The following is a 57,671-nucleotide window of genomic DNA, read 5'->3' as shown; positions in this document are numbered from 1 at the left end:
GCGCGATCGCCAGGCCCGATGGTGCCGCAGTGCTCGCGGCGGCCTGGACGATCGCGCGCGAGATCGGTGCCCTCGGGGCCGCGTGGCATGGGTTCAACATGCTCCACATGGCCGCCGGCCGCGTTGGTGCGCTCGACATCGGCTTCCTGCCGCATGGCGGTGGGCGCGACCGTGACGGCATCCTCGCCGGCGCCGGGAACGGCGAGATCGACCTCGTGTGGCTCCTTGGCGCCGACGAGATCCCGATGGACCGCCTTGGCCGCGCCTTCGTCGTCTACCAAGGCCACCATGGCGATGCGGGGGCGAAGCGGGCCGATGTGATCCTGCCTGGTGCGGCGTATGTCGAGAAGGATGGCACCTGGGTGAGCACCGAGGGCCGCGTGCAGCGCGCCGCGCGCGCGGTGTTCCCGCCTGGCGAGGCGCGGGAGGACTGGGCGATCATCCGTGCCGCCTCGGCCGCTCTCGGCCATGCGCTGCCCTACGGCGACATCGCCGGCGTGCGTGCGCGCGCCGAGGCTTTGGGGGCCGGGCGGCTCGATGCGCCGCTCGGCGGCGGCTGCATTGACCAGGGCGGGCCGTCAGGCGACCCGCGCATGCTCGGCACCGAGGCCTTCGCGGCACCAGTGACGGACTACTACCGCACCGATGCGATCGGCCGGGCCTCGCCGACCATGGCGGCCTGCGCGGCCTCTGTCGCGCCCACATCTGCCGTGGCGGCGGAGTAGACGACGATGCAGTCCTTCTTCGCCACACCCTTCGGCACGCTGGTGTTCACAGTCGGCGCCATCCTCGTGATCATGGTTCCGGTGCTGATCGGCGTTGCCTACCTCACCTATGCCGAGCGCAAGGTGCTGGCGGCGATGCAGCTCCGCCGAGGGCCCAACATCGTCGGCCCCTTCGGGCTGTTCCAGCCCTTCGCCGACGCGATCAAGCTGATGATGAAGGAGACGATCGTCCCAACAGGGTCGAACCGTGTCCTGTTCCTCATGGCACCAATGCTGACGTTTGCGCTCGCGCTGATCGCCTGGGCGGTGATCCCGTTCGGCGAGGGGCTGGTGCTGGCCGACATCAATGTCGGCGTGCTCTACCTGTTCGCCATCTCCTCGCTCGGCGTGTACGGCATCATCATTGCGGGCTGGGCGTCGAACTCGAAATACGCGTTCCTGGGCGCGCTGCGCTCGGCCGCGCAGATGGTCAGCTACGAGGTCTCGATCGGCTTCGTCATCATCACCGTGCTGCTCTGCGTCGGCTCGCTGAACCTCTCGGAGGTGGTGATGGCGCAGCAGGGCCTGTGGTTCGCGATCCCGCTGTTCCCGATGTTCGTGGTGTTCTTCATCTCGGCTCTCGCCGAGACGAATCGCGCGCCGTTCGACCTGCCCGAGGGCGAGAGCGAGATCGTCGCCGGCTTCTTCGTCGAATACAGCTCGATGAGCTTCGCGCTGTTCTTCCTCGGCGAATACGCGAACATGATCCTGATGAGTGCGATGACGACCATCCTGTTCCTCGGCGGATGGCTGCCGCCGTTCGACATCGCGCCCTTCACGTGGCTGCCCGGGCCGATCTGGTTCGTGCTCAAGATCTGCCTCTGCCTTTTCGTGTTCCTGTGGGTGCGCGCGACCTTCCCCCGCTATCGGTATGACCAGTTGATGCGGCTCGGCTGGAAGGTGTTCCTGCCCTTCTCGCTGCTCTGGGTCGTTCTGACCGCGGCGGTGCTGATGGCCTTCGGCTGGCTTCCCGGACAGGCGTAGGGGCGGGGAAGCGTGATGAGCGGTTGCGGCATGGCGCGCGCGGGGCTAGGAAGCGCGCGACGAGGAAGGAGCGAACGATGGGCGTGATGGACCGCACGATGCGCGGCTTCTTTCTGTCCGAGCTCGTCTCGGGCATGGCGCTGACGCTGCGCTACTTCTTCAAACCCAAGGTCACGATCAACTATCCCTACGAGAAGGGGCCCATCAGCCCCCGCTTCAAGGGCGAGCATGCGCTGCGCCGCTACCCCAACGGGGAGGAGCGCTGCATCGCCTGCAAGCTGTGCGAGGCGGTGTGCCCGGCGCAGGCGATCACGATCGAGGCCGAACCGCGTGACGACGGCTCGCGGCGCACCACCCGCTACGACATCGACATGACCAAGTGCATCTATTGCGGCCTCTGCGAGGAGGCCTGCCCGGTCGATGCGATCGTTGAAGGGCCGAACTTCGAGTTCTCGACCGAGACGCGCGAGGAACTGCTCTACAACAAGGACCGGCTGCTCGCGAACGGTGACCGCTGGGAGGCAGAGATCGCCTCGCGGCTCGCCGCCGATGCACCCTACCGGTGAAGGCCAGGCGGTGATCGCAGCCCTCGCCTTCTACGCCTTCGCCGCGGTGCTCGTGACCTCGGCGGCGATGGTCGTCACCTCGCGCAACCCCGTGCACGCGGTGTTGTTCCTCATCCTCGCGTTCTTCAATGCAGCGGGCCTTTTCCTGCTCGCCGGCGCCGAGTTCCTGGCACTCATCCTCGTCATCGTCTACGTCGGCGCGGTCGCGGTGCTGTTCCTGTTCGTCGTCATGATGCTCGACGTGAACTTCGCCGAGATGCGCTCGGGCTTCGTGCGCTACCTGCCCGTCGGCGGTGCGATCGGCGTCGTCCTGCTCGCGGAACTGCTCATTGTCGGGCTCGCGTGGACGGTGTCTCCCGAGGCGCCGCGGCTGCTGGCGGCGCCGATCCCCGAGGGGGTGACGAACACACAGGCGCTCGGCCGTGTGATCTACACCGACTACATCTATCTCTTCCAGGCAGCGGGCCTGGTGCTGCTCGTCGCGATGATCGGCGCGATCGTGCTGACACTGCGCGACCGCCCCGGCACGAAGCGGCAGGATGTGACGCGGCAGATCGACCGCTCCCGCCGCGACACGCTCGACATGATCAGCGTGCCGTCGGGCCAGGGCATGACGGTGCCCCCGAAGCCAGAGGTGGCGAAGCCGGAATCGCCCAAGCCACCGGAGCCTGCTCACACCAGCCACGGCGGAGGGCACCACTGATGCTCGCCGTCGGGCTTGGCCACTACCTCACCGTCGCCGCGATCCTGTTCTCGCTGGGCATCTTCGGCATCTTCCTCAACCGCAAGAACGTCATCGTCATCCTGATGTCGATCGAGCTGCTGCTGCTCGCGGTCAACATCAACCTCGTTGCGTTCAGCGCCCATCTCGGCGACCTGACGGGCCAGATCTTCGTGATGTTCATCCTCACCGTGGCGGCGGCGGAAGCGGCGATCGGGCTTGCCATCGTTGTCGTCTACTTCCGGAACCGCGGCTCAATCGCGGTCGAGGACATCAACGTGATGAAGGGGTGAGCGGGCCGTGATCGAAGCCGGAGCCGTCTTCTCCCCCTTGGTCGGCGCGATCATCGCCGGGTTCTTCGGCCGCGCGTTGGGCGACCGTGGCGCGCAGCTCGTCACGATCGGGTTCATGACGCTCGCGACCCTCTGTGGCGTGACGCTGTTCTTCGACGTCGCCTTCGGCGGCAATGCGCGCACGATCGTTCTCGGCACCTGGATCGACAGCGGCAGCTTCGAGGCGTCCTGGGCGCTGCGGTTCGATACGCTCTCAGCCGTGATGGTCGGGATGGTGACGTTCATCGCCACGCTGATCCACATCTACTCCGTCGGCTACATGAGCCATGACCGCACGGTGCCGCGGTTCATGGCGTATCTCTCGCTGTTCACCTTCGCGATGCTGATGCTGGTGACGGCCGACAACCTCATCCAGCTCTTCTTCGGGTGGGAGGGCGTCGGCCTCGCCTCCTATCTCCTCATCGGCTACTGGTACGAGCGCGAGAGTGCGAACCGCGCGGCGATGAAGGCCTTCATCGTCAACCGCGTCGGTGACGTCGGCTTCGCGCTGGGTATCGCCGGCGTGTTCGTGCTGACCGACAGCGTCGGCTTCGATGCGATCTTCGCCGCCCTCGGCGCGCAGGGGACGACGACGGTGAGCCTGTTCGGCGGCGAGGTGAGGGCGGTCGAGCTCTGCGCCGTGCTGCTGTTCATCGGCGCCATGGGCAAGTCCGCACAGCTCGGCCTGCACACCTGGCTGCCTGACGCGATGGAGGGGCCGACGCCCGTCTCGGCGCTGATCCATGCAGCGACGATGGTGACGGCGGGCGTGTTCCTCGTCGCGCGGATGAGCCCGCTGTTCGAGCTGGCGCCCGTCGCACTCTCGGTCGTTACCATCGTCGGCGCCTCGACCGCGCTGTTCGCAGCGACCATCGGCTGCGTGCAGAACGACATCAAGCGCGTGATCGCGTATTCGACGTGCAGCCAGCTCGGCTACATGTTCTTCGCCGCCGGCGTCTCGGCATACCCTGCCGCGATCTTCCACCTCTTCACGCATGCCTTCTTCAAGGCGCTGCTGTTCCTCGGCGCCGGCAGCGTGATCCACGCGATGAGCGACGAGCAGGACATCCGCCGGATGGGCGGCATCTGGAAGAAGATCCCCGCCACCTACACGCTGATGTGGATCGGCAACCTCGCCCTTGCCGGCGTGCCGTTCTTCTCGGGCTTCTACTCGAAGGACATGGTGCTTGAGGCGGCCTGGGGCGCGCACAGCGCGGTGGGCAACTACGCGTTCGTCTGCGGCCTGGTCGCTGCCTTCCTCACGGCCTTCTACTCGTGGCGCCTGCTGATCCTGACCTTCCACGGCGCGCCGCGGGCCGACCATCACGTGATGGAGCATGTGCACGAGAGCCCGTTGGTGATGATCCTGCCGCTCGTGCTGCTGGCGATCGGCGCGGTGTTCGCCGGCGCGGTGTTCTACGAGCCCTTCGTCGGCCACCATTGGAAGGATTTCTGGCAGGCCTCGATCGTCATCGCGCCGGGCAACGATGCGCTCGAAAACGCGCACCACGCGCCGCTGTGGGTCAAGCTCCTGCCCGTCGTGATGGGGGCCTCGGGCATCGCCACGGCGTATGTGTTCTACATGCTCGCCCCTGGCATTCCCGGCCGCCTCGCGGCGCAGTTCCAGGGCGTGCACCGGTTCCTGCTGAACAAGTGGTACTTCGACGAACTGTATGACGCGGTGTTCGTCCGCCCCTCGCTCATCATCGGGCGCGCTCTCTGGAAGGGTGGCGATGGCGCGGTGATCGACGGGTTCGGCCCCGATGGCATCGCTGCCGCGGCAAAGGCAACGGCGGGCAAGGTCGTCAAGCTCCAGACCGGGATGGTCTACCATTACGCCTTCGCCATGATGATCGGCATCGTCGTGCTGGTGACGCTGTTCGCAACGGGGCGCCTTTGATGAACGCGCTCGGTTTTCCGCTGCTCAGCCTCCTCACCTTCCTGCCGCTCGTCGGTGCGGCGATCATTGCGTCCGTGCAGGGCGATGAGCGCACGGTGGCGCAGAACGCGCGCTGGACCGCTCTCTGGACCAGCGCGATCGTCTTTGCCCTGTCACTGATCCTCTGGTTCCGCTTCGACACCGACAGTGCGGGCTTCCAGTTTACCGAGAACGCCGCCTGGCTCGACGGGCTTGGCATCGGCTACCACATGGGCGTCGACGGGATGTCGGTGCTGTTCGTGCTGCTGTCGACGCTGCTGACCCCGCTCTGCATCGTTGCCTCCTGGCAGTCGATTCAGACGCGCGTGCGCGAGTACATGATCGCCTTCCTCGTCCTCGAGACGATGATGGTCGGCATGTTCTGCGCGCTGGATTTCGTGATCTTCTACGTCTTCTTCGAGGGCGTGCTGATCCCGATGTTCCTGATCATCGGCGTATGGGGCGGGGCGCGGCGCAACTACGCTGCCTTCAAGTTCTTCCTCTACACGCTGCTCGGCTCCGTGCTGATGCTGCTGGCGCTGATATGGATCTATCTCGATGCCGGCACGACCGACATCGCGGCACTGATGCAGCACCGCATCGCACCCGCGGCGCAGACGTGGCTGTTCATCGCCTTCTTCGCGTCCTTCGCGGTGAAGGTGCCGATGTGGCCGCTGCACACCTGGCTGCCGGACGCGCATGTCGAGGCACCGACGGCAGGCTCGGTCATCCTCGCCGGCGTGCTGCTCAAGATGGGCGGCTACGGGTTCCTGCGCTTCTCCATCCCGCTGCTCCCCGATGCCACCGCCGCACTCGCACCCTTCATCTTCGCGCTGTCGGCCATCGCGATCGTCTACACCTCGCTCGTGGCACTTGCGCAGACCGACATCAAGAAGCTGATCGCCTACTCCTCGGTCGCGCATATGGGGATCGTTACGCTCGGGCTGTTCACGATGAACCAGCAGGGCATCGAGGGCGCGATCTTCCAGATGCTCTCGCACGGCATCGTCTCGGGCGCGCTGTTCCTCTGCGTCGGCGTCATCTATGACCGGATGCACACGCGCGAGATCGATGCCTATGGCGGGCTTGCCGGCACCATGCCGCGCTACGCGATCCTGTTCATGCTGTTCACCATGGCCTCGGTCGGGCTTCCCGGAACGTCGGGCTTCGTCGGCGAGTTCCTGGCGATCATGGGCGCGTGGCAGGTGAGCAAGCTGCTGGCCCTGCTCGCCGCCTCTGGCATGGTGCTCGGTGCCGGCTACATGCTGTTCCTCTATCGCCGTGTGATCTTCGGCGCGCTGACGAAACAGAACCTGAAGGGCCTGGCCGATCTTTCGCCACGCGAGGTGGCCGTGTTCGCTCCGCTCGTCGTGCTCACCCTCTGGATGGGCATCTACCCGTCGAGTTTCACTGTGTTTTTCGACCAGTCCGTCGCGCGGATGATCGCGCAGCATCACGCGGCGCTCGCGGCGACGCGCCAGCTCGCGGGGCTCTGAGCCATGGTTGCCGCCTTGAACTGGATGATCGCGCTGCCCGAGCTGGTGCTGGCCTGCGCAGGAATGGCCGCGCTGATGGTCGGCGTGTTCGCCCGCCGCGATGCGTGGAACACGGTGTCGATGCTCGCACTCGCCACGCTGCTCGGCATCGCCGTGCTCGTTCTCTCGGGCGAGGCGGGTGTCGGGCTGAACGGCCTGTTCGTGGTCGATGCCTTCGCGGTCTTCGCCAAGGTGCTCGTTCTGCTCGCCGCGGCACTCAGCCTCGTTCTCGCGCTCGACTGGCATGAGCGCGAGGGGCTGGCCCGTTTCGAGTATCCCGTGATCATCCTGTTCGCGACGCTCGGCATGATGATGATGGTCAGCGCGAACGACCTGATGAGCCTCTATGTCGGGCTCGAGCTGTCATCGCTTGCGCTCTACGTTGCCGCGTCCTTCGCGCGTGATGACCTGCGCTCGACCGAGGCAGGCCTCAAGTACTTCATGCTGGGCGCTCTCGCCTCGGGCATGCTGCTCTACGGCGCGTCGCTCACCTACGGCTTCGCGGGCACGACGCGGTTCGTCGGCATCGCCGAGGCGCTCACGGCGGGGCCTGCGCCGATCGGCCTCATCGTCGGCCTTTGCTTCATCGCAGCGGGGCTTGCGTTCAAGGTCTCCGCCGTGCCGTTCCACATGTGGACGCCGGATGTGTACGAGGGCGCACCGACACCGGTGACGGCGTTCTTCTCGATCGCCCCCAAGGTCGCGGCACTCGCGCTGTTCCTCCGCGTGATGACCGGCCCCTTCGGCCCCGCGATCGAGCAGTGGCGGCAGATCATCGTGCTGATCAGCGCGGGCTCGATGATCGTCGGCGCCTTCGCAGCGATCGGGCAGACCAACATCAAGCGGCTGATGGCCTATTCCTCGATCGGCCATGTCGGCTACGCGCTGATCGGGCTTGCGGCCGGCGACCATGCCGGGGTGCGCGGGGTGCTCGTCTACATGGCGATCTATGTCGTCATGAACGCCGGTGCCTTCGCCTGCATCGTCGCGATGCGCCGGCAGGGCATCGCGCGCGAGCGGATCGAGGATCTGGCCGGCCTCGCCCGCACCTCGCCGATGCTGGCGCTGGCGATGGCGGTGTTCATGTTCTCGATGGCCGGCATCCCGCCGCTCGCCGGGTTCTTCGGCAAGCTCTACGTGTTCGTCGCCGCGGTGAATGCCGGGCTCTGGCCGCTCGCCATCCTCGGCGTCCTCGCCTCGGTCGTGTCGGCCTTCTACTACCTGCGCATCGTGAAGGTGATGTACTTCGATGCCGGCGACGCGCCGTTCGATGCACGGCCCGCTGCTCTCTCCGTCGTCGTTGCCGCGACCGGGTCCGCGACGGCGCTGTTCGCGCTCCTGCCAGCACCGCTGGTCGCCGCCGCCTCGGCTGCTGCACGCTCCCTCGTCGGCGGATGACGTCGATCGCCCCCGCACGCTGGCGGGTCGAGCGGCACGAGAGCCTGACGAGCACGAATGACCGTGCCATCGCCGCGGCCGAGGCCGGTGAGCCACCAGGCCTCGTCGTTCTGGCCCGGGAACAGACGCAGGGGCGTGGTCGGAGTGGGCGGGTCTGGCACTCGCCGCGCGGCAACCTGTTCTGCTCCATCCTCCTTCCGCCCGATGACGCGCTTCGCGGCGGGGCGGCAGCGCTGCTCTCGGGCCTCGCGGCCCATGATGCGATCGCGGGCCTCGTTCCCCCGCCGCACCGCCTCGCGCTCAAATGGCCGAACGACCTGCTGGTGGGCGCTGCCAAGCTCGGCGGCATCCTGACGGAGGGCGGCACGACACAGGCGGGCCGGTCCTGGCTCGTCGCCGGCATCGGCCTCAATCTCGCCCACCACCCTGACGGGCTCGACCGCCCCGTGACGTCGCTGCCCGCGCTTGGCGCCACCGCGGCTGACCCCGGCATGGTGGCCGATCGCCTGGCCGCTGCCTTCGCCGCGCGGCTGGCGCTGCTGGCCGGGGGCGGGATGGCGGCGATCATCGCTGCCTGGTCGGCGCGTGCCATCGCGCCCGGCACGGCGCTCGCGGTCAACGCCGCGTCGGGAAGGCTTGCCGGCCGCTTCGCCGGGATCGACCATGACGGCGCGCTCCTGCTCGCCACCGATGCCGGCACGCGCCGCGTGGTCGCCGGCGAGGTTTTCGCGGAGGTCTGAGCCCATGCTGCTGGCGATCGACGCGGGCAACACGAACATCGTCTTCGCCGTGTGGGACGGCACGTCCTGGCGCGGCCGCTGGCGGCTCGCCACGCAAGCCAACCGCACGGCCGATGAGTATGCCGTGTGGCTGACGCAGCTGATGAGCTGGGCTGGCCTCGCGCGCACCGATATCAGCCGTGCGGCCATCGCATGCGTGGTGCCCGCGGCGCTCTATAACCTGCGCAACCTGTGCAAGGTGTGGTTTGGGCAGGACCCGCTGGTCGCCCGCGCCGCGGGGCTCGACTGGGGATTCCCCGTGCTGGTCGACAATCCGAACGAGGTCGGCGCCGACCGGCTTGTGAATGCGCTTGCCGCCCATGCGCGCTACAAGGGGCCGCTGGCCGTGGTGGATTTCGGAACAGCCACCACATTCGATGTGGTGAGCCGCGACGGCGCCTATCTCGGCGGCATCATCGCCCCTGGCATCAACCTCTCGCTCGAGGCGCTGCACAGGGCGGCGGCACAGCTGCCGCGCGTGGCGATTTCGCGCCCGCAGGCCGTGATCGGGCGTTCAACTGTTCCCGCCATGCAGGCGGGCATCTACTGGGGGTATGTCGGCTTGATCGAGGGATTGGCCAAGCGCATCGAGGCGGAGCTCGGCGAACGCATGAAGCTGATCGCGACGGGCGGGCTCGCGCCGCTGTTCGCCGACGGCACGGCAGCGATCGAGCATCTCGACCCTGACCTGACGCTGGATGGCCTCGTGCTGCTGGCTGACCGAAACCGGCCGGCCTCCTGATGCGCCCCGATCTGCCGCGCCCCGGCCTCGTGACGCGGACCGGCCCCGACGGTCTTGTCTTCCTGCCGCTCGGCGGCACGGGCGAGATCGGCATGAACCTCAACCTTTATGGCTGCGACGGTGCGTGGCTTGCCATCGATTGCGGCCTTGGCTTCGCCGAGAGTGCCAGGCCCGATGTCGACATCATGGTGCCCGACCCGGTGTTCATCGCCGAGCGGCGGGCGGATCTCGTCGGCCTCGTCATCACCCATGCACACGAGGACCATGTCGGCGCGGTCGCCTGGCTCTGGCCGCAGCTCGAATGCCCGGTCTACGCAACGCCCTTCGCCGCCGCCGTGCTGCGCCGCAAGCTGGCCGAGCGTGGCCTCGTCTCGCAGGTGAAGCTGATCGAGTACGCGCCCGGCAGCAGCCTCACGCTTGGCCCCTTCGGCCTGCGCTTCGTGTCGATGGCCCATTCGGTGCCCGAGGCGCAGGCCGTGGCCATCACCACGCCCCACGGCCGCGTTCTGCACACAGGCGACTGGAAGCTCGACCCCGACCCGCTGGTCGGCCCGCGGACTGACGAGGCAGCACTCGCCGAGATCGGGGCATCGGGCGTCGACGTGCTGGTGTGCGACAGCACCAACGCGATGGTGGAGGGCCATTCCGGCTCGGAAGCCGATGTGCGCCGCAACCTCGCCGCGCTGGTGCGCGGCTTGCGCGGGCGCGTCGCCTTCACCTGCTTCTCCTCCAACATCGCGCGGATCGAGAGCATCGCGCTCGCTGCCCACGCGTCGGGGCGGAGCGTCGCGCTCGTCGGCCGGTCGCTCCGCAACATGGCGGCTGCGGCGCGCGAGACGGGGTATCTGAGCAGCATCCCCGGCTTCGTCGATGAGGAGGAGGCAGGCTACCTTCCGGATGACAGCATCGTCTTCATCTGCGCCGGCAGCCAGGGTGAGCCGCGCAGCGCGCTGTCGCGCATCTCGGCCGATACGCATCCCAATGTCGCGCTCGGCGAGGGCGACACGGTGATCTACTCCTCGCGCGTCATTCCGGGGAACGAGCGCGGCATCCTGATGGTGCAGGATGCGCTCGCCCGCCGCGGCGTGACGGTGATGACGGATGCCGACCACATGGTGCATGTGTCGGGCCATCCGGCGCGCGACGAGCTCCGCCGCCTCTATCGCATGGTGAAGCCGAAACACGCGGTGCCCGTTCATGGGGAGTGGCGGCACATGAGCGAGCATGCGGCGCTCGCCCGCGAGATGGGGGCCGTGCCGCACCTGATCGAGGATGGCGACATGCTGCGCCTCTCCCCCGGCACGCCCGAGGTGATCGAGAGCGTTCCCTCCGGCAGGCTCGCGGTCGATGGGTCGCGGCTGATCCCGGCCGATGGACCCGTGCTCGCCGAGCGTCGGCGGATGCTCGACAGCGGGCTGGTCGTCGCCTCGCTCGCGCTCGACCGCGCCGGTCGCGTGGTGGGTGATCCCGTGGTCTCTGCCCCCGGCCTGTTCAGCGAGGAGGAGGCGGGCAGGGGAACGCTGGTGCGCGAGCTTGGTGCCGCCGTCGCGGGCCTGTCGCACGGCGCGCTGCGCGATGACGACCAGGTGCGCGAGGCGGCGATGTCGGCGCTACGGAGTGCCGTTCGCCGCGCCGCGCCTCAGAAGCGGCCGATGGTGTCGGTGCATGTGCTGCGTGTGTGAGGGGGTGGGGTCATGAATTGGTTCACCGGTCTCATCGTCTATGCGCTGGTGTGGTGGCTCACGCTGTTCGCCGTGCTGCCATTCTGGACGCGGCCCGTCGCCGACCCCGAGAACCCTGAGCATTTCCGCGGCGCGCCGGAACGGCCGCTGCTGCTGCGCAAGGCGGTCGCCACCACGGTGGTGGCAGGCATCATCTGGCTCGGGATCTGGGCGGTGATCGAATCCGACCTGATCAGTTTCCGCGCGCTCGAGGCTGGCTGACGGCCGGATTCGGCTGGGTGCCTGCAGGATAGCCCACGGCCTGACGCAATTTTGAGCAGGCTGATGAGGGTTTGCGCAAATGCCGTCAGGGTGTGGCAAAAACTGCCGAAATTCGCGGCGAAACAGCTTGCCGGAAACGGGGCAAGCGACAAAAATCAACGGCAGGAAGAGGGTTGTCCTCTTCCTGCCGTGTGACTGGCGTTTCCTCCCTAAACTTGGGCCGCGCAGCCGTAGAGGCGCGCGGCCTTTTTCTTGTTAGCGTAACGGTAACCCCGCGTCCATAGTCTTGTTGTGATGATCGTGCGCTGCACCGCAGCAAAACAGGCAGAAAATTACCTGATGCGCGCCGTAACCATTGCGTTTGTGTCCGTCACCATGTTCGCGTCCTGCGTGTATGAGGCCGCTGCACAGGCCCGGCTTTCGCCCGAGGATTGCCGGCGCGTGACGGCGCATGTGCCCGACCAGTCCGTCGCGTTCCAGCCTGGCGTCGGCGCCGGCGGGCGCCGCGTTGCCCCGGCCGATCTCTCGCCCCCGCAGCAGATCGTGCCGCAGACGCCGACGATCTATCTCGGCGTCGACCTCCAGCGCCGCTTCGGCCTCCCGCGCGATGTCGTGGCCGACCTGCCGATCGGCATCGTCACGGTCGAGGGCAACCAGCTTTTCCTGAACGGCCGCCCGCTCGGCCCCGAGGACCGGTCATCCCTCGCGGCAGCGTGCGCGGCGTCGCGGAACCGCTGAGCGCGCGACCCTCGATCGGGGCCACCTTCCACGCGGCCCACCCGCCCTCTATTGTGCGCGGCCTTCAACCAAGGGGCCTCACCGCGCATGCGTCTCTCACGCTACTTCCTGCCGACGCTGAAGGAGAATCCGTCCGAGGCGCAGATCGTCTCGCATCGGCTGATGCTGCGCGCCGGCATGATCCGCCAGCAGGCAGCGGGCATCTACTCCTGGCTTCCCTTCGGCCACCGCGTGCTCACCAACATCGCGCGCATCGTGCGCGAGGAGCAGGACGCGGCCGGCTGCCACGAGATCCTGATGCCGACGATCCAGCCGGCCGAGCTCTGGCGCGAAAGCGGGCGGTACGACGACTACGGCCGCGAGATGCTGCGCATCACCGACCGTCACGAACGGGAATTGCTGTACGGGCCCACGAACGAGGAGATGGTCACCGACATCTTCCGCAGCCATGTGCGCAGCTACCGCGACCTGCCGTTGAACCTCTATCACATCCAATGGAAGTTCCGTGACGAGGTGCGCCCCCGCTTCGGCGTGATGCGCGGCCGTGAGTTCCTGATGAAGGATGCGTACAGCTTCGACCTCGACAAGCCGGCCGCGATCGCTGCCTACAACAGGATGTTCGTGGCCTATCTCCGCACTTTCGCGCGGCTCGGCCTGAAGGCGATCCCGATGCGCGCCGACACGGGGCCGATCGGCGGTGACCACAGCCACGAGTTCATCATCCTCGCCGAGACCGGCGAGAGCCAGGTGTTCGTGCACGCGGACCTCGTGGCGCGCGATATCCTCGCCGAGGGCGTTGACTATGCCGCCGACCTCCAGCCGGTGGTGGACAGCTGGACGTCGCTCTACGCCGCGACCGACGAGAAGCACGACCCCGTCGCCTTCGGCGCGCTGGCCGACGGCAAGCGCATCGAGGCGCGCGGCATCGAGGTCGGGCACATCTTCTATTTCGGGACGAAATACTCCGGGCCAGACGCGATGAACGTCACTGTGCAGGGCGCGGACGGCAAGCCACTGCACCCCGAGATGGGCAGCTACGGCATCGGCGTCTCGCGCCTCGTCGGGGCGATCATCGAGGCGAGCCATGACGAGGCGGGCATCATCTGGCCGGAGAGTGTCGCGCCCTTCCGCGTCGGGATCATCAACCTGAAGCCGGGTGATGCGGCAGCGGATGCGATGGCAGGCGAGATCTACGACGCGCTGCGCGCGGCCGGCACCGACGTGCTCTACGATGACCGTGACGAGCGCGCCGGCGTGAAGTTCGCCGACATGGACCTGATCGGCCTGCCCTGGCAGGTGATCGTGGGCCCCCGCGGGGCAAAGGAGGGGCGCGCCGAGATCAAGCGCCGCCGCGGCGGCGAGCGGCACGAACTCGACAAGGCGGCGATCCTCGAGCGCCTGCTGGGCTGATCGCGATGTTCGGGCCATTCGAGCGGCTCGTTGCCTTCCGCTACCTGCGGGCGCGGAAGGCGGAGGGGTTCGTCTCGGTCATCGCCGGGTTCTCGCTTGCCGGCATCGGGCTTGGCGTCGCCACGCTGATCATCGTGATGAGCGTGATGAACGGCTTCCGCGCGGAGCTGTTGGGCCGCATCCTCGGCCTCAACGGGCATCTCGGCGTCTACGGCATCGGCCAGACGCTCGAAGGGTACGATGCGCTGGCGGAACGAATCCGCACGGTACCCGGCGTGCGTTCCGCCACGCCGATCGTCGAGGGCCAGGTGCTCGGCACCGGCGAGCGCGGCGGCGGGGCGGGCGTTCTCGCCCGCGGCATCGCGCCTGACCAGTTGCGCGCACGCAGCATCATCGCGGGCAACATCATCGCTGGCTCGCTCGACGAGTTCGGCGGCGATGATGCGATCATCGTCGGCTCGAGGCTGGCGAACCGCCTCGGCGTGAGGGTGGGGGAACGTCTGTCCCTCGTCTCGCCGCAGGGGCAGGTGACGGTGTTCGGCACGGTGCCACGCATCCGCGCCTATCGCGTGGCGGCGCTCTTCGAAGTGGGCATGTTCGAATACGACAATTCCTACGTGTTCATGCCGCTCGAAGCCGCCCAGGCTTATTTCGCGACGGGCGATGCCGCCACGCAGATCGAGGTGTTCGTCACCGACCCTGACCGCGTGCGCGAGATCAACCGCGCGATCCGCGCGGCGGTGACGGACCGGCCGATCAGGCTGCTCGACTGGCAGCAATCCAACAGCGCGTTCTTCGCCGCGGTGCAGGTCGAGCGGAACGTGATGTTCCTGATCCTGACGCTGATCATCATCGTCGCCGCGTTCAACATCGTGAGCTCGCTGGTGATGCTGGTGAAGGACAAGGGGCGCGACATCGCGATCCTGCGCACCATGGGCGCCTCGCGAGGGGCGGTGATGCGCATCTTCCTGATGTGCGGCGCCTCGATCGGCGTTCTCGGCACTGTGTTCGGCGTCTCGCTCGGCCTTTTCATCGCCGCCAACCTCGAATCGATCCGGCAATGGCTGCAGGGGCTGACGGGCCAGGAGCTGTTCCAGGCCGAGATCTACTTCCTCTCGCGCCTGCCCTCGGTGGTCGACCCGTGGGAGGTGGCGCAGGTCGCGGCGATGGGGCTTGGGCTGTCGCTGCTGGCCACGCTCTACCCGAGTTTCCGCGCTGCGCGCCTCGATCCTGTAGAAGCGCTCAGGCATGAGTGACGCACCGCTGTCGCTCACCGGTGTCGTCCGCCGTTTCCGGACGGGGGACGGCACGCTCGAGGTGCTGCGCGGGGCGGACCTCACGTTGCAGGCCGGCGAGATCGTCGCCCTCGTCGCCCCGTCGGGTGCGGGCAAGTCGACGCTGCTGCACATCGCGGGCCTTCTCGAGAAGCCCGACGAGGGCGTGGTGCGCGTCGCCGGCCGCTCCACCGCCGAGATGTCGGAGGCAGAGCGCACGACCGCCCGCGGGGGCGCGATCGGCTTCGTCTACCAGTTCCATCACCTGCTGCCCGAGTTCTCGGCGCTCGAGAACGTGGTGATGCCGCAGATGATCATGGGCAAGGCAAAGGGCGTGGCGGAAGCGCGCGCGCGCACGCTGCTGACGCAGCTCGGCCTCGGCCAGCGGCTGTCGCACCGCCCCGCGCGGCTGTCGGGCGGCGAGCAGCAGCGCGTGGCGATCGCGCGCGCCCTCGCCAACGAGCCTGCCGTGCTGCTGGCCGATGAGCCCACCGGCAACCTCGATGCGGGAACGGCGGATGTCGTGTTCGGCGAGCTTCTCGCGCTGGTGCGCGGCCACCGCACCGCGGCACTCGTCGCCACCCACAACCCAGAGCTCGCCGCGCGGATGGACCGCACCGTCACGCTGCGCGAGGGACGGATTGTCGCAGCGTAGCCGCTGACAGCCGCACCCGACTCGCGGCACACTGCGCCGATGCAGAGCCCTTTCATCCACCTCCGCGTCCATTCCGCCTATTCGCTGTCGGAAGGGGCGATCAAGGTCGACAAGATCCCGACGCTGGCGCTCGAAGCGGGCATGCCTGCCGTGGCGCTGACTGACACGGCGAACATGTTCGGCGCCCTCGAATTCTCCGATGCCTGCGCGAAAAAGGGCATCCAGCCGATCCTCGGCCTCACCCTGCCGCTGCTGCTGCCAGGCCGCACGCTTCGCCCCGGCCTGCCGCCGCCGAAGCCGGAACGCATCGGGCTGCTCGCCGCGAACGAGGTGGGGCTCGCCAACCTGATGCGGCTTTCCTCCCGCGCCTTCCTCGATCCGCCGGCAGGGGCCGATGCGTCCGTGCCGGTCGAGGTGCTGTGCGAGCACGCGGAGGGGCTGTTCCTGCTCACCGGCGCGGGCGAGGGGCCCTTGGGCCGCATGCTTGCCGAAGGCCAGGTCGACGCAGCGACGGCGCTGATGGAGCGTTTCGCGCGTGCTTTCGGCGATCGCACCCTGGTCGAGATCACGCGCCTCGGCACCGCGCGCGATGCCGAGACGGAAGCAGGCTTCCTGATGCTGGCGGAACGTTTCGGCCTGCCGATCATCGCGACGAACCCCTGCTACTTCGCCACGCCGCAGATGGCCGAGGCGCATGACGCGCTGCTCTGCATCGCCGAGGGCCGTGTGCTCGCCGAACAGGAGCGCCGGCGCGCGAGCCCCGAGCAGTGGTTCAAGCCGGGGGCGGCGATGCGCGAGGTGTTCGCCGACCTGCCCGACGCGATCGACAACACAGAAGCCGTCGCACGCCGCTGCGCGGTGATGGCGCTGCCGCGCAAACCCCTGCTGCCCGTTTCCAGCAAGGTGGGCGAGGGGCAGAACGAGGCGGAGACGGTCGCCGCCATGGCGCGCGCAGGGCTCGATGCCAGGCTCGAGGCGATGGGTGCTGATGCTGCGAAGCGCTCGCTCTACACCGAGCGTCTCGACTATGAGCTCGGCGTGATCGAGCGCATGGGCTTCTCCGGCTATTTCCTGATCGTGGCCGATTTCATCCAGTGGGCGAAATCGAACCGCATCGCGGTCGGGCCCGGCCGCGGCTCGGGGGCTGGTTCCGTCGCTGCCTGGGCGCTGACGATCACCGATCTTGACCCGATCCGCTTCGGCCTGCTGTTCGAGCGTTTCCTGAACCCCGAGCGCGTGTCGATGCCCGACTTCGACATCGATTTCTGCCAGGACAGGCGCGACGAGGTGATCGCCTATGTCCGCCGCGAGTATGGCGAGGATCGCGTCGCGCAGATCATCACCTTCGGCAAGCTCCAGGCCCGCGCCGTGGTGCGCGATGTCGGCCGCGTTCTCGCCATGCCCTATGGCCAGGTGAACCGCATCGCCGAATTGATCCCCAACAACCCCGCCAAGCCGGTGACGCTGAGCCAGGCGATCGACGGCGAGCCGCAGCTCAGGCGCATGCGCGATGATGATGAGAGCATCAAGCGCCTGCTCGAGATCGCTTTGCAGCTCGAAGGCCTCTACCGCCATGCCTCGACGCATGCCGCCGGCGTGGTGATCGGCGACAGGCCGCTGATCGAGCTCATCCCGCTCTACCGCGATCCGAAATCCGACATGCTGGTGACGCAGTACGCGATGAAGCATGCCGAGATGGCAGGCCTCGTGAAGTTCGACTTCCTCGGCCTCAAGACGCTGACGGTGCTCGAACGCGCGGTCGCGCTGCTGAAGGGCCTCGACATCACCGTCGATCTCGCTGCGCTGCCGCTCGACGATGGGCCGACCTACGCGATGCTCGCCAAGGGCGATGCGGGCGGGGTGTTCCAGTTCGAAAGCCAGGGCATGCGCGATGTGCTGCGCGCCATGCGCCCCGATCGGTTCGAGGACCTGATCGCGGCCGTCGCCCTCTACCGCCCGGGCCCGATGGCGAACATCCCTGCCTATTGCCAGCGCAAGCACGGCGAGGCCTGGGAAGCACCGCACCCTGCGATCCATGACGTGCTCGCCGAGACCTACGGCATCATGGTGTACCAGGAGCAGGTGATGCAGATCGCTCAGGTGCTCGCCGGCTACTCGCTCGGTGCGGCCGACCTGCTGCGGCGTGCGATGGGCAAGAAGATCCGCTCCGAAATGGAAGCGCAGCGCAGGATCTTCTGCGACGGCGCCGAGGCCAAGGGCATCGCGCCCGAGAAGGCCGCCGAGATCTTCGACCTGATGGAGCGCTTCGCCGATTACGGCTTCAACAAGAGCCACGCGGCGGCCTACGCGCTCGTCTCGTACCAGACGGCCTGGCTGAAGGCGAACCACCCGGTCGCGTTCCTCGCCGCGTCGATGAGCCTCGACATCACCAACACCGAGAAGCTGGCCGCGCTGAAGCAGGAGGCGGAGAGCCAGGGCATCACGCTGCTGCCGCCCGACATCAACCGTTCCGATGCCGATTTCACCATCGAGCCGCTGCCCGATGGCCGGCTCGCCATCCGCCACGCGCTGGCCGCGGTGAAGAAGGTGGGGTTCACCGCCATGCAGCAGGTGGTGGACGAGCGGCGGAAGGGCGGGCCGTTCCGCAGCATCGGGGCGTTCGCCAAGCGGATCGATCCGCGTGCGGTGAACAAGATGCAGATCGAGAACCTCGCCCGTGCCGGTGCGTTCGACGCGATCGAGGCCAACCGCGCGCGCCTGTTCGCCGGGGCCGAGGCGGTGATCCGCCGCGCGCAGTCAGCCGCCGAGGAGCGTGGGTCTGACCAGATCGCGCTGTTCGGCGCGATGCCGCAAGCCGAGCCCGATCTCCGCCTGCCCGACATCGCCGATTGGCCGGTGCACGAGAAGCTCGAGCACGAGGCGGAGGCGATCGGCTTCCACATGACGGCGCATCCGCTCGATGCCTATGCCCGCGCGCTGGCCCGCATCGGCGTCGTGCGCATCTCCGAGATCGCCACGCGCGTCGCTGCCGGGGCGGGGCGGCTCAAGCTCGCGGGCTCGGTGGTCGCGACCAAGGAGCGCGACACGAAAAGCGGCAGCCGCATGTGCTGGCTCCGCCTCTCCGACCCGAGCGCAAGCACGGAGGTGACGCTGTTCTCCGAGGTGCTGGGCCGGGTTCGCCCGCTGCTCCAGGCGGGTGTGCCGTTGCTGGTGACGGCCGATGCCAGGCTCGATGGCGAGACGCTCAGGCTCACGGCGGTCGATCTCGAGCCGCTCGAACAGGCAGCGGCGCGGTCAGGCAGCGGCATGCGGGTGCGCCTCGCGTCCGATGCCGCGCTCGATCCGATCCGGGCGATGCTGGCGGCGCTGCCGCGCGGGCGGGGGCGGATCACCTTCCTCGCCCCCTCGGGCGGACGCGAGGTCGAGATCGCGCTTCCAGGTGCGCACAGCATTACCCCGCCGGTGATCGAGGCCCTCGGCGCCCTGCCAGGGGTTGCGGCGGTCGAGGAAGTGTAGGCGGGGGTCTGCAACCCGTCGTTGTCATGCCCGCACTTGCCTTTCCGGGCGCCCTGGGGCATACCGCCGCGCAGCCACGCCGGGGGAAACCGCGGCGGGGCAATTCACACGCGGGGCGCCTTTCCCGCCGTCTCGCAGTCGGTTCTTGAACGAACGATAACGGGGGGCGGGTTCCGGTCGGCGCATGCCGATGGCTCCGCGGAGGCATAACCGGACGATCAAGGAAAGGTCAGGCCATGGCCCTGCCAGTGTTCACCCTGCGCCAGCTTCTCGAGGCCGGCGTTCATTTCGGCCACCACACCCGCCGGTGGAACCCGAAGATGGACCCCTACCTCTTCGGGATCCGCAACCAGGTCCACATCATCGACCTGCAGCAGACCGTGCCGATGCTCGCGCGCGCCATGCAGGCGGTGCGCGATGCGGTGGCCGGTGGCGGCCGCGTGCTGTTCGTCGGCACCAAGAAGGCAGCGGCCGAGCATGTGGCCGATGCCGCCAAGCGCTGCGGCCAGTACTACGTGAACCACCGCTGGCTCGGCGGCATGCTGACGAACTGGAAGACCATCCAGGGCAGCATCAAGCGCCTGCGCACGATCGAGGACCAGCTCTCCCAGGACGTCACCGGCCTCACCAAGAAGGAGACGCTGGTGTTGACGCGCGAGCGCGAGAAGCTCGAGCGTGCGCTGGGCGGCATCAAGGAGATGGGCGGGCTTCCCGACATCCTGTTCATCATCGACACGAACAAGGAAAAGATCGCGGTCGAGGAAGCGCGGAAGCTCAACATCCCCGTCGTCGCCGTGGTCGACAGCAACTCCGACCCCCAGGGCGTGACCTACCCGATCCCGGGCAACGATGACGCGATCCGCGCCATCACCCTCTATTGCGAGCTGATCTCGGGTGCAGTGCTCGATGGCATCTCGGCAGAGATGGTCGCCTCCGGCATCGACCTCGGCGCTGGCGAGGAAGTGCCCGACGAGGCGCTGCCGGAACCGGAAGCGATGCCGGATGCAACGCCCGCACCGGCCGAGGAACAGGCAGCCCAGCCGCAGGCCTGAGGCGGCGGGCTTCAGCCTCTGACACGCATCACGAGACGAACCGGGGACGAATGATGGCCGAAATCACGGCAGCACTGGTGAAGGAGCTTCGCGAGAAGACCGGCGCCGGGATGATGGACTGCAAGAAGGCGCTGAACGAGACGGGCGGCGACCTCGAGGCGGCGATCGACTGGCTGCGCAAGAAGGGCCTGTCGGCGGCCGCCAAGAAGGCCGGCCGCGTGGCGGCCGAGGGCCTTGTCGGCGTCTACGCCGCGGGCACGCGGGGTGCGATCGTCGAGGTGAACGCCGAGACCGATTTCGTCGGCCGCAACGAGACCTTCCAGGCCTTTGTCGAGACCTGTGCCAAGCTTGCCCTCGATGCCGGCGATGACATCGAGAAGCTGAAGGCCATGTCCTTCCCCGGCTCAGGCCGGACGGTGGCCGACGAGCTCACCCACCTGATCGCGGTGATCGGCGAGAACATGACGATCCGCCGCTGCGCGGTGCTGTCGGTCGGGAAGGGGCTGGTGGCGAGCTATGTCCACGCGGCACTTCGCCCCGGCATCGGCCGCATCGGCGTTCTCGCCGCCCTCGAGGGTGACGCGACGGAGACCGTGCTCGCGCTTGGCCGCCAGGTCGGCATGCATGTGGCCGCGGCCCAGCCGCAGGCGCTCGACATCACCTCGGTCGATCCTGCCTCGCTCGCCCGCGAGAAGGCGGTGCTGACCGAGCAGGCGCGCGTCTCGGGCAAGCCGGAGGCGATCATCGAGAAGATGGTCGAGGGCCGCGTGCGCAAGTTCTACGAGGAAGTCGTGCTGCTCGAGCAGGTGTGGGTGCATGACGGCGAGAGCCGCGTGAAGGCGGTTGTGCAGAAGGCCGGCGCCAACCTCACCGGCTTCGTCCGCTACCAGCTCGGCGAGGGCATCGAGAAGCAGGCATCCGACTTCGCGGCAGAGGTCGCCGCGGCGGCGCGCTGAGCATGAGCGACACGCCGGCCATCAGCGACCCTGGCAGCAGCGAGAAACCGGCACCGACGGCCTACAAGCGCGTGCTGCTCAAGGTGTCGGGCGAGGCGCTGATGGGCACGCGCGACTACGGCATCTCGACCGAGGTCGTCGGCAAGATCGCCGAGGATGTCGGCACCGTCGTCGCGATGGGCGTGCAGGTGTGCCTGGTGATCGGTGGCGGCAACATCTTCCGCGGCGTCTCGGGCGCTGCGGCGGGGATGGAGCGGGCGTCGGCCGACTACATGGGCATGCTGGCCACGGTGCTGAACGCGCTCGCGGTGCAGAACGCGCTGGAGAAGCGCGGGGTGCAGACGCGGGTGCAGTCTGCCATTCCGATGGCGTCGATCTGCGAGCCGTATATCCGCCGCCGCGCCATCCGCCACATGGAGAAGGGGCGGGTGGTGATCTTCGCCGCCGGCACCGGCAACCCGTTTTTCACCACCGATACCGCGGCGGCGCTGCGTGCGGTCGAGATGGGCTGCGATGCGCTGCTGAAGGGCACGCAGGTCGATGGCGTCTACTCCGCCGATCCGCGCAAGGTGCCGGACGCGACGCGCTACGAACGCCTCACCTATCACGACGTGCTTGCGCGCGACCTCGGCGTGATGGATGCCTCCGCCATCAGCCTCGCGCGGGAGAACGGGCTGCCGATCGTGGTGTTCTCGATCCACGCGCCGGGCGCGTTCGCCGAGGTGATGGCGGGGCGGGGTCGCTTTACGGTGGTGACCGACAACTGAGACTGGCTGGCGCGTCCCCGCCCGCGCGCGGTGCCGTGCCGCGAGAGAGACGCAGGACCAGAGGCCCAGGACCTAAGGCAGGGAGATCGCGACGATGGCAAAGCCCCCTCCGACACTCGACGACATCACCGGCGACCTGCGCCGGCGCATGGACGGCGCGCTCGACACGTTGAAGAAGGAATTCGGCGGCCTGCGCACCGGCCGTGCGAGCCCTGCCCTGCTCGAGCCGATCAAGGTCGAGATCTACGGCTCCGAGATGCCGATCACCCAGGTCGGCACGATCGGGGTGCCTGAGCCGCGCATGCTCACAGTCCAGGTGTGGGACCGCTCCGCCGTCACCTCGGTCGAGAAGGCGATCCGCGATTCGGGGCTTGGCCTCAACCCGTCCTCCGATGGCCAGCTGGTGCGCGTTCCCCTGCCGCCCTTGACGACCGAGCGTCGCAACGAGCTCGCCAAGCTCGCCGGCAAGTATGCCGAGGCCGCCCGCATCTCCGTGCGCGGCGTGCGCCGCGACGGGATGGAGACGCTGAAGAAGCACGAGAAGGACGGCGCGATCAGCCAGGACCTTCACCGTGACTGGACCGAGGCCGTGCAGAAGCTGACCGATGGCTACATCAAGAGGGTCGATGACGCCCTGGCGGCCAAGGAAACCGATATCAAGCAGCCCTGACAGTCGGCCTGCGCGCGTGGACGATCACAGGGAGCGGCGGGAGACGCCTGTGCAGAAGCCGCTCGAGAGCGTCGAGGTTGAGCCGGCGAACGGATCGCGCCCGGCGCAGTCGCGCCCGGTGCCGCGCCACGTCGCGATCATCATGGACGGCAACCGCCGATGGGCCAAGGGGCGCGGCCGCCCCGCTCTGTTCGGCCACCGTGCCGGGGCGGAAGCCGCGCGCCGCGCCGTCGATGCAGCGATCGATGCTGGCGTGCGCTGGCTCACCCTCTATGCCTTCTCGTCGGAGAACTGGCGTCGCCCGCAGGACGAGGTGGGCGGGCTGATGCGCCTGCTCCACCAGGGGCTCGAGCGCCACATGGATGAGATGATTGCGCGCGGGGTCCGCCTCCGCATGATCGGCGACCGCGCCAGGCTCGATGCCACCACGCGCGGCAAGATCGAGGAGGCGGAGGCCAAGTCGATCGGCAATCAGCGGCTCGACGTCGTGATGGCGCTCTCCTATGGCGGGCGTGACGAGATCGCCACGGCCTCGCGCCGCCTGGCGGAGGCGGTGAAGGCAGGCGCGCTCGACCCCACCGCGATCGATGATCAGGTGTTCGCCTCGTTCCTCTCCACCGCCGGCATGCCGGACCCAGACGTGATCGTCCGCACCTCGGGCGAACAGCGGCTGTCGAACTTCCTGCTCTGGCAGGGTGCCTATGCGGAACTCGTCTTCCTCGACGTGCTCTGGCCCGATTTCGACGCTGCCTGGTTCGGCCGCGTGCTCGAGGCCTATGCCGGTCGCGAACGGCGCTATGGCGCACGCCTCGGCTGAGGGACCCTCCGTGGGGGACGAGGCGAAGCGATGGCGCGACCTGCGCAAGCGCGCGCTGTCCGCTGCCGTGCTCGGACCGCTTGCGCTGCTCGCCATCTGGCTCGGGGCCGAGTGGTACACGCTGATGCTCGCCCTCGGCACGGCGATCCTGGCGTGGGAATGGGTGCATCTCTGCGGCAGGCGCGTGCGCACCCTGCCTGGGCTTGCCGTGCCGCTGGCGCTGTTCGCAGCCGGGCTCGCGGCGGTGGCGAACCTCCACCTGATGGCACTTCTGCTTCTGCCGGCCGGCGCTCTCGCCGCCACCTGGGCGGCGGAGCCGCGGCGCCTGCCCGGAAGCCCGGCACTCTGGCTAGGGGCAGGGGTGATCTATGTCGGCCTCGCCGGGGTGGGGCTGATCTGGCTGCGCGGCGGCGGCGAGGTCGGGCTGACGACGGTGCTGTTCATCGTCCTCGTCGTCTGGGCGTCGGATATCGGCGCCTACATGGTCGGGCGGCTGGCGGGCGGACCGAAGCTTGCCCCGTCGATCAGCCCGAACAAGACCTGGTCGGGGGCGGTGGGCGGGCTCGCCGCCGCCATCGGCGTCGGGCTCGCGGTCGCTGCCTGGGCTGACCCTGCAGCCTCCATGCTCCGGGTCGCGCTTGTCGCCGCCCTGGTCGGCATCGCCGCCGCGCTGGGCGACCTGTTCGAGAGCTGGATCAAACGGCACTTCCACGTGAAGGACAGTTCGGGTCTGATCCCCGGCCATGGCGGGCTGCTCGACCGGGTGGACGGGCTTCTGGCGGCGGTCCCCGCGGCGTGCGTGATCGCGCTCGCCCAAGGCATGCGGATGGGAGGGGAGCGGTACCTGTGGACATGACCGCATGGACATGACCGGCATGAAGGCGGCCGCGACATCGGCACAGGCGGCGCTCGGCGACGCCGGCGGCACGGCGGAACGGCGCGTGACCGTTCTCGGTGCCACGGGCAGCATAGGCCGCGCGACGCTCGACCTCATCGCCGACGCACCCGAGGGGCGGTTCTCCGTCCAGGCCCTGGTCGCCAACGGCAATGCCGAGGCGCTGGCAGCGGCGGCACGGCGTGTGCGCGCAAGACTCGCGGTGGTGGCTGACGCGGCAGCGCTGCCGGTGCTGCGTGCGGCGCTGGCAGGAACGGGGATCGAGACGGCGGCGGGGGCGGCAGCGGTGGTCGAGGCCGCCGCCATGCCGGCCGACTGGACGATGGCGGGCATCGTCGGTGCCGCAGGGCTCGCGCCGACGCTCGCCGCCGTGGCCCAGGGCGGCATGGTCGCGATCGCCAACAAGGAGTGCCTGGTCTGCGCCGGTGCCGCGCTGATCGCCTCCGCGCGTCGGGCGGGTACCATGCTTCTGCCGGTCGACAGCGAGCACAACGCGATCTTCCAGGCGATGGACAGCGCCGGCCCAGAGGGCGTGGAGCGCATCGTGCTGACGGCGTCCGGCGGGCCGTTCTGGAACTGGTCGCTGACGCAGATGGGCCAGGCGAGTGCCGCGCAGGCGGTGGCCCACCCGGTGTGGCGGATGGGGGCCAAGATCAGCGTCGATTCGGCGACGATGATGAACAAGGGCCTCGAGATCATCGAGGCAGCGCACCTGTTCGACCTGCCCGACGACAGGATCGACGTCCTGGTGCACCGCCAGGCGCTGGTGCACGGGCTTGTGTACTACCGCGACGGCTCCGTCGTGGCACAGCTTGCCCCGCCCGACATGCACACCCCGATCGCGCATGCGCTGGCCTGGCCAGGGCGAATGACGGTAGCGACCCCGCGGCTCGATCTCGCGGCGGCGGGCAGCCTCAGCTTCGAGAAGCCGGATGCCGAGCGGTTTCCCGCCCTTGGACTCGCCCGCGCCGCGCTGCGTGCGGGCGGCACGGCGCCGGCGGTGCTGAACGCGGCCAACGAGGTTGCCGTCCGCCTTTTCCTTGACGGGAGGATCGGCTTCCTGTCCATCGCAGCGATGATCGCGGCGGTGATGACCGAGGTCGGCGCGAGTCGAGCCGATGACCTCGAGGCGGTGCTTGCGGCCGATGCCGAGGCCCGCGCCGCGGCAGAGGCGCATGCAAGGACGTATGCCTGAGGTCGGCGTGGTTGCGCTGACATGACTGAACGCGTCGCTGACGGCCGGAGGCCGGTTCCGGCGCCGCAAGGAGGGTGATGGTGGAGGCTTTGTCGGGCCTGTTCGGCGGCGTGCTCGGCACGCTCGGGCCCTTCCTGCTGGTGCTCGGGGTGCTGATCTTCATCCACGAGCTCGGCCATTACCTCGCCGCCCGTTCCGTCGGCGTGCATGTCGAGGTGTTCTCCATCGGGTTCGGCCGGTCGATCGCCGGGTGGACGGCGCGGAACGGCACCTACTGGAAGATCGGCTGGATCCCGCTGGGCGGCTTCGTGAAGCTGCATGGCCAGGAGAGCCCGGAGGACCGCGTGGCGGTGGAGGCGGAGGCGCGCGCGAAGGGCGAGCAGGCGCCCGTCTGGCGCGCTGGGCAGACCTTCGCGGAGAAGAGTGTCGGCGCCCGCGCCTGGGTGGTGGCTGCCGGCCCCCTGGCGAACTTCCTGCTGGCCGCCGTGCTGCTTGCCGGCCTCTACGTCACGGCCGGCAGGCCCAACACCGCGGCCGTCGTCACCGCCGTGCAGGAGAACTCCGCTGCCGCACGCGCCGGCATCGCGGTCGGTGACCGGATCGTCGCGATCGATGGGCGGACGGTCACGCGGTTCGAGGAGGTGCAGGGCACCGTCCGCCTCCGCCCCGGCCAGGCGCTCGCGCTCGAGGTCGAGCGCGATGGCGGCCGCGTGCCGGTGACCGCGACACCCGACCGGCGCGAGCTGACGGATCGTTTCGGCAACATCCAGTATATCGGGCTGCTCGGCGTCTCGGGCGGCGTGCCCGAATACACGAAGCTCAACCCCGCCTCGGCGCTGATGGCCGGCATCGGCGAGACTGTGCGGCTGACCGAGCAGACGATGGTGGCGCTGTGGCAGATGATCACGGGCCGGCGCGGCACGGAGGAGATCGGTGGGCCGCTGCGGATCGCCCAGCTCTCGGGGCAGGTGGCGGAGGGCGGGCTCGCACCGCTGATCGGGCTGATGGCGCTGCTGTCCATCAACCTCGCGCTGATCAACCTCTTTCCGATTCCCGTGCTGGACGGGGGGCACCTGATGTTCTACGCGGCCGAGGCCATCAGGGGGCGTCCGCTCCCGGCACGGGCGCAGGAATACGGTTTCAGGGCTGGATTGGCGCTTTTGCTGGCCCTCTTCGTGCTTGCGACATGGAATGACCTCACGCAGTTGCGCGTGATCGACTGGGTCGCGGGCCTGGTCGGGTGACACCGCGCGGTGCTGCCGGTATTCTCGGCATCGCGTCGCGTCGCCGCCCTGGCGCCGCCGTGCAAGCAGGCTCCGTGCAGGGTGCGCCAGGTCGTATGTCGAGATCAGTGATCGCCGTCCTCCTCCTTGCCGCGCTTGCCGCGATCGCTGCTCCTGCGTCATCGCTTGCGCAGACCCAGCGCCAGCAGCCGACCCGCACCGCCCAGGCGGCCGGGCAGGTGCAGACACCATCGCTGGGCGGGCTGCCTGCCTCCGGCGGCATCGTGCGCGACGTGCGCATCGAGGGTGCGCAGCGCATCGAGCCGGCGACGGTCGCCTCCTACATGGTGATCCAGGCCGGAGATCCGTTCGAGGCCGAGCGGATGGATCGATCCATCAAGACGCTCTACGCGACCGGGCTGTTCCGCGATGTGTCACTCCGGCGCGAGGGCAACACCCTGATCGTCGACGTGCGCGAGAACCCGATCGTCAACCGCGTGGCGTTCGAGGGCAACCGCAGCCTGGGCGACGACGTGCTGCGCGGCGAGATCCAGATCCGCCCGCGCGCGGTGTTCACGCGCGCCGCCGCGCTGTCGGACCGCCAGCGCCTGCTCGACGTCTACGCCCGCCGCGGCCGCTATGCCGCGGCCATCGAGCCCAAGATCATCGAGCTCGAGCAGAACCGCGTCGATGTCGTGTTCGAGATCGCCGAGGGGCCGTCGACGCTGATCCGGCGCGTGAACTTCGTCGGTAACGAGCGCTTCAGTGCGAGCGAACTGAAGGACGTGATCGCGAGCCGCGAGAGTGCCTGGTACCGCATCCTCTCGACCGCCGACCAGTACGACCCCGAGCGGCTGAACTTCGACCGCGAGCTGATCCGCCGCTACTACCTCCGCTACGGCTACGCCGACGTGCAGGTCAGGAGCGCGGTGGCGGAACTTTCGCCTGACCGCGAGAGCTTCTTCGTCACCTTCACGATCGAGGAGGGCGAGCGCTACCGTATCGGCAAGGTCGACATCGACAGTCGCGTGCGCAACCTCGCCCCGGAGGCTCTCGCCGCCGCCATCACCTTCAAGGAAGGCGAGTGGTACGGGGCAGAGGAAATCGAGGCCAGCATCACGGCGATCGAGACGGCAGTTCAGAACGCCGGCTACGCCTTTGTCGAGATCCGCCCGCGTTTCCAGCGCAACCGCGAGGCGCGGACGGTTGACGTCACGTTCGAGGTGGCAGAGGGCCCGCGCGTCTTCGTCGAGCGGATCGACATCGTGGGCAACGTGCGCACCAAGGACAAGGTGGTCCGCCGCGAGTTCCGCATCGCCGAGGGCGATGCCTACAACGCCGCGCGCATGCGCCGCTCGCGCCAGCGCGTGCAGGACCTGAACTACTTCGGCAAGGTCGACATGCAGACGACCGAGGGCAGCGCGCCTGACCGCGCCGTCGTCACGCTCGAGGTCGAGGAGAGGGCGACGGGCGAACTCACGATCGGCGGCGGCTACGGCACCGATGTGGGCTTCCTCGGCACGATCGGGCTGCGCGAGCGCAACCTTGCCGGCACCGGCCTCGAGGCGCGCGGCGAGGTCACGCTCGGCCAGCGCCGCAGCCAGGTCGACATCTCGCTCACCGATCCGTACTTCCTCGACCGCAACCTCGTCGCCGGCGCCGACATCTTCTATATCGTGCGCGACAACCAAGACATCTCGGGCTACGACGAGGAACGCGTCGGCATCGTGTTCCGCATCGGCTACGCGATCAACGAGCACCTGCGGCAGAACTGGTCGTACTCGCTCGTCCGCCGCGACATCACCAACATCGACACCTTCGCCTCGATCTACATCAAGGACCAGGCGGGCCTGACCACGAACTCCATGGTCTCGCAGGTGTTGACCTATGACCGCCGCGACAGCCGCATCGACCCGACGGATGGCTACCTGATCCGCCTCGGCACCGACGTGTCGGGCCTCGGCGGCGACACGGGCTTCTTCCGCCCCCGGCTCGATGGAACCTACTACCAGCCTCTCGCGTTCCTGACCGGAAGCAGGCAGTGGACGCTGAGCGTGCGCGGCAGCGTCGGCTACCTGTTCCAATATGGTGAGCGCGAGCGGATCATCGACAATTTCTTCCTTGGCGGCGAGAATCTCCGCGGCTTCAAGATCGGCGGTGTGGGGCCGCGTGACCTGGCCTCCGACGATGCCCTCGGCGGCCGGTTCATCTGGACGCAGTCAAACGAGGTGCGGTTCCCGATGCCGTTCCTCTCGGAGGATCTCGGCGTGTTCGGCCGCGCCTTCGTCGATGTCGGCGGCCTCACGGATCCCGGTGTCTCCGGCATCGGCGTGGTTGATGACGGGAACCCACGCGTCGGGGCCGGCGTTGGAATCACATGGCGGTCGCCATTCGGCGTCGTGAACGTCGATCTGGCGCAGGCGGTCGTGAAGGAAAGCTACGACAAGACCGAACTGATCCGGTTCGGCTTCGGAACAAGGTTCTGATCATGCGTACCCTCCGTCTTCTCGCGGCGCTGCTGACGCTGCTTGCCGCAGGCCTTACTCTCGCGCCCGCTCCTGGCGCCGCGCAGCAGGGCCAGCAGCAATGGTTCGTGCCCGGCCAGCAGCAACAGCCGCAGCAGCGGCCACCTGTACAGCAGCAGCAGCAGCGGCCCGGTGCCCCGGCTCCCGGTGCACAAGCGCCGGCGCAGCAGCGCCCGCAGGCAGCACCGCAGGGCCAGGTCGCCGGCCCGCAGGAACCGGGCGCACCACGCCTGCCCCCGATCGCTCGCGGCGAGCCGCCGCCGGCGGCACTGATCGGCGTCGTCGGCCTGCCAGAGGTGTTCGAGGCCTCCGTCGCCGCCCGCGGCGTCCGCCAGACGGTGCAGGAGCGCCTCCAGCGGCTGAACGACGAGGCGCAGCGCGAGCAGGGCGCGTGGCGCGAGGCGCAGCAGCAGCTCGCCAACCAGCGCGCGACGCTGACCGCCGACCAGCTGCGCGATCGCGAGCGCGAGCTGCAGGAGCGGATCACGAACGGCCAGCGCATCCTGCGCGAGCGCAATGCCACCATTCAGCAGGCCGGGCAGCGTTCGCTCGGCGAGGTTGAGCGGACCGCACTCTACGTCATCGGGCAGGTCGCTGAATCACGCAACCTGAACATCGTGCTGAACCGCGGTGCGGTGGTGCTCGCCGTCGATGCGATGGACATCACCGCCGCGGTGGTCGAGCAGTTGAACCGCGCCCTGCCTGCCGTGGAGGTCGAGCCGGAGCCTGGTGCCGCGCCGGCGGCAACGGCTCAGCCGCAGCGCCCGGCGCCGGCGGCACAGCAGCGCCCGGCCGCGCAGCCTCCGGCGCAGCAGCGCCCAGCCCAGCCGCCGCAGCGGAACTGAGCGGCCGCACGGCGAGCCCAGGAGGGCGGCATGCTCGGTGACGCGCGATTCTTCGGCCAGGCAGGCCCGTTCACGCTTGCCGAGATCGCGGCGGCGACTGGGGCAGCCATCCCGGCGGGCACCGACCCTGCGCGGCGCTTCCTGCGCGCCGCACCGCTCGATGCCGCAACGGCCGACAGCGTCTCCTTCCTCGAGAGCGCCCGCTATGCAGCAGCACTGGGAGCCAGCCGCGCTGGCGCATGCCTGATGCGCGAGGCGGATGCGGCGAAGGCGCCTGCCGGCATGATCGTGCTTGCCTGCGCCCAGCCCTACCTCGCCTGGGCGCGCGCGCTCGGCCTCTTCCATCCCGCCGCGCCTGCGGCAGGGACGATCGACCAGGCGGCACGGATCGATCCGACCGCGCGGCTCGGCGGCGACGTCACGGTCCGCGCCGGTGCGGTGATCGGCGCACGGGCGCTGGTGGGCGCAGGCTCGGTCATCGGCGAGAATGCGGTGGTATGCGAGGGGGTGGTGCTCGGGGAGGGCTGCGTCATCGGTGCGCTCGCCTCCGTGTCCCACGCCATCCTGGGTGACAGGGTGGCGATCGGGCCCGGCGCGCGGATCGGCCATGCCGGGTTTGGCTTCGCCCCGGGCCCTGCCGGCTTCGTCTCCGTGCCACAGCTCGGCCGCGTGCTGATCGGCGACGATGCTGATATCGGCGCCAACACCACGATCGACCGCGGCAGCGGCCAGGACACGGTGATTGGTGCCGGCTGTCGCATCGACAACCTGGTGCAGATCGGGCACAACGTTCGCCTCGGTCGCCATTGCGTGATCGTCTCCCAGGTGGGCATCTCCGGCTCCACCATCGTCGGTGACCGCGCGATGCTCGGCGGGCAGGCGGGGCTGACGGGCCATCTCAAGGTCGGCACCGGCGCGCGCATCGGTGCGCAGGCCGGCGTGATGGGCGACGTGCCAGCCGGCGCCGATGTGATCGGCAGTCCAGCACAGCCGGTGCGGGATGCCTGGCGTGCGATCGCCGCGCTCAACCGCCTCGCCAAGCCTGCGGGCCGGGGCGTGGCGGGGCAGGACAAGGGTTCAAGGTGATCCCCAAGGGATCGGTGAGGGGACGGAGCGGCCGGGACGATGGATGCGACAGAGACAGCAACGGGAACGCGGCCACCTTCCGGCCGGCGCGTCGAGACACTCGATATCCTCCGCATCATGGAGTCGATTCCGCATCGATTCCCGTTCCTGCTGATTGACCGCGTCGAGGACGTGATCACCGACACCTCCGCCGTCGGGGTCAAGAACGTCACGATCAACGAACAGTTCTTCCAGGGGCACTTCCCGCACCACCCGGTGATGCCGGGCGTGCTGATCATCGAGAGCATGGCGCAGACCGCCGCCGTCCTCGTGGTCGAGACGCTCGGGCCTGATGCGATGGGCAAGGTCGTCTACTTCATGATGATAGAGGGCGCGAAGTTCCGCCGCCCCGTGGTGCCGGGTGACCAGATGCGCATCCACGTGCGCAAGGAACGCAACCGCGGCAATGTCTGGAAGTTTTCCGCGGAAGCGAAAGTCGATGGTGTGGTCGTCGCCGAGGCGACCTACGCCGCCATGATCATGGACAAGTAGAAATGGCCGAGATCCACCCGTCTGCCATCGTCGATCCCGCCGCTACGCTGGGCGAGGGGGTGCGCATCGGTCCCTACTGCACCGTCGGGCCCGACGTGACGCTCGGCGCCGGCACAACCCTCGTCAGCCACGTCGTGGTCGATGGGCACACGAGCATCGGCGAGGGGGTGGCGATCCACCCGTTCGCCACGATCGGCCTGCCGCCGCAGCATCTCGGCTACAAGGGGGAGCCGACGCGCACCGAGATCGGCCCGCGCACGGTGATCCGCGAGCATGTGTCGATCCATCGCGGCACGCCGATCGGCACCGGTGTCACGCGCGTCGGCGCCGATTGCCTGCTGATGTGCGTCACCCACATCGCGCATGACTGCGCGATCGGTGACCGCGTGATCTTCGCCAACAACGCCCTGCTCGGCGGCCATGTCTCGATCGGCGACAACGCCGTCATCGGCGGGGCGGCGGCGATTCACCAATGGGTGCGCATCGGCCGCCAGGCGATGGTCGGCGGCGCCTCCGGCGTGGAGGGCGACGTGATCCCCTTCGGCTCCGTCATCGGCAACCGTGCGCGGCTCGCCGGGCTGAACGTCATCGGGTTGAAGCGCCGCGGCTTCGACCGCGCGCAGATCCACCGCCTGCGCGCTGCCTTCCGGCTGCTGTTCCGCGACGAGCAGGGCACGCTAGAGACCCGCATGGCCGAGGCGCGGCAGCGTTTCGCCGGTGATGCGCTCGTCGATGAGGTGCTGTCATTCATGGCGGCGGCCGGGCATCGGCCGCTTTGCCGGGCGGTCGCACCGGACGATCTCGACCTTGGCGCCGAGGACCCGGTCGAAAGCGCGGCGTAAGGGCGGCTTCGGCCCGATGTGGGTGCCGTGACGGGCACGCTCGGCATCGTCGCCGGGGGCGGGCCCCTGCCGGCACGGCTCGCGGCGGCAGCGCGCGCGAGTGGACGACCGGTCTTCGTGCTCGGCCTCGAAGGGCACGCAGACACCGCAACGATCGCTGGCTATCCCCACGCGCTCCACCGCATCGGCGCGGCTGGGCAGATCCTCGGCGCGCTGCGTCAGGCGGGCGTCGATGAACTCGTGCTGATCGGCACCGTGCGCCGTCCCTCCCTGCTGACACTCATGCCTGATGCGGAGGGGGCGAAGATCCTCGCGCGCATCGGACGCGCTGCCTTCGCCGGCGATGACGGCCTGCTCGCAGCCGTCATCCGTGTGTTCGAGGAGGAGGGCTTCCGCGTGCGCGGTGCGCAGGAGGTGATGACGGGGCTCGCCGCGCCCGAGGGCGTGCTCGGCCGCCACGCCCCGGATGCCGCAGCGGAAGCAGACATCGTGCGCGGTGCCACGGTCGCGCGCATCCTCGGTGCGGCCGATGTGGGCCAGGCCGTCGTCGTGCAGCAGGGCATCGTGCTCGGCGTCGAGGCGGTCGAGGGAACGGATGCGCTGCTCGCACGCTGCGCCAGCCTCCGGCGCGAGGGGCCGGCGGGCGTGCTGGTCAAGCGCGCCAAGCCCGGGCAGGAAGCGAGGGCCGACCTTCCCACGATCGGTGTGCGCACGGTCGAGGGGGCGGCGGCCGCGGGGCTTGCCGGCATCGCGATCGAGGCGGGGATGACGCTGATGCCCGAACGCGAGGCGACGATCGCGGCGGCCGATGCGGCGGGCCTGTTCCTCGTCGCCCGCCGCTTTGACTGACACGAGAAGGGAACGATCCGCATGCGCTACGCAACGGCACGTCACGCTGGCAGGGTGGTGGTCGCGCGGGTCGATGTCGCGGCCGGCAAGGCCTGGCCGCTCGCCCTCGATGAGGGCGAGGCCGGGCACGGTGTCGCCGCTCTCGCCCGCCGGGCGGCTGCGGGGCTCGCTGCACCTGCGGAAGGCGAGGCGATGCCGCTCGGCGTGCTGAGCCTTCTCGCACCGGTGCCGCGGCCGGCGCGGAACATCTTCTGCGTCGGCAAGAACTATTTCGATCATGCACAGGAATTCGCGAAGTCCGGCTTCGACAGCTCCGCCGCCGCCGGGGCCGTGCCGAAGGCGCCGATCATCTTCTCCAAGGTGCCCGAATGCGTGATCGCACCGGGCGAGCCGATCCGCGTCGACCCCACGGTCTCGACGGCGGTCGACTACGAGGCGGAGTTGGCGGTGATCATCGGCCGCGGTGGCAGGGGCATCGCGAAGGAGAACGCGCTCGCTCATGTGTGGGGCTACACGATGGTCAACGACGTGACGGCGCGTGACCTGCAGGGCCGGCACAGCCAGTGGCTGATCGCCAAGAGCCAGGACAGCTTCTGCCCGATGGGCCCCTATGCCGTGACGGCGGACGAACTCGACCTCGCCGATGCCGAGATCACCTGCGAGGTGAACGGCGAGCGTCGCCAGGCCTCGAACACGAAGCTGCTCATCTTCGACGTGCCGACGCTGATCACCACGCTTTCCGCCGGCATCACGCTCATGCCGGGCGACATCATCGCCACCGGCACGCCGGCCGGGGTGGGCATCGGCTTCGACCCGCCGCGCTATCTCCGCGCGGGCGATGTCGTGCGGGTGACGATGCCGGCCATCGGCACGCTCGAGAATCCTGTCATCTGAGGCTGCAACAAGACTGTCACACGCACCCTGGTTCAGTGGCGCAGTGACCTGCGCTAGCGTTGGCACATGAGCTCTGATCTTGGACAGTGTGACCTCGCCATCGTTGGTGCCGGAATCGTGGGTCTCGCGCATGCGTTGGCTGCGGCGCGCGCGGGGCTATCCGTCACGGTGCTCGACCGCGAGGCGCAGGCGAACGGCGCGTCGATCCGCAATTTCGGCTTCGTCACCGTCACCGGGCAGCAGGCGGGCGACACTTGGCGTCGGGCGCGGCGGGCGCGCGACATCTGGGTCGAGGTGGCGCCGAAGGCGGGGATCCCCGTGCTGCATCGCGGTCTCGTCCTCGCCTGCCGGCGGCCGGAGGCGCTTCTGGTGGCGGAACAGTTCGCCGCCGGGCCGATGGGCGAGGGATGCCGCCTGCTGTCGCCCGCCGACATGGCAGGCTTCGGCGTGTTCGCCGAGGGTCTAGCAGGCGGGCTCCACTCGCCGCACGAGCTCCGCGTCGAGCCGCGCATCGCCCTGCCGAAACTCGCCGCATGGCTGGCCGCGGAATACGGCGTGCGGTTCCTGTGGCGCACGCATGTGCGCGAAGTCGCCCCGCCGCGAATCGAGACGAGCGCGGGGACGCTGCGCGCTGCCCGCGCCGTCGTCGCACCCTGCAACGATTTCCTGACGCTGTTTCCCGAGGCGATCGCCGCGTATCGCCCTGTGCGCTGCAAGCTGCACATGCTGCGCCTGCCCGATCCTGGCTGGCGCCTGCCGGCGGCGGTGATGAGCGACCTCGGCCTCGTCCGCTATCTCGGCTACGCCGAGGCACCAGGCCTGGCGGCCCTGCGTGCGCGGCTGGAGGCGGAGCAGGGTGCCGCGCTCGCCGATGGCATCCACCTCATCGTCGTGCAGTCGGCCGACGGCTCCCTCGTCGTGGGCGACAGCCACCATTACAGCGATACCCCAGACCCGTTCATGCCCGGGGGGGTCGACCAGCGCATCCTCGACGAGGCGCGCGCGGTGTTGCGCCTGCCGAACGATACGGCACCGATCGAACGCTGGATCGGCGAGTATCCGTCCGCCGCCGGCCCTGCCTTCATCGCCGCACCTCTTCCGGAGGTGAGGCTCGCCATGGTCACGTCAGGCACGGGCATGAGCACCGCCTTCGCGCTCGCCGAGGAGACGCTCAACTCCCTCATCGGCCTTCCCATCCCTGACGCCGCGGAGTAGCCCCGATGCCACCTGAGCCCTACCAAGGCCATCTCAAGGCCGTTGTGCTCGATTGGGCCGGCACGGTGGTCGATCACGGCTCGCGCGCGCCGATGGGCGCCTTCGTGCGCGCCTTCACCGAATTCGGCGTCACGATCGACATCGATGCAGCGCGGGGGCCGATGGGCCTGCCGAAATGGGACCATATCTGGGCCGTCGGCACCACGCCGCGCGTGGCGGAGGCGTGGCGCGCCGCGCATGGGCGGGACTTCGGCAAGGCCGACGCCGATGCCATCTTCGCCGTGTTCGAGCCGATGAACGCGGCCTCCGTCCGCGACCATGCCGACATCATCCCGGGTGCGATCGATGCGATCGCGGCGTTGCGCGCCCAGGGGCTCGCGATCGGCAGCACCACCGGCTACACGCGCGCGATCATGGCGGTGCTCGCCCCCATCGCTGCCGAACGCGGCTATGCGCCCGACAACCTCGTCTGCGCCGGCGACCTCGCCGCGGGCCGGCCGAGCCCGTTGATGATGTATCGCTGCTTCGCCGACCTCGGCGTCTGGCCCGCCGCCGCGGTGGTGAAGGTGGACGACACCGTGCCTGGCATCGCCGAGGGGATCGCGGCCGGGTGCTGGACGGTCGGCGTCTCTCTCTCGGGCAACGCAGCGGGGCTCTCGGCCCGGGAGCTTGCGGCGCTTGCACCGGCAGAACGGGCGGCGTTGCGGGAGCGCGCGACCGCCGTGCTCGCCGGGGCAGGGGCGCATCTCGTGATCGACAGCATCGCCACGCTGCCCCAGGCGGTCGCGACGCTCGCGGCCAGGGCCATGGCGGGCGAGCAGCCCTGAGCCCGGCCCCGGCGAGAACGTCATCGAACTGAAACCAATCCGTCACGCAGGTTTCGCCGTCACCGGGTGAAAGTCAGGGCGTTGGCCGGCAAGGCCGCACGCCAGGCACTGACATTCCGGGGGACACCACCGATGCTTCGCCGCCCGCTTCTCGCCGCCCTTGCGGCACCCTTGCTCGCGACCCTGCCGCTTGACGATGCGGCCGCACAGCGCACGCGACTGACGGTCTACACAGCCCTCGAGAACGAGCAACTTCCGGTGTTCAAGCAGGCAGCCGAGGCGGCCGTGCCGGGCATCGAGATCGTCTGGGTGCGCGACAGCACTGGCGTGATCACCACGCGCCTGCTCGCCGAGAAGGAGAACCCCCGCGCCGACGTGATCTGGGGCCTCTCGGTGTTCAGCCTCCAGCGCCTCGAGCAGGACAACATGCTGCTGCCCTACACGCCCATCGGCGCGGCCGAGCTTCGCCCGCAGTTCCGTTCCGACAAGTCACCGATGACGTGGATCGGGATGGACGCGTTCGTCTCCGCCGTCTGCTTCAACACCATGGTCGCGCGCCAGCGCAACCTGCCGACGCCGACCACATGGGCCGACCTGCTGAACCCCGTCTATCGCGGCCTGATCGCGATGCCGAACCCGGCCTCCTCCGGCACGGGGCTTCTCACCGTTGCCGGCTGGCTCGGCACGCAGGGCGAGGAGAACGCGTGGAACTTCATGACGCGCCTGCACGAGAACGTCGCCGTCTACACCCATAGCGGCAGCGCGCCCTGCAACAATGCCGCGCGCGGCGAATACGCGATCGGCATCTCCTTCGACATGCGCGCCGTGACGCTGAAGAACCAGGGAGCGCCGATCGAGATCATCGTGCCGACCGACGGCGTCGGCTTCGACCTCGAGGGGGCGGCCATCGTGCGCGGCACGCGCAATGAGGAGGCTGCGAAGAAGCTGATGGACTTTGCCGTGAGCCAGGCGGCGATGGCGGTCTACGGCCGCTACTACGCCCTGCTCGGCCACCCGGCGGTGACGCCAACGGTGCAGGGCTATCCGGCGGCGTTCAGCGAGCGCCTGGCGAAGGTCGACTTCGCCGCGGTCGCTGCGAACCGCGACCGGATCCTTGCCGAATGGTCGCGCCGTTTCGATGCCAAGTCAGCCCCGCGAAACTGAGATGGACGCGGCCCTCGCGGCGCGCACCGCGGAGGCCGGGCTCGCCCCGGCCTCCGCGTTGGCCTGCGAGGACTATCTGGTCGCAGAGCGGCTGACCAAGCGGTTCGGCAGCTTCACGGCGCTCGATGATGTCTCGCTGAGCATCGGGCGCGGCGAGTTCGTCTGCTTCCTCGGTCCTTCCGGCTGCGGCAAGACGACGCTGTTGCGCGCCATCGCCGGGCTCGACCCGCAGGACGAAGGCCGCATCGTGCAGGACGGGCGCGACATCTCGGCCCTGCCGCCCTCGCGGCGCGATTTCGGCATCGTGTTCCAGTCCTACGCGCTGTTCCCGAACATGACCGTGCTCGCCAATGTCGGCTACGGGCTTGCGGCGCAGGGCCAACGCAGGGCAGCGGTCGAGAACCGCGCGCGCGAGTTGCTGGAACTCGTCGGGCTTTCCGACCAGTGGTGGAAATATCCAGCGCAGCTTTCCGGCGGGCAGCAGCAGCGCGTGGCACTCGCGCGCGCGATCGCGATGAACCCCGGCCTGCTGCTGCTCGATGAGCCGCTCTCTGCGCTCGATGCGCTGGTGCGCGTGCATCTCCGCGGCGAGATCAAGGGCCTGCAACGTCGCCTCGGCGTGACGACCGTGATGGTCACGCATGACCAGGAGGAGGCGCTCTCGATCGCCGACCGCATCGTGGTGATGAACCGCGGGCGGATCGAGCAGGTGGGAACGCCCGATAACGTGTATCGCCACCCGGCCTCGCTGTTCGTCGCGGGCTTCGTCGGGCGGATGAACACGCTTCCCGGAACGGTTTCCGATGCCGGCACCGTTGCCGTCGGCCGTGCTCTGATCGCCGCCGATGCCGCGCAGCGTTTTCCCACCGGTGCTGCCGTGCAGGTCTGCATCCGCCCCGAGGATGTGCAGCCCGACGTTCCCACGCTCGCCGGCACGCGCCTCGCCACGACAGTGCGAGGCATCGAATATCTCGGCTCGATCGCGCGGGTGGAGCTCGACGCGCACGGCCTGCCGCTGACGGCTGAGCTGTCCGATACCGCGCTGCGCGACCTCGCCCTCAGCCCCGGCATGCCCTTCGCCGTGGTGCTGCCGCCCTCGCGCGTGCTGCTGTTCGTGAGACCGGCGGCAGCATGACTGTGGCGGCAGCGACCGTCGGTGCGCTGCGCGTCAGGCCGCAGCGCTCCGCCGATGACCTGGTGCTCATCGGTGTCGTCGTGCTCGCTGCCGTCTTCCTCGCCGTCACCCTCGTCGCGCCGTTCGGCGCGCTGCTGGCGAAGAGCTTCCAGAACGAACGTGGCGACTTCGTGGGGCTTGCCAACTTCATCCGCTATGTCGAGACGCCGGCACTGCTCGGCTCCCTCTGGAACAGCATCTGGGTCGCGGCCGTCACGACCGCGATCGTGCTGCCGCTTGCCTTCGGCTTCGCCTACGCGCTGACGCGGAGCGCGATTCCGTTGAAGCCGGCGTTCCGCGCGATCGCGCTGATCCCGATCCTGGCACCCTCGCTGCTGCCGGCGCTGGCGCTGATCTACCTGTTCGGCAACCAGGGCCTCCTCAAGCCGCTGCTGATGGGCGGCACGATCTATGGCCCCGCGGGCATCATCGTGTCGCAGGTGTTCTACTGCTTCCCGCCCGCGCTGCTGATCCTCTCAACCGCTCTCGCCGGCGCCGATGCACGGCTCTACGAAGCCGCCGAGGCGCTGCGGGCCACACGCGTGCGGGTGATGCGCACCGTCACGCTGCCCTCGGCGCGATACGGCATGGTGTCGGCCGGGTTCGTGGTGTTCACGCTGGTGATCACCGATTTCGGTATCCCGAAGGTCATCGGCGGCTCGTTCAACGTGCTCGCGACCGATGTCTACAAGCAGGTCGTCGGGCAGCAGAACTTCCAGATGGGTGCTGTCGTCGGCATGGTTCTGCTGGCGCCCGCCGTGCTCGCCTTCCTCGCTGATCGCTGGGCGCAGCGGCGGCAGACATCCTCGGTCAGCGCCCGCGCTGTGCCGTATGTGCCCAAGCGTCGCGCGCCACGTGACTGGCCGCTGCTGGTGCTGTGCATCACCATCTCGGCGCTGATGATCGGCATCATCGGGATCGCTGCGTGGGGAAGCCTGATCACGTTCTGGCCCTGGAACCTTTCGCTGACGCTCGCGAACTACGAGTTCGGGCGGTTCGACAGCGCGGGCTGGGGCAGCTGGTGGAACAGCGTGACGCTGGCGGCCTGGACGGCGGCGATCGGCGCACCGCTGGTATTCCTGTTCGCCTACGGGATGGAGCGTGCGAAGGGCATCGGCGCGCTCGCGGGGCTCGTGCGCTTCGCAGCCACCGTGCCGCTGGCCGTGCCCGGCCTCGTGCTTGGCATCGCCTACATCTTCTTCTTCAACGCCCCTGCCAACCCGCTCGGCTTCATCTACGGCACGCCGGCGATCCTGGTGCTGAACTCGCTCGCGCATTTCTACACGGTCGGGCATCTCGCCTCCGTCACCGCGCTGAAGCAGCTCGACCCCGAGTTCGAGAGCGTGGCGGCAAGCCTCAAGGTGCCTGTGTGGCGGAGCTTCTTGGCCGTCACCGTGCCGATCTCGCTGCCGGTGATCCTCGATGTCGCGATCTACCTGTTCGTGAACGCGATGACGACGGTCTCGGCGGTCGTGTTCCTCTATGCGCCCGACACCAAGCCCGCCGCGGTCGCGCTCGTGCAGATGGACGAGGCGGGGCAGGCGAGTGCGGCAGCCGCGATGGCGATGACCATCCTGCTGACCTCGGCCGCCGTGAAGGGTGTTCACGTGCTGGCCGACGGGATCATCACACGCCGCACCCAAGCCTGGAGAAATCGCTAGGAAGCGCCTCGATAGAGCGACGCGAGCGCGGGATCGAGGCCGACGGGCGCACGCGGCGCCTGGCGCGGCAGGCGAGGGCTGAGCCGCACCATCGCCTCGGCCAGCGATACGGCGGCCGCCGTGCCATCGATCAGCGGCACGGGCATCTCGGGGCCAAGCCTGCGGGCGACGCCGGCCAACGGCCCACCGGCGATGATCACCACCTCGGCGCCATCCTGTTCCACCGCCTCGGCCACGAGGCGACGGACGAGCGGCTCTGCCTCCTCCGCCACGCGGCCAGGGTCGCCGGCGAAGGAGGGGCCCATGCGGAACCCCGCGCAGCGACTGCGCAGGCCGTGCAGGTCGAGGCACATCTCGAACATCGGCTGAAGGTCGCGCGTGAAGCTGACCACGCCGAACCGCTTGCCGAGCATGCATGCAGCGTGGAAGGCGGCTTCCGAGATGCCAAGCACGGGCACGGTCGCGAGCAGCTTCGCCGCATCGAGGCCAGGGTCGCCGAAGCAGGCGATGATCGCGGCATCGTAATGGCCCGCCCGCGCGCCGAGCGCGGCAAGAGTTGCCGTTCCCGCCACCTGCCAGTCGGCCCGCGTGACGATGAGCGGCAGGCCGAATGGTGCGGTCATCGCCTCGATGACGGTGCCAGGCCCCGCCGCCGCGCGCGCCTCCGCCTCGATCCGCGCGGTGACGGTGTCGGTGGTGTTGCTGTTGATCACGAGAAGCCGCATTGCTGCCTCAGAACTGGCCGCGCTGAAGGCGGAACACATCGGGGTTCGTGGGGTCAGCCACGTAGGCGAGGCGGAGGCCGAAGGGTCGCGCCGTCGCTGTCGCCGCGCCCGCTGGCGCTGCGGCGGGCAGGGCCTGGAGCTGGGCCATCCGCCCCTGGGCATCGAGGCCGCGGAAGATCAGCGTCGACCCATCGGTGAGTGCGACGCCGCCGGCAACGCTGCCCGCCCGCCAGGCGAGCGAGCCGAAATGCGCGCGCAGCGCCTCGGCGGCGTTCACCAGCGCCTCGGGGCGCGCGGCGGCGTCGGCCGGCGGACCCCAGAGGATCGTCACCTGGATCAGCCGGCGGGAGCGGTGGCCGAGGATGTAGGAGATGCGCGCGGTGCCGGCATCGGGGATCAGGTCAGGCACCGTCACGGTCAGCACCTGGGTGCGCTCGACCGGGGTCTGTTCGCTCACGATCCGTTCCGCAGCCTGAGCGAAGTCGCGCCGGATGGCGGCGCGGAGCTCCTGCTCGTTCATGCCGAATCGGGCGGAGCGGAACCCTTCGATCGCCGCCGGCTGCTCTGCCGTTGCGGCGTCGTTCGCCGGCGGGCTCGCCGGCTGCGCCTGCGCTGGAGCCTGGGCGGCTTGCGGCTGGGCAGGCTGGCCCTGGGCAGGCTGGCCCTGGGCAGGTTGGGACTGGGTAGGTGGGGCCTGGGCCGCGGGGCGCGGCTGTGCGGTGGCCGTCATGCCACCGCAGGCAAGCAGGGCCGCAGCAAGGATCGCGGCCAGGATTGGGGCCAGGATTGGGGCCAGGATTGGGGAGGGTGTGCGCATCCCGAGAGACTGCCCGAGGCACCGCGCGGCTGCAATTCCGGCTGCAATTCCGGCGGCATGTGACGGGGCGCACTGCAACGGGTGGTGTCATCCACCCGAACGAGGGCATACTGCACGCGGGGCGGGAAACCGGCCAGGAAGGGTGATGCCGACAATCACGCAGGAGAAGCGTCTGTTGAAGATCGCGACCTCGCTTGGCGAGGACGCGCTGATTCTGCAGTCGTTGAGCGGCGAGGAAGGGATCTGCAGCCTGTTCCGCTTCCGCCTCCTCGTGCAGGGCGTTGACGCGGCGGTCGCCGCCAACACCATGCTGGGCGGCACCGTCACCTGCACGATCGCGCCGCAGAACGCGGCGCCGCGGCACATCCACGGCTACGTCGTGCGCTGGGGGCCGGGCGATTCCGGCGGGCGCGACTTCACCTCCTACCGCTGCGAGATCGCACCGTGGCTGTGGTTCCTCTCCCACACCACAGATTGCCGCGTGTTCCAGAACAAGAACGCCAAGCAGATCCTCGAGGAGCTGTTCGGCGATGCCGGCTTCGACGCGTTCGATTTCACCCTGGGCGCCGATCCGCCGACGCGGGAATACGTGATCCAGTACAACGAGACCGACTTCGCCTTCGCCTGCCGGCTGATGGAGGAAGAGGGTCTGTTCTGGTTCTTCACCCATGCCGAGGACGGGCATCGCCTCGTCGTCACCGACAGCAATGACGGGTTCCTCGGCGATGCGCCGCGGAAGCTCACGTCCGGCAAGGTGTTCGCCGGCAGCGATACCTACAGCGATCACGTTCTGGAGGCGGACTGGGTTCCCGGCAAGGTCGCGACCTCGACCTACGAATTCCGTTCGAGCCAGACCGACATGCTGGCGGAGAAGAACTCCGTTCTCGAACGCCCAATGGCGGGCAAGTTCGAGCAGTTCCACTGGCCCGGCCGCTATCCCACCGTCTCGCGCGGCGACAGCCCGGCGGCGCCGGCCGATGGCGAGCCCGTCGCCACCCGCATGGTCGAGGCGATCGAGGCGGCGGCGGAGCGCGTGCAGTTCTCGTCCGGTGCGAATTGGCTCGCGGCCGGCCAGGTGTTCACCCTTGGCCCCTACGCCGAGGACGGCGATGCCGACAAGGAGTACGTGATCACCTCCGTCTCCCATACCGCCACCGACGAGACGCATTTCAACGCCCGGGCGCAGCCGTCCTACGGCAACAGCGCCGTCGCCGCGCCGTCCGAGGTGCCCTACCGCCCGGCCATGGCGGCCGCGATGCCGAAGCTGCCGCCCTTGATGTCGGCCACCGTCGTCGGCCCCGCCGGCGAGGAGATCGAGATCGACGAATTCGGCCGCGTGAAGATCCAGTTCCACTGGGACAGGCTCGGCGAAGGCAATGAGAACTCGTCGTGCTACGTCCGCCTTGCGCAGCCCTGGGCCGGCAATGGCTGGGGCATGATGCTGTTCCCGCGCATCGGCACCGAGGTCGTCGTCGGATTCCTCGATGGCGACCCCGACCACCCGGTCGTGCTCGGCGCCCTGCACAACGGGCAGATGCCGCTCTTCGCCACGCAGCCCGACAACAAGACGCAGTCTGGCATCATGACACGGTCATCGCCCGGCGGCGGCACGTCGGACTACAACGCCCTGATCTTCGAGGACAAGGCCGGCGACGAGAAGGTGACCTTCCAGGCGCAGAAGGACTATGAGCGCCTGGTGAAGAACAACGAGACCGTGACGGTGAAGATGGACCGCTCGCTCAAGATCGAGGGCAAGCAGACGCACGTGACGAAGGGCGATTACGACTTCAAGGTCGAACAGGGAAACCAGAAGGTCGAGATCTCGAAAGGCAATTTTGATACCAAGGTCGGCATGGGGAACATGTCGCTCAAGGTGTCGATGGGCAATCTCACGACCAAGGTCGATCTCGGCAAGATCGACACCGAGGCGATGCAGGCGATCGAACTGAAGGTCGGGTCGAACTCCATCAAGATCGACCAGACGGGTGTGACCATCAAGGGCATCATGGTCAAGATCGAGGGCACGGCGATGCTCGACGCCAAGGCGCCCATGACGAAGGTGAGCGGCGACGGAATGGTGATGCTGAAGGGCGGCATCATCATGATCAATTGAGCACCACATGAACACGCCCCCGCGCCCCCCCGTGAAGCTCTCCGGTGCCGTTCTCGAAACGGTTCTGGAGCGTGCCGATCTCGCGCCCGAGGCCGCCGCCGCCGCTGTCGGCGCGCCGGATACCGCCACCGCGCTCGCGCGCATCGTCAAGGCCGGCATGATGGCCGATGCGGCCCGCTTCATGGCCCATGCCCTGCCCAAGCGCGAGGCCGTGTGGTGGGCCTGCATGTGCGCGCGCGCAACGGCCCCAGAGGCGCCGCCACCCGATGCCGCCGCACTCGTCGCTGCGGAAGCCTGGGTGCGCAAGCCCGAGGAGGAGCCGCGCCGCGAGGCGATGGTCAGGGCGGAGGCAGCAGGGTTCCGCAGCCCCGAGGCGTGGGCGGCAGTCGGCGCCTTCTGGTCCGGCGGCAGCATGGCGCCACTGGGCCAGCCCGTTGTTCCGCCGGCGGAACATCTGACGGGCGTCGCCGTCGCTGGCGCGGTTTCACTTGCCGCCGTCCGCCGCGAGCCGGAGAAGGCCGAGGCAACGTTGCATCGCTTCATCCAGAGCGGGCTCGACATCGCCGCCGGCGGCTCCGGCCGCATCGCGCCCGCCTGAACGCATGAGCTGACGGGAGGAGCAGGATGTTCCCAGCCGCACGCATCACCGACATGCATGTCTGCCCGATGTTCACCGGGCCCGTGCCGCATGTCGGCGGTCCGATCCTGCCGCCAGGCGCGCCGACGGTACTGGTCATGGCGCTGCCCGCGGCCCGCGCGAGCGACATGTGCGTCTGCGTCGGCCCGCCTGACATGATCGCCAAGGGCAGTGCCACGGTGATGATCATGAACCTCCCTGCCGCGCGTCTGCTCGACAGCTGCGCCCATGGCGGCGTCATCGTCGGCCCCGGCGCGCCGACCGTTCTCATCGGCGGCTGAGGCAGGGGCGGTGGACCTCGTCCTCTCCGTCGTGCGCTGCCCCGATGCCGCGGTGCCGGCAACGCGCCGCGTGACGGGGGGCGAGCTCACGATCGGCCGCGGCGAAGGGAACGATTGGGTGCTGGCCGACCCGAACCGCCACCTCTCCAAGCACCATTGCACCATCGCGTTCCGCTCCGGCCGGTGGATGGTGACGGATCAGTCTACCAACGGAACGTTCCTTGATCGTGGCGGTGAGCCGATCGGCCGTGGCGCCTCGGCCCCCTTACGCGATGGCAGCCGGCTGACGCTCGGCGAATACGAGATCGAGGTGAGGGTCGAGGAGCGCGGCGGCGCCTCCACCGGCCTCGGGGCCGGGTTCAGCGGCGGCGCTGGAAACCCGTTCGACGATGATCCCTTCGCCCCGCCGCCGCCACCCTCGACACCCTTCGGCAACGACCCGTTCGGGCGTGATCCCTATGCGATGCAGCCGCCGTCGCAGCCCGTGCCGACCGATCCGTTCGGCGGCATTGGCGGCCCTGGGGGCGGAGAAGGCGGCTCGCTCCTGCCCGATGATTTCGATCCCCTCTCCGACATCCAGGGCGGCGACAGGCTGTCTGACCCGTCATGGACCAATTCGGGCAGCAGGCCTGACCATACGCCGGCAAGCTCCGATGCGTTCGTTCCCCCGCCCGTGGTGCAGAACGCGATCCCCGACGACTGGGACCTTGAGATCTCGCCGCCGCCGCCGCCGCCAGCCGTCGAGCTGCCCAGCGGGAGCGCTGCCGGCGAACAACATCCACTGCCGGCCTTCGGTTTCGATCCCATGAACGCAATCCCGCGTGCCACAGCGGCACCGGAGGGAACGTTGCCGCGGCAGCGTGATGCATCGCCCGCGGATGACGTGTTCGAGCGCCCCCGGTCACCGACGCCGGTACCGACCACGCCGCTGCCGATACCGACCATCCAGCCGGCGGCGCGCCAGCAGGCAGCGGCGCCCGAGATGGCGACACCCGGGAGGGCGGCACCCGAGACGGGGGCGGGGGGGGACGATGCGGCGTTGCTCGCAGCGTTCCTTGCCGGCGCCGGCCTGCCCGATCTCGTCCGCCGCAGCACCGTTCCGCCCGAGAAACTGATGCACGGGCTCGGCGCTGCGTTCCGCGCCTTCGTGGAGGGCCTGCGCGAGGTGCTGATCACCCGTGCCTCGATCAAGAGCGAGTTCCGCATCGAGCAGACCATCATTGCCGCACGCGGCAACAACCCGCTGAAATTCTCCCCCTCCGTCGAGGATGCGATCGCGGCGATGCTCGGCGAGGCGCGTGGCGCGTTCATGGACGCGGAGACCGCCGTGCGCGACAGCCTCGACGACGTCAAGCATCACGAGATGGCAACGATGGCCGCGATGCAGGCAGGGCTTCGCGCCGTCCTCGCCGCAATCGAGCCTGCCAGCCTCCGCGAGGAGGCCGAAGCCGCTGGCGGCCTCAGCCTGGTGCCGGCGCAGCGCCGCGCGCGCGCCTTCGACCTCTACGAGGCGCGCTTCGCCGCACTTTCGCGCGACATCGACAACAATACCGACGGTGCCTTCGCCCGCGCCTTCGCGCGTGCCTACGAGGCAGCGGGCGGGCGAGGCTGAACCGGTGAAGGAGGACGCATGACCGCCAATCGTCGGGCCACGCTTGGGCACCCGGTTCTCGCGCGCCGCATCGTGCTGCTCTCCGCTGCCGCCACGCTCGCGGGCGGCGGCGGCCAGCCACCCCCACCGGTGGTCGACCTCGCGATCACGATCGGCCCGGCGGTGAACCCGGGCATCGATGGGCGGCCGCTGCCCGTCGCGGTCAGGCTCTACCTGCTCACGGCGGCCGGCAAGTTCGAGAGTGCCGACGTGTTCGCACTGATGGAGCGTGAGCAGGCCACCCTTGGGGCAGAGCTGATCGCGCGCGAGGAGCTGACCTTCACGCCGGGCGCCAGCCGCACCATCACGCGTGAGGCCGACAGCCGCACGCGGTTCCTCGGCGTCGCCGTTCTGTTCCGCGACATCGACCGCGCGAAGTGGAAGACGATCCAGCCCGTCGCCTCCACCGGAACGACACGCCTCCGTCTCGTTGCGGACAGGCTTGAAGCGGCGCTTACCCCGGCGGGCTGAACCAGTGTAGTGTCTGCAACCGGCAGGCGAGGGTCTTCGCGCCGGCCGTACGATGAGCCCTGACGACGGCAGCGGAACGAGATGGCCCCCAACGCGATGCCCTCCAAGAAGATGTCCTGAGAACGATGTTCTGGCAGAACAAGGTCGTCTGGCACGAGGGCATGTTCCTCCGTGCACAGCATTTCCAGCAGCAGGACCGCTACCTCGAGGCGCTGGTCCGCGGCACCGCGGCTGCCCTCGTGCCGTTCCCCTGGGGTTTCGCCTCGCTCGCGATCGACCGTGACCTGCTCGGCACGGGGCGGTTCGCTCTGTCCTCCGCCACCGGCCTGCTTGAGGATGGCACCCCCTTCGCCATTCCCGAACAGGCCGATCATCCGCCCTCGCTCGACCTCGGCGAGACCGTGCGCAACTGCCTCGTCTACCTCGCCGCCCCCGTGCGCCAGGCTGGCGGGCTCGAGATCGCGGCCGACGGGCCGGAGGCTGCCGCCACCCGCTTCGCGCCCGCCGCCTACGAGGCGTTCGATGCGCATTCGACGAGCCCGACGGCAGCCGAGCTCCAGGTCGGCCGGCTCCGCTTCCGCTACATGCTCGAGACCGAGGATCGCGCCGGCTATCTCGGCCTTGCGGTGGCGCGCATCCAGGAGGTGCTGCCCGATCGCCGCGTCGTGCTCGATGAGCGGTGGATCCCGCCAGCGCTGCTGGCCTCCGCCACGCCGCCGTTGCAGGGCCTGCTGAACGAGCTCACCGGCATGCTGCGCCAGCGTGCCGAGGCGATCGCCGCCAGGCTCGGCCAGCCAGGGGCGCGTGGCGTGGCCGAGGTGGCCGACTTCATGCTGCTGCAGGCGATCAACCGCGTCGAGCCGGTGCTCGCGCACTGGGCGTCCTCCGGCCTCGTGCATCCTGAAACGCTCTATCGCGCGCTGGCGTCGCTCGCTGGCGAGCTCGCGACCTTCACCGAGGCGGCGCGACGCCCGCCGCAATACCCTGCCTACCGGCACGAGGACCTGCAGCGCAGCTACGCGCCCGTGGTGGCCGACCTGCGCAAATCCCTGTCCGCGGTGGTCGAGACCACGGCGGTCTCGATCCCGCTGCAGGACCGTCGCCACGGTGTGCGCGTCGGGCCGATGACGGACCGGAACCTTCTGAAGGCGGCACAGTTCGTGCTGTCGGTGCAGGCCGACATGCCGGGCGAGCAGATCCGCCGCGTTTTCCCCAACACGGTGAAGATCGGCGCGGTCGAGCATATCCGCGAGCTCGTGAACGTGGCGCTTCCCGGCATCGCCATCCGCCCGCTTCCCGTCGCACCGCGGCAGATCCCGTTCTACGCGGGGGCGACCTATTTCGAGCTCGACCGCGGCAGCCCGCACTGGGCGCAGATGCAGACATCGGGTGGCTTCGCGATCCATGTCTCGGGCGACTACCCGAACCTGAAGATGGAACTCTGGGCGATCAGGGGCTGAGGGAGGGCTTGCGATGGTCCAGGACAACCCTTTCTCCGAACCGGAGGACAATGACCGCACGGTGATCCGCCCAAGCCCGGGTGGACGCAAGCCTGCCGTACCACCGCCACCGGCTGACGCAGCACCGCCGCCGTTCTTCGATGCGCCATCGGAACAGATCGCCGCGTCCGGCGATGGGGCCGAGGCGCCGCCGCGCGTCGGCATCAACCCGCTCGCCGCTGCCGCCGCGCCGTTGCTCGACCTCGTCGGCCGGCTGCGCAACACCGCGCGGCCGCCCGACAGCGGCGACCTGCGCGAGCGGGCGATCGCCGCGATGCGCCAGTTCGAGCAGGATGCACGCGCGACGGGGCTTCCGGCCGAGCAGCTTCGCGCCGCGCACTATGCGCTGTGCGCCACGATCGACGACGTGGTGCTGAACACGCCCTGGGGCAGCCAGGGGCCGTGGAGCACGTCGAGCCTGATCGCCACCTTCCACCGCGAGGTCGGCTCCGGCGATCGCTTCTTCCAGCTGATGGAACGGCTGCAGAAGGAGCCTGGCAAGTTCAAGGAGACGCTGGAGCTGATGCACCTCTGCATCAGCCTCGGTTTCCAGGGGCGCTACCGCCTCTCGCCGCGCGGGCCGGCCGAGTTGGAGCGCGCGCGCGAGGGGCTCTACGCGGTCATCGCCGGGCAGCGCCCGCCGGCCGAGCGTGAGCTCTCGCCCTCCTGGCGCGGGCTCGATGCGCGCTGGCGCCCGCCTGGTCGTGCCGTGCCGCTCTGGGTGATCGGCGCGCTCGCGCTCGCGCTGATGGGCGGGCTCTATGCCTGGTTCGCGTTCTCGCTGAACAGCCGGTCGGATGCGGTGTTCGCCGCGCTGAACGCGGTGCCGCCGCTGGCACAGCCCGCACTCGCCCGCGTGGCACCACCACCGCCGCCGCCGCCACCCCCGCCGCCCGAGGCGGGGCCTGACCAGGTCACCCGCATCCGCACCTTCCTTGCCGTCCCGATCCGCGACGGGCTCGTCGCCGTGGTCGCCACGCCGCAGACGGTGATCGTGCGCATCAAGGCGACGGGCATGTTCGGCTCTGGCAGTGCCACCGTCTCGACCCGATTCGTCCCGATCCTGGAACTGATCGGCTCTGCGCTGAAGAACGAGCCCGGCAACGTGATGGTCCTCGGCCACTCCGACAACCAGCCGATCCGGACCGTACAGTTCCCCTCGAACTGGCATCTCTCCCAGGCGAGGGCCGACGCGGCGCTGGTGCCGCTCGGCCGCGGCATCGGCGACCCAGGCCGGCTGAAGGCCGAAGGCAAGGCCGACGCCGAGCCGATCGCCGACAACAGCACCGCCGAGGGGCGCGAGCAGAACCGGCGCATCGAACTCGTCCTGCCGCGTGAGGAGCTCGTTCGCCGATGAAGCCTCCCGCCGGTCTTTCCACCCTCGCGTCGAACCCGTGGCTGCGCGCGGCCGTGGCGCTGCTCGGCGTCGTGCTCCTCTCGGTGCTGGTCTGGGTGTTCGGGCCGGTGCTCGGGTTTGGCGGCATCGCGCCGCTGGCCTCCGACATCGCGCGCTTCGCCGTCATCGGCGTTCTCGTGCTGCTCTGGGCGGTGTTCACCTTCCTGTCGTTCCGCGCGCGCAGGAACGCCGAGAAGGCACTGATCGAGGGCGCCTCCGCCGGGCAGGCCGACCCCTCCGCCGTCGCTGCCGCCGAGGAAGTCGCGGCGCTGAAGGGCAAGCTCACCGAAGCGCTGACGCTGCTGGCCAAGGCACGCGGCGGGCGCGCGCTGTACGAGCTTCCCTGGTACGTCATCATCGGCCCGCCAGGGTCGGGCAAGACCACCGCGCTGATGAACGCGGGCCTCACCTTTCCGCTTGCCGAACGGATGGGCACCGCACCGATCGCCGGCATCGGCGGCACGCGTCTCTGTGACTGGTGGTTCACCGATGACGCCGTGTTCATCGACACCGCCGGCCGCTACACCACGCAGGACAGCGATGCCGCGGTCGACAAGGCAGGCTGGCGCGGCTTCCTCGACCTTCTCCGCAAGAACCGCCCGCGCGCGCCGCTGAACGGCGCGCTGGTCGCGATCAGCCTGGCAGACCTCGCCACCCATTCGCGCGAGGAGCGGCTCGCCCATGCCCGTGCCGTCCGGGCGCGGCTGAAGGAGCTCGACGAAACGCTCGGCGTCCGCCTGCCGGTCTACGTGCTGTTCACGAAGGCCGACCTCGTTGCCGGCTTCACCGAGTATTTCGACGATCTTGACCGCGAGGCGCGCGAGCAGGTGTGGGGCGTCACGCTGCCCGCCGGCGTGAAGGGCCCGGCAGGCTTCGCCGAGGCGTTCCGCGCGCTGCTCGATCGCGTCACCGCCCGCATTCCCGAACGCGTGCAGGCCGAGCGCAGCCCCGATCGCCGCGCGTCGCTGTTCGGCTTCCCGGCACAGCTTGCGTCGATGGAAGGGCCCGCAGCCGAGTTCCTCGACACCGCGTTCCGCGACAGCAACCTCGACGCGGCCCCCTATCTGCGCGGCCTCTACATCACCTCGGGCACGCAGGAAGGCACGCCGATCGACCGGCTGACCGGGGCGATGGCGCGGCTGTTCAACGTGCCGCGTGCGCGCCTCGCGGCGGCGCAGCCGGGGCAGGGGAGGAGCTACTTCCTCGCCCGCCTGCTGCGCGAGGTGGTGTTCGGCGAAAGCGGGCTCGTCAGCGCCAAGCCGGGTGCGGCGACGCGACGCCGCGCGCTCACCATCGGTGCGTGGAGCATTGCGGCCCTCGCCGTCCTCGGCATGGGTGGGGCGTGGTTCTCCGCCTGGCGTGCGAACGAGGCGGAGGTCGGCCGCCTCGAAGCCGCGGTGCGGCAGCTCGAGACGACGGCGCGTGCGCTGCCGCTCGACCCTGTTGCGGAGGCGAATCTTCCCGCCGTGCTGCCGCTGCTCGACCAGGCGCGCGCGCTGCCCTATGGCCGCGACAACCGCGCGCGCGGATCGGGGCTTGGCCTCAGCCAGGCGCCGAAGCTCGCCGCGGCTGCCGACAGCGTCTATCGCCGCGAGCTCGATCGCGTGCTGCTGCCGCGCCTGCTTTGGCGGCTCGAGAGCCAGATGCGCGGCGCGCTGCAACAGCCCGAGTTCCTGTACGAGGCGACGCGCGTCTACCTCATGCTCGGCGGGCAGGGTCCGCTCGACCGTGCCCTCGTGCGTGACTGGATGGCGCTCGATTGGGCGCAGGCCTTCAACCAGCCGCAGCAGACGGCGATGCGAACGAGCCTCGCCGGGCATCTCGATGCGCTGCTGGAAGGGCCGATGCCGGCCTACGGGCTCGATGGCCTGCTGATCGACGAGGCCCGCCGCGTGTTCAGCCGCCTGCCGCTCGCGGGACGCGCCTACTCCCGCCTTCGCCCCGTGGCGGCGGCGGCGAACCTCGCCCCATGGACGCCCGGCGAAGCCGCGGGTCCCGCCGGCACGCGCGCCTTCACGCGGCCGTCGGGGCGGCCATTGTCGGAGGGCGTTCCCGGCCTCTACACGCGCGAGGCGTTCCACCGCGTCGTGCTGCCGAACCTCGAGGCGGTATCGCGCGAAGTGGCGCAGGAAAGCTGGGTGCTCGGGCCGGGCAACGAGGTGCGGCTCGACGATGCCGCCCTCGTGCGCCTGCAGCAGGACGTGCTGAACCTCTACTACGACGACTATGCGCGGATGTGGGACGGGCTGCTCGCCGACCTGGCGATCGCGCCGTTCCGCGGCATGGGCCAGGCCGTCGATACCCTGAACATCCTTTCGGCGCCGCAATCACCGATGCGCGACCTGCTCGCCGGCATCACGCGGCAGCTCACGCTGTCGGTGCCGCCCGAAGGCCTGGCGGCGCCGGCGGCGGCAGGGGCCGCGCCGGCACCGCCGACGCCCTCTGCCCGGTTGCAGGGCATCTTCGGCGCGGCACAGCCCGGCGCGCCGCCGCCGCCACCGCCAGGCTCGGCGATCGACGAGCGGTATTCGCGCCTGAGGCAGTTTGTCGGCGCCGGCCCCGGTGCGCCGATCGACAACACGCTGAAGCTGCTGTCCGATCTCTACCAGCAGCTCGCACGCATGGCGGCGAACCCTGGCCAGCCGATCACGCCGGGGGTGGGGCTCGACCCCGTCCAGGCGTTGCAGGGCGAGGCATCGCGCGTGCCGCCGCCTGTCGATGGCTGGATCCGGGCGGTGTCGCAGGGCGGTACGGCGGTGCGGGCCGGCGGGGCGCAGGCCGCACTCGCGGGGGCGTTCCAGGCGGGCGTCGCACCGCTCTGCTCGGCCGCGATCGCCAACCGCTTCCCCTTCGTGCGCGGGGCAACGGCAGAGACGCCGATGGACGATTTCGCGCGCCTGTTTGCGCCGGGCGGGCTGATCGACGGGTTCTTCAACACCAACCTCCGCCCCTTCGTCGACACGACCCAGCGCACCTGGCGGCTCCAGGCCGTGGAGGGCGTGACGCCGCGCGTCGATGTCGCCAACTTCCAGCGCGCGAGCGTGATCCGCGACGTGTTCTTCTCGGGCGGTGCGCAGCCGACGGTGCGGTTCGAGATCCAGCCGGTGGCGATGGACCCTGCCGCGCAATCCGCGCTGCTTGACCTCGACGGTGTGCAGATCACCTACAGCCACGGCCCGTCACGCCCGACATTGGTCACGTGGCCCGGAACGAACCGGATGAACAACGTCCGCCTCGTGTTCTCGCCGCCGCCATCGGGCGGGGAGGGGGCGATCAACGCTTCCGGCCCCTGGGCGCTGTTCCGGCTGTTCGCCCGCGCGCAGGTCGCACCCGGGCGCGTGCCGGAGGAATTCACCCTCACCTTCAGCCTGGGCGAGCGGCAGGTCAGCTACGTCGTTCGCGCGGGCAGCGTGTTCAACCCGTTCAGCCTGCGCGAGCTGGCGGAGTTCCGGTGCCCGACGCTGCAGCCCTGAGCCCCGTCGCGGTGCGGCAGGGCTATTTCGGCAAGCTGCCGCGCCATGGCGATTTCGTGCGCGCCGGATTGCCGGAGGAGATCGTCGCCGGCTTCGATGCCTGGCTTCGCGCCGGACTCGCGGAAAGCCGTGCGATGCTGGGCGAGAGTTGGCTCGATGCCTTTCTCGAGGCGCCTGTCTGGAGGTTTCGTTTCGGCCCCGGCTTGCTGGGCGCGCCGGGGCTTGCAGGCGTGATGGCGCCGAGCGTCGATCGCGCGGGCCGCTACTTCCCGCTGATGCTCGGTGCGGCAATGCCCGCGCCCCCGGCGCCTGACGCGGCACATGCATGGTTCACCGCGCTCGCCGATGCAGCGGCCGATGCGGTGGCCGAAGATTGGCCGCAGCAGCGCCTGGCCGATGCCCTTGCTTCCGCCGGCGATGCGCCGGCCGGTGGTGCGGAAGGCGGTGCTGTCTTCGCAACGGCTGGCGCACCGCGCGTCGCTGCCTGCACGCGGCACTTTGCCGCCCTGCCGCCGCCCGCGACGTTCGCCGCCCTGCTCGATGACGGTGTGCTGCCATGAGGCGCGGTACCCGCCTCGAGAGCTGGGCCGCGACGCATGCCGGAACGGTCCGCTCCAGCAACCAGGACACCTTCGTGCTGCGCCCCGAGATCGGCCTCTGGGCGGTGGCGGACGGCGCTGGCGGGCATGGCGGGGGCGAGATCGCCTCGGCCGCGGTGGCCGATGCGCTCCGCGGCGTTCCGCCGAGCCTCTCGGCCGGCGAACTGCTCGGGCAGGTGCGGGCATCGCTGATGGTCACGAACGAGGCGCTGCGCGCGGAGGCGGCGGACCGTGGCCCGCGCGCGATGCTGGCCTCGACTGTCGTCGCGCTGCTCGTGCGCGACGGGCATTTCGCGTGCATCTGGGCCGGCGACAGCCGCTGCTATCTCTGGCGTGGCGGCACACTCGCCTGCGTCACGCGTGACCACAGCCTGGTGCAGGAGCTGGTCGACAGCGGCGCGATCACCGAGGAGGCGGCGGAGCGGCACCCCCAGGCGAACGTGGTGACGCGCGCGATCGGCGCCGATGACGGGCTTGCGCTCGACAAGATCACGGGTGTCGTGCTGCCGGGCGATGTGTTCCTGCTGATGAGCGATGGCGTGACCAAGTCGCTCGACACGGTGACGCTGTCGCTGACCCTTGCCGCGACGGACGGCCAGGCCCTGGCCGATGCGCTGATCGCGCTCGCGATGACGCGCGGCAGCACCGACAACGTCACCGCCGTGGTGGTGCGCTGCCCCTGACGGGCGGAGGGCGGCGCGGCGGCGATCGTGAGATTCCAGGAAACCTGGCGGTCACAAGAAAACGGCGGCAATGCCATGCGTGACATTGCCGCCGTTCCGTCATCCGCGCGGCTGGCCTGCCGGATGGCAGGCCGGCAGGCATCACATCGTCATCGCCTTGCCGATGTCGTAGCCGACCTTCATCTTGGAGGCGTCCTTGCCCGCGACGTCGCTGCCCGTATAGCTGTATTCGAACTTCGCGAAGTTGAGGCTCAGGCTCTCCGACGGCGTGTCACCGCCGCTCGACACCGAGTAGCCGGAGACCAGCGTGTTCTCGAACTTGTAGCTGCAGAGCTCGGTGAGCTCCTTGCCGGTGCGGGTCATGACGACCTTCACCATCTTGCCTTCGTTGCTGATGAGTGCGGCCTCGAACAGCTTGGGCGAGGCCTTGTCCATCGACTTCGTGACGGTGACTTCCGACACGGAGGCCGCAGAGGCCTCACGGTTCTCAGCGCCGCCGGTCGGCGTCGAGATGCCACGGCCTGCGCCGAACTGGAACGAGTTCACCTCGATCCACTTCTCGTAGCCCTTGGCGGTGACGTTGCCCTCAACACCTTCGAAGTGCATGAAAACTGGCATGCGACTGTTTCCTTCCTGTCGCCGTTGCGGTCACGGCACGAATGGGCGAGCCCCTCCGCGCGCGTGTCAGTTGAGAGCGTAACGGAAGCCCCCGTCTGAATCCAGACCCACATGGGCGCCGGTGACGGTTCCACCCTCCGCGAGACGCTCCAGGATCTGCCCCGACAAGGCCGGCAGCATCGTTCGGGAGAGGATGTTCTCGACGTTGCGCGCGCCCGACGCGCTCTCCTTGCAGCGCGATGCGATCGCCTCGACGATCGCCTCGTCCCAGGTGAAGCCCGCGCGGTAGTTCTCGGCGAAGCGGCGGCGTATTCGGCCCAGCTGCAGCAGCACGATCTGGCGCAGGATGCCGTCGGACAGCGGGAAGTAGGGAACCATCGTCACGCGGCCGAGGAAGGCGGGCTTGAACACCTTCAGGAGTTCCGGCCGCACGGCTTCGGCGAGGCCTGCCGGGTCCGGCATCGTGTCGGGGTCGGCGCAGAGCTTGGCGATCGTGTCGGTGCCCGCGTTCGACGTCATGATGATGATGGTGTTCTTGAAGTCGATGTCGCGGCCTTCGCCGTCCTTCATGTTCCCCTTGTCGAACACCTGGTAGAACACGTCCTGCACGCCCGAGTGCGCCTTCTCCATCTCGTCGAGCAGCACGACGGAGTAGGGGCGGCGGCGCACCGCCTCGGTCAGCACCCCGCCCTCGCCATAGCCGACATAGCCTGGCGGCGAGCCCATCAGGAGCGAGACCTTATGCTCCTCCTTGAACTCGCTCATGTTGATGACGGTGAGGTTCTGCTCGCCGCCATAGAGAAGGTCGGCGAGCGTCAGCGCCGTCTCGGTCTTGCCGACGCCGGACGTGCCGACCATCAGGAACACGCCCAGCGGCTTCCGCGGGTCGGCGAGCTTCGCGCGGCTCGTGCGCACCGCTTCCGCGATCGCTTCCAGCGCCTGCGGCTGGCCGACGATGCGCTCCTCCATCCTGTCCTTGAGTGCCAGGATGGTGCGGATCTCGTCTGACTGCATGCGGCCGGCGGGAATGCCGGTCCAGCTCTCGACGATCTCGGCGATGGCGTTGCCGTCGACCACGGGGTGGATCAGCGGCGCCTCGCCCTGGATCGCGCGCAACGCGTCACTGTCTGTCGTCAGTGCCGCCTTCAGCGCCTCCTTGTCGCCAGTCTCCTTCGGATCCTCGATCTTCGCGCGCGTCTCGCGCAGGCGAGCGACGATCTCCTTCTCCTTCTCCCACCGCTCATCGAGCGCGGCGAGCTCATCGGACGCCTTCGCGCGCGCCTCGAGAAGCTCACCCTTGCGAACGCCATGCTCGGCGCCGGCGGCCATCTCGCGGTCGAGGATCTCGACCTCGGTATCGATCAGCGCCATCCGCCGCCGGCGATCCTCGATCGGTGCGGGAATGGCGGCCTGGCTCATCGCGACGCGTGCGCAGGCCGTGTCGATCAGCGAGACGCCCTTGTCGGGAAGTTGCCGCGACGGAATGAACCGGGCCGACAGCTTCACCGCCTGCTCGACCGCCTCGTCGAGGATGCGCACGCCGTGGTGCTTCTCGAGGGTGGAGACGAGGCCGCGGATCATCGCGATCGCCACCGGCTCGGCCGGTTCCTCGACCTTCACGACCTGGAAGCGGCGGGTCAGCGCCGCGTCCTTCTCGAAGTATTTCTTGTATTCGGCCCAGGTGGTGGCGGCGATCGTGCGCATCTCGCCACGGGCAAGCGCGGGTTTCAGCAGGTTCGCCGCGTCGTTCTGGCCCGCAGCGCCGCCGGCGCCGATCAGCGTGTGCGCCTCGTCGATGAACACGATGATCGGCTTGGGCGAGGCCTTCACCTCGTCGATGACGTTCTTGAGGCGGTTCTCGAACTCGCCCTTCACGCCGGCACCGGCCTGCAGCAGGCCGAGGTCGAGCGTGCGCACGGTGACGTCCTTCAGCGCGGGCGGCACGTCACCCTGCGCGATGCGGAGCGCGAAGCCCTCGACCACCGCGGTCTTCCCCACGCCGGCCTCGCCGGTGAGGATCGGGTTGTTCTGCCGCCGGCGCGTCAGGATGTCGATGACCTGGCGGATCTCCTGGTCACGCCCGAGGATCGGGTCGATCTTGCCGGCCTTGGCATTGGCGGTGAGATCGATGGTGAACTGGTCGAGCGCGGCGGTTGAGCCTGCGCGCGCGCTCGGGCCACCGCCGCCGCCCGCGGCGGCTGGCGCATCGCCGGGCGCGGGGGTGGCCGTCGCTGCCTCGGCCGTGTCCTTGGTGATGGCGCCGAGGTCGCGCTTGAGCGCATCG

51 protein-coding genes (1 of these 51 running past the window's edge) are annotated in these 57,671 nt (G+C 69.3%); 47 read left to right on the top strand and 4 right to left on the bottom strand.

What is annotated here, in order from left to right; translation table 11 throughout:
- From nuoG to Q0C38_RS04960, 37 genes are all read left to right on the top strand, one after another.
- A protein-coding gene (gene nuoG, locus Q0C38_RS05140; RefSeq protein WP_291295994.1) for an NADH-quinone oxidoreductase subunit NuoG crosses the window boundary here: on the top strand, positions 1-725 show its final stretch. 1,336 nt of this gene lie to the left of the window's left edge; 725 of the gene's 2,061 nt are visible here — the last part of the coding sequence; its start codon lies off the left edge, out of view; it ends in the stop codon at positions 723-725.
- A 6-nt stretch (positions 726-731) separates the two neighbouring features.
- Positions 732-1,748 (top strand): NADH-quinone oxidoreductase subunit NuoH, encoded by a 1,017-nt coding sequence (gene nuoH, locus Q0C38_RS05135; RefSeq protein ID WP_291295993.1) that lies wholly within the window; start codon positions 732-734, stop codon positions 1,746-1,748.
- Between the two features lie 77 nt (positions 1,749-1,825).
- Positions 1,826-2,314, top strand: a complete 489-nt coding sequence (nuoI, locus tag Q0C38_RS05130; protein WP_291295992.1) for an NADH-quinone oxidoreductase subunit NuoI — start codon at positions 1,826-1,828, stop codon at positions 2,312-2,314.
- Positions 2,298-3,017 (top strand): NADH-quinone oxidoreductase subunit J, encoded by a 720-nt coding sequence (locus Q0C38_RS05125; RefSeq protein WP_291295991.1) that lies wholly within the window; start codon positions 2,298-2,300, stop codon positions 3,015-3,017. Before nuoI ends, Q0C38_RS05125 begins: the two co-directional genes overlap by 17 nt.
- Positions 3,017-3,328 (top strand): NADH-quinone oxidoreductase subunit NuoK, encoded by a 312-nt coding sequence (gene nuoK / locus Q0C38_RS05120; protein ID WP_291295990.1) that lies wholly within the window; start codon positions 3,017-3,019, stop codon positions 3,326-3,328. Before Q0C38_RS05125 ends, nuoK begins: the two co-directional genes overlap by 1 nt.
- Before the next feature lie 10 nt (positions 3,329-3,338).
- The gene (gene nuoL / locus Q0C38_RS05115) at positions 3,339-5,267 is read left to right on the top strand and encodes an NADH-quinone oxidoreductase subunit L (protein ID WP_291296173.1); all 1,929 of its coding nucleotides are present in this window, start codon (positions 3,339-3,341) and stop codon (positions 5,265-5,267) included.
- The gene (locus Q0C38_RS05110) at positions 5,267-6,781 is read left to right on the top strand and encodes an NADH-quinone oxidoreductase subunit M (protein ID WP_291295989.1); all 1,515 of its coding nucleotides are present in this window, start codon (positions 5,267-5,269) and stop codon (positions 6,779-6,781) included. Before nuoL ends, Q0C38_RS05110 begins: the two co-directional genes overlap by 1 nt.
- Before the next feature lie 3 nt (positions 6,782-6,784).
- On the top strand, positions 6,785-8,218 hold the full coding sequence (gene nuoN, locus Q0C38_RS05105; protein WP_291295988.1) for an NADH-quinone oxidoreductase subunit NuoN: 1,434 nt from the start codon (positions 6,785-6,787) through the stop codon (positions 8,216-8,218).
- Positions 8,215-8,958, top strand: a complete 744-nt coding sequence (locus Q0C38_RS05100; RefSeq protein WP_291295987.1) for a biotin--[acetyl-CoA-carboxylase] ligase — start codon at positions 8,215-8,217, stop codon at positions 8,956-8,958. Before nuoN ends, Q0C38_RS05100 begins: the two co-directional genes overlap by 4 nt.
- A gap of 4 nt (positions 8,959-8,962) precedes the next feature.
- Entirely contained in the window at positions 8,963-9,739 is a 777-nt protein-coding gene (locus Q0C38_RS05095) for a type III pantothenate kinase (protein ID WP_291295986.1), read from the top strand.
- A complete protein-coding gene (locus tag Q0C38_RS05090; protein WP_291295985.1) occupies positions 9,739-11,421 on the top strand; it encodes a ribonuclease J in 1,683 nt (560 codons plus the stop codon). The genes Q0C38_RS05095 and Q0C38_RS05090 overlap by 1 nt, the downstream gene beginning before the upstream one ends.
- Positions 11,422-11,433: 12 nt before the next feature.
- Positions 11,434-11,682, top strand: coding sequence for a DUF1467 family protein (locus Q0C38_RS05085; RefSeq protein WP_291295984.1), 249 nt, complete (start codon positions 11,434-11,436; stop codon positions 11,680-11,682).
- Positions 11,683-12,072: 390 nt separating this feature from the next.
- A complete protein-coding gene (locus Q0C38_RS05080) occupies positions 12,073-12,420 on the top strand; it encodes a hypothetical protein (protein WP_291295983.1) in 348 nt (115 codons plus the stop codon).
- Between the two features lie 87 nt (positions 12,421-12,507).
- Entirely contained in the window at positions 12,508-13,830 is a 1,323-nt protein-coding gene (gene proS, locus Q0C38_RS05075) for a proline--tRNA ligase (RefSeq protein ID WP_291295982.1), read from the top strand.
- Positions 13,831-13,835: 5 nt separating this feature from the next.
- A complete protein-coding gene (locus Q0C38_RS05070) occupies positions 13,836-15,086 on the top strand; it encodes a lipoprotein-releasing ABC transporter permease subunit (protein ID WP_291295981.1) in 1,251 nt (416 codons plus the stop codon).
- The gene (locus tag Q0C38_RS05065) at positions 15,079-15,759 is read left to right on the top strand and encodes an ABC transporter ATP-binding protein (protein WP_291295980.1); all 681 of its coding nucleotides are present in this window, start codon (positions 15,079-15,081) and stop codon (positions 15,757-15,759) included. The genes Q0C38_RS05070 and Q0C38_RS05065 overlap by 8 nt, the downstream gene beginning before the upstream one ends.
- Before the next feature lie 39 nt (positions 15,760-15,798).
- Positions 15,799-19,236, top strand: a complete 3,438-nt coding sequence (dnaE, locus tag Q0C38_RS05060; RefSeq protein ID WP_291295979.1) for a DNA polymerase III subunit alpha — start codon at positions 15,799-15,801, stop codon at positions 19,234-19,236.
- 236 nt (positions 19,237-19,472) lie between these two features.
- On the top strand, positions 19,473-20,288 hold the full coding sequence (rpsB, locus tag Q0C38_RS05055) for a 30S ribosomal protein S2 (protein WP_291295978.1): 816 nt from the start codon (positions 19,473-19,475) through the stop codon (positions 20,286-20,288).
- 53 nt (positions 20,289-20,341) lie between these two features.
- On the top strand, positions 20,342-21,244 hold the full coding sequence (tsf, locus tag Q0C38_RS05050; RefSeq protein WP_291295977.1) for a translation elongation factor Ts: 903 nt from the start codon (positions 20,342-20,344) through the stop codon (positions 21,242-21,244).
- Positions 21,245-21,246: 2 nt separating this feature from the next.
- A complete protein-coding gene (gene pyrH / locus Q0C38_RS05045; RefSeq protein ID WP_291295976.1) occupies positions 21,247-22,011 on the top strand; it encodes a UMP kinase in 765 nt (254 codons plus the stop codon).
- A gap of 94 nt (positions 22,012-22,105) precedes the next feature.
- Positions 22,106-22,681 (top strand): ribosome recycling factor, encoded by a 576-nt coding sequence (frr, locus tag Q0C38_RS05040; RefSeq protein ID WP_291295975.1) that lies wholly within the window; start codon positions 22,106-22,108, stop codon positions 22,679-22,681.
- Between the two features lie 142 nt (positions 22,682-22,823).
- Complete coding sequence (uppS, locus tag Q0C38_RS05035; protein WP_408870009.1) at positions 22,824-23,498, top strand: polyprenyl diphosphate synthase; 675 nt, start codon at positions 22,824-22,826, stop codon at positions 23,496-23,498.
- A 10-nt stretch (positions 23,499-23,508) separates the two neighbouring features.
- Complete coding sequence (locus Q0C38_RS05030) at positions 23,509-24,354, top strand: phosphatidate cytidylyltransferase (protein WP_291295974.1); 846 nt, start codon at positions 23,509-23,511, stop codon at positions 24,352-24,354.
- A gap of 10 nt (positions 24,355-24,364) precedes the next feature.
- The gene (gene dxr / locus Q0C38_RS05025; RefSeq protein WP_408870008.1) at positions 24,365-25,588 is read left to right on the top strand and encodes a 1-deoxy-D-xylulose-5-phosphate reductoisomerase; all 1,224 of its coding nucleotides are present in this window, start codon (positions 24,365-24,367) and stop codon (positions 25,586-25,588) included.
- An 80-nt stretch (positions 25,589-25,668) separates the two neighbouring features.
- Entirely contained in the window at positions 25,669-26,832 is a 1,164-nt protein-coding gene (gene rseP / locus Q0C38_RS05020; protein WP_291295973.1) for an RIP metalloprotease RseP, read from the top strand.
- Positions 26,833-26,939: 107 nt separating this feature from the next.
- Positions 26,940-29,297: an outer membrane protein assembly factor BamA gene (bamA, locus tag Q0C38_RS05015; RefSeq protein WP_291295972.1), complete on the top strand. Its 2,358-nt coding sequence runs from the start codon at positions 26,940-26,942 to the stop codon at positions 29,295-29,297.
- Between the two features lie 2 nt (positions 29,298-29,299).
- The gene (locus Q0C38_RS05010) at positions 29,300-30,181 is read left to right on the top strand and encodes an OmpH family outer membrane protein (RefSeq protein ID WP_291295971.1); all 882 of its coding nucleotides are present in this window, start codon (positions 29,300-29,302) and stop codon (positions 30,179-30,181) included.
- 30 nt (positions 30,182-30,211) lie between these two features.
- Positions 30,212-31,267 carry a UDP-3-O-(3-hydroxymyristoyl)glucosamine N-acyltransferase gene (gene lpxD / locus Q0C38_RS05005; protein WP_291295970.1) on the top strand — a complete coding sequence of 352 codons (1,056 nt, stop codon included), beginning with the start codon at positions 30,212-30,214 and terminating at the stop codon, positions 31,265-31,267.
- Between the two features lie 39 nt (positions 31,268-31,306).
- Entirely contained in the window at positions 31,307-31,798 is a 492-nt protein-coding gene (fabZ, locus tag Q0C38_RS05000; protein ID WP_291295969.1) for a 3-hydroxyacyl-ACP dehydratase FabZ, read from the top strand.
- A gap of 2 nt (positions 31,799-31,800) precedes the next feature.
- Entirely contained in the window at positions 31,801-32,640 is an 840-nt protein-coding gene (gene lpxA, locus Q0C38_RS04995; protein ID WP_291295968.1) for an acyl-ACP--UDP-N-acetylglucosamine O-acyltransferase, read from the top strand.
- A gap of 27 nt (positions 32,641-32,667) precedes the next feature.
- Entirely contained in the window at positions 32,668-33,489 is an 822-nt protein-coding gene (locus tag Q0C38_RS04990; protein ID WP_291295967.1) for an LpxI family protein, read from the top strand.
- A 21-nt stretch (positions 33,490-33,510) separates the two neighbouring features.
- Positions 33,511-34,383 carry a fumarylacetoacetate hydrolase family protein gene (locus Q0C38_RS04985; RefSeq protein WP_291295966.1) on the top strand — a complete coding sequence of 291 codons (873 nt, stop codon included), beginning with the start codon at positions 33,511-33,513 and terminating at the stop codon, positions 34,381-34,383.
- Positions 34,384-34,449: 66 nt separating this feature from the next.
- Positions 34,450-35,598: a TIGR03364 family FAD-dependent oxidoreductase gene (locus Q0C38_RS04980; protein ID WP_291295965.1), complete on the top strand. Its 1,149-nt coding sequence runs from the start codon at positions 34,450-34,452 to the stop codon at positions 35,596-35,598.
- A 5-nt stretch (positions 35,599-35,603) separates the two neighbouring features.
- On the top strand, positions 35,604-36,425 hold the full coding sequence (gene phnX, locus Q0C38_RS04975) for a phosphonoacetaldehyde hydrolase (RefSeq protein WP_291295964.1): 822 nt from the start codon (positions 35,604-35,606) through the stop codon (positions 36,423-36,425).
- 132 nt (positions 36,426-36,557) lie between these two features.
- A complete protein-coding gene (locus Q0C38_RS04970; RefSeq protein ID WP_291295963.1) occupies positions 36,558-37,589 on the top strand; it encodes a putative 2-aminoethylphosphonate ABC transporter substrate-binding protein in 1,032 nt (343 codons plus the stop codon).
- A gap of 1 nt (position 37,590) precedes the next feature.
- Entirely contained in the window at positions 37,591-38,724 is a 1,134-nt protein-coding gene (locus Q0C38_RS04965; protein ID WP_291295962.1) for a putative 2-aminoethylphosphonate ABC transporter ATP-binding protein, read from the top strand.
- Positions 38,721-40,424 (top strand): putative 2-aminoethylphosphonate ABC transporter permease subunit, encoded by a 1,704-nt coding sequence (locus Q0C38_RS04960; RefSeq protein WP_291295961.1) that lies wholly within the window; start codon positions 38,721-38,723, stop codon positions 40,422-40,424. The genes Q0C38_RS04965 and Q0C38_RS04960 overlap by 4 nt, the downstream gene beginning before the upstream one ends.
- Here Q0C38_RS04960 and Q0C38_RS04955 read toward each other — a convergent pair.
- Both Q0C38_RS04955 and Q0C38_RS04950 read right to left on the bottom strand, forming a co-directional pair.
- On the bottom strand, positions 40,421-41,149 hold the full coding sequence (locus tag Q0C38_RS04955; protein ID WP_291295960.1) for an aspartate/glutamate racemase family protein: 729 nt from the start codon (positions 41,147-41,149) through the stop codon (positions 40,421-40,423). The genes Q0C38_RS04960 and Q0C38_RS04955 overlap by 4 nt on opposite strands.
- Positions 41,150-41,156: 7 nt before the next feature.
- Positions 41,157-41,879 carry a hypothetical protein gene (locus Q0C38_RS04950; protein WP_291295959.1) on the bottom strand — a complete coding sequence of 241 codons (723 nt, stop codon included), beginning with the start codon at positions 41,877-41,879 and terminating at the stop codon, positions 41,157-41,159.
- 232 nt (positions 41,880-42,111) lie between these two features.
- On the opposite strand from Q0C38_RS04950, the gene Q0C38_RS04945 reads away from it, so the two are divergent.
- From Q0C38_RS04945 to Q0C38_RS04900, 10 genes are all read left to right on the top strand, one after another.
- Complete coding sequence (locus Q0C38_RS04945; protein ID WP_291295958.1) at positions 42,112-44,079, top strand: type VI secretion system Vgr family protein; 1,968 nt, start codon at positions 42,112-42,114, stop codon at positions 44,077-44,079.
- 7 nt (positions 44,080-44,086) lie between these two features.
- Positions 44,087-44,677 carry a DUF6931 family protein gene (locus Q0C38_RS04940; RefSeq protein ID WP_291295957.1) on the top strand — a complete coding sequence of 197 codons (591 nt, stop codon included), beginning with the start codon at positions 44,087-44,089 and terminating at the stop codon, positions 44,675-44,677.
- A gap of 26 nt (positions 44,678-44,703) precedes the next feature.
- Positions 44,704-44,997, top strand: a complete 294-nt coding sequence (locus Q0C38_RS04935) for a PAAR domain-containing protein (protein WP_291295956.1) — start codon at positions 44,704-44,706, stop codon at positions 44,995-44,997.
- Between the two features lie 10 nt (positions 44,998-45,007).
- Entirely contained in the window at positions 45,008-46,609 is a 1,602-nt protein-coding gene (gene tagH / locus Q0C38_RS04930; protein ID WP_291295955.1) for a type VI secretion system-associated FHA domain protein TagH, read from the top strand.
- 18 nt (positions 46,610-46,627) lie between these two features.
- On the top strand, positions 46,628-47,119 hold the full coding sequence (gene tssJ / locus Q0C38_RS04925) for a type VI secretion system lipoprotein TssJ (RefSeq protein ID WP_291295954.1): 492 nt from the start codon (positions 46,628-46,630) through the stop codon (positions 47,117-47,119).
- Positions 47,120-47,244: 125 nt separating this feature from the next.
- On the top strand, positions 47,245-48,579 hold the full coding sequence (gene tssK / locus Q0C38_RS04920; protein WP_291295953.1) for a type VI secretion system baseplate subunit TssK: 1,335 nt from the start codon (positions 47,245-47,247) through the stop codon (positions 48,577-48,579).
- Between the two features lie 13 nt (positions 48,580-48,592).
- Positions 48,593-49,975 carry a type VI secretion system protein TssL, long form gene (gene tssL / locus Q0C38_RS04915; protein ID WP_291295952.1) on the top strand — a complete coding sequence of 461 codons (1,383 nt, stop codon included), beginning with the start codon at positions 48,593-48,595 and terminating at the stop codon, positions 49,973-49,975.
- The gene (gene tssM / locus Q0C38_RS04910; RefSeq protein ID WP_291295951.1) at positions 49,972-53,487 is read left to right on the top strand and encodes a type VI secretion system membrane subunit TssM; all 3,516 of its coding nucleotides are present in this window, start codon (positions 49,972-49,974) and stop codon (positions 53,485-53,487) included. Before tssL ends, tssM begins: the two co-directional genes overlap by 4 nt.
- Entirely contained in the window at positions 53,466-54,047 is a 582-nt protein-coding gene (tagF, locus tag Q0C38_RS04905; RefSeq protein WP_291295950.1) for a type VI secretion system-associated protein TagF, read from the top strand. Before tssM ends, tagF begins: the two co-directional genes overlap by 22 nt.
- Complete coding sequence (locus Q0C38_RS04900) at positions 54,044-54,769, top strand: PP2C family serine/threonine-protein phosphatase (protein WP_291295949.1); 726 nt, start codon at positions 54,044-54,046, stop codon at positions 54,767-54,769. The genes tagF and Q0C38_RS04900 overlap by 4 nt, the downstream gene beginning before the upstream one ends.
- Positions 54,770-54,910: 141 nt before the next feature.
- On the opposite strand, the gene Q0C38_RS04895 is transcribed toward Q0C38_RS04900, so the two are convergent.
- A complete protein-coding gene (locus Q0C38_RS04895; protein ID WP_291295948.1) occupies positions 54,911-55,387 on the bottom strand; it encodes a type VI secretion system tube protein Hcp in 477 nt (158 codons plus the stop codon).
- Between the two features lie 66 nt (positions 55,388-55,453).
- A partial coding sequence (tssH, locus tag Q0C38_RS04890) for a type VI secretion system ATPase TssH (protein WP_291295947.1) occupies positions 55,454-57,671 on the bottom strand: 2,218 nt, incomplete at its 5' end.

It is taken from the genome of Elioraea sp., from assembly GCF_022842375.1.
Lineage (GTDB): Bacteria > Pseudomonadota > Alphaproteobacteria > Acetobacterales > Acetobacteraceae > Elioraea_A.
Note: the sequence above shows the minus strand (reverse complement) of the source record. Positions and strands in the feature narration are given on the sequence as shown.

Coding starts and splice junctions, on each gene's coding strand:
- Q0C38_RS05065 (WP_291295980.1), top strand. CDS start 15,079: ATGAGTGACGCACCGCTGTCGCTCACCGGTGTCGTCCGCCGTTTCCGG.
- tssL (WP_291295952.1), top strand. CDS start 48,593: ATGGTCCAGGACAACCCTTTCTCCGAACCGGAGGACAATGACCGCACG.
- dnaE (WP_291295979.1), top strand. CDS start 15,799: ATGCAGAGCCCTTTCATCCACCTCCGCGTCCATTCCGCCTATTCGCTG.
- frr (WP_291295975.1), top strand. CDS start 22,106: ATGGCAAAGCCCCCTCCGACACTCGACGACATCACCGGCGACCTGCGC.
- lpxA (WP_291295968.1), top strand. CDS start 31,801: ATGGCCGAGATCCACCCGTCTGCCATCGTCGATCCCGCCGCTACGCTG.
- Q0C38_RS04900 (WP_291295949.1), top strand. CDS start 54,044: ATGAGGCGCGGTACCCGCCTCGAGAGCTGGGCCGCGACGCATGCCGGA.
- tsf (WP_291295977.1), top strand. CDS start 20,342: ATGGCCGAAATCACGGCAGCACTGGTGAAGGAGCTTCGCGAGAAGACC.
- nuoN (WP_291295988.1), top strand. CDS start 6,785: ATGGTTGCCGCCTTGAACTGGATGATCGCGCTGCCCGAGCTGGTGCTG.
- uppS (WP_408870009.1), top strand. CDS start 22,824: ATGGACGGCAACCGCCGATGGGCCAAGGGGCGCGGCCGCCCCGCTCTG.
- Q0C38_RS05125 (WP_291295991.1), top strand. CDS start 2,298: ATGCACCCTACCGGTGAAGGCCAGGCGGTGATCGCAGCCCTCGCCTTC.
- pyrH (WP_291295976.1), top strand. CDS start 21,247: ATGAGCGACACGCCGGCCATCAGCGACCCTGGCAGCAGCGAGAAACCG.
- tssJ (WP_291295954.1), top strand. CDS start 46,628: ATGACCGCCAATCGTCGGGCCACGCTTGGGCACCCGGTTCTCGCGCGC.
- Q0C38_RS04945 (WP_291295958.1), top strand. CDS start 42,112: ATGCCGACAATCACGCAGGAGAAGCGTCTGTTGAAGATCGCGACCTCG.
- Q0C38_RS05095 (WP_291295986.1), top strand. CDS start 8,963: ATGCTGCTGGCGATCGACGCGGGCAACACGAACATCGTCTTCGCCGTG.
- proS (WP_291295982.1), top strand. CDS start 12,508: ATGCGTCTCTCACGCTACTTCCTGCCGACGCTGAAGGAGAATCCGTCC.
- Q0C38_RS05070 (WP_291295981.1), top strand. CDS start 13,836: ATGTTCGGGCCATTCGAGCGGCTCGTTGCCTTCCGCTACCTGCGGGCG.
- Q0C38_RS05110 (WP_291295989.1), top strand. CDS start 5,267: ATGAACGCGCTCGGTTTTCCGCTGCTCAGCCTCCTCACCTTCCTGCCG.
- Q0C38_RS04965 (WP_291295962.1), top strand. CDS start 37,591: ATGGACGCGGCCCTCGCGGCGCGCACCGCGGAGGCCGGGCTCGCCCCG.
- nuoH (WP_291295993.1), top strand. CDS start 732: ATGCAGTCCTTCTTCGCCACACCCTTCGGCACGCTGGTGTTCACAGTC.
- tssM (WP_291295951.1), top strand. CDS start 49,972: ATGAAGCCTCCCGCCGGTCTTTCCACCCTCGCGTCGAACCCGTGGCTG.
- Q0C38_RS04970 (WP_291295963.1), top strand. CDS start 36,558: ATGCTTCGCCGCCCGCTTCTCGCCGCCCTTGCGGCACCCTTGCTCGCG.
- Q0C38_RS04940 (WP_291295957.1), top strand. CDS start 44,087: ATGAACACGCCCCCGCGCCCCCCCGTGAAGCTCTCCGGTGCCGTTCTC.
- Q0C38_RS05090 (WP_291295985.1), top strand. CDS start 9,739: ATGCGCCCCGATCTGCCGCGCCCCGGCCTCGTGACGCGGACCGGCCCC.
- Q0C38_RS05100 (WP_291295987.1), top strand. CDS start 8,215: ATGACGTCGATCGCCCCCGCACGCTGGCGGGTCGAGCGGCACGAGAGC.
- Q0C38_RS04950 (WP_291295959.1), bottom strand. CDS start 41,879: ATGACGGCCACCGCACAGCCGCGCCCCGCGGCCCAGGCCCCACCTACC.
- phnX (WP_291295964.1), top strand. CDS start 35,604: ATGCCACCTGAGCCCTACCAAGGCCATCTCAAGGCCGTTGTGCTCGAT.
- Q0C38_RS04985 (WP_291295966.1), top strand. CDS start 33,511: ATGCGCTACGCAACGGCACGTCACGCTGGCAGGGTGGTGGTCGCGCGG.
- nuoK (WP_291295990.1), top strand. CDS start 3,017: ATGCTCGCCGTCGGGCTTGGCCACTACCTCACCGTCGCCGCGATCCTG.
- fabZ (WP_291295969.1), top strand. CDS start 31,307: ATGGATGCGACAGAGACAGCAACGGGAACGCGGCCACCTTCCGGCCGG.
- lpxD (WP_291295970.1), top strand. CDS start 30,212: ATGCTCGGTGACGCGCGATTCTTCGGCCAGGCAGGCCCGTTCACGCTT.
- Q0C38_RS04980 (WP_291295965.1), top strand. CDS start 34,450: ATGAGCTCTGATCTTGGACAGTGTGACCTCGCCATCGTTGGTGCCGGA.
- Q0C38_RS04955 (WP_291295960.1), bottom strand. CDS start 41,149: ATGCGGCTTCTCGTGATCAACAGCAACACCACCGACACCGTCACCGCG.
- tssK (WP_291295953.1), top strand. CDS start 47,245: ATGTTCTGGCAGAACAAGGTCGTCTGGCACGAGGGCATGTTCCTCCGT.
- nuoI (WP_291295992.1), top strand. CDS start 1,826: ATGGGCGTGATGGACCGCACGATGCGCGGCTTCTTTCTGTCCGAGCTC.
- Q0C38_RS05085 (WP_291295984.1), top strand. CDS start 11,434: ATGAATTGGTTCACCGGTCTCATCGTCTATGCGCTGGTGTGGTGGCTC.
- Q0C38_RS04895 (WP_291295948.1), bottom strand. CDS start 55,387: ATGCCAGTTTTCATGCACTTCGAAGGTGTTGAGGGCAACGTCACCGCC.
- rpsB (WP_291295978.1), top strand. CDS start 19,473: ATGGCCCTGCCAGTGTTCACCCTGCGCCAGCTTCTCGAGGCCGGCGTT.
- Q0C38_RS04935 (WP_291295956.1), top strand. CDS start 44,704: ATGTTCCCAGCCGCACGCATCACCGACATGCATGTCTGCCCGATGTTC.
- Q0C38_RS05010 (WP_291295971.1), top strand. CDS start 29,300: ATGCGTACCCTCCGTCTTCTCGCGGCGCTGCTGACGCTGCTTGCCGCA.
- Q0C38_RS04960 (WP_291295961.1), top strand. CDS start 38,721: ATGACTGTGGCGGCAGCGACCGTCGGTGCGCTGCGCGTCAGGCCGCAG.
- dxr (WP_408870008.1), top strand. CDS start 24,365: ATGACCGGCATGAAGGCGGCCGCGACATCGGCACAGGCGGCGCTCGGC.